We start from the raw sequence: 55,905 nt of genomic DNA, 5'->3' as shown, positions 1-55,905 counted from the left end.
TGCTGATCGTGGCCGAGGAAGTCGAAGGCGAAGCGCTGGCCACCCTGGTGGTCAACACCATCCGTGGCATCGTCAAGGTCGTGGCCGTCAAGGCCCCGGGCTTCGGCGACCGTCGCAAGGCGATGCTGGAAGACATGGCCGTGCTGACCGGCGGCACCGTGATCTCCGAAGAAGTCGGCCTGTCGCTGGAGAAGGCCACCATCAAGGACCTGGGCCGCGCCAAGAAGGTGCAGGTCTCCAAGGAGAACACCACCATCATCGACGGCGTCGGCGACAAGGCCAACGTTGATGCACGCGTGGCGCAGATCAAGACCCAGATCCAGGACACCTCCTCGGATTACGACCGCGAGAAGCTGCAGGAACGCGTGGCCAAGCTGGCCGGCGGTGTTGCCGTGATCAAGGTCGGCGCCTCGACCGAAATCGAAATGAAGGAAAAGAAGGATCGCGTCGACGACGCCCTGCACGCGACCCGTGCGGCCGTTGAAGAAGGCGTGGTTCCGGGCGGCGGTGTTGCCCTGGTCCGCGCGATCACCGCGCTGGCCGGCCTGAAGGGCGCCAACGAAGACCAGAACCACGGCATCCAGATCGCCCTGCGTGCGATGGAAGCCCCGCTGCGCGAGATCGTGGCCAACGCCGGCGACGAGCCGTCGGTCATCATCAACAAGGTCAAGGAAGGCACCGGCAGCTTCGGTTACAACGCCGCCACCGGCGAGTTCGGCGACATGCTGCAGTTCGGCATCCTGGACCCGACCAAGGTGACCCGTTCGGCGCTGCAGAACGCCGCTTCGATCGCTGGCCTGATGATCACCACCGAAGCCATGGTTGCCGAAGCTCCGAAGAAGGACGAGCCGGCCATGGGTGGCGCCGGTGGCATGGGCGGCATGGGTGGCATGGGCGGCATGGACTTCTAAGTCCACATCCCCCGGGCGGTCGTTGCCGACCCTGGTCGGCACGCCCTCCCGATGCAAGGAAGAACCCCGCCGCAAGGCGGGGTTTTTCGTTGCCCGGTTGCCGCCGCAGCAGCGCATCGCTACGCTCGGTGGCCATGCCTACCTCCTTCATCGTCGTCGACGACTTCCTTTCTCCTGCCGATGCGCAGGGGCTGCGCCAGGCGGCGCTGGGCCTGACCTATCCGGTGCAGGAGGGTGCATTCCCCGGCCGCAATTCGCAGCAGCGGCTGGAACTGGATGGGCTGTCCGGCGCGGTCTCGCGGCTGGTCAACGAACCGCTGCGGCCGGTCAACCCACTGCAGTCGCATGGCAAGTTCCGCCTTACCCTGGCCGGTGACACCGGCCGCGCCAAGGTGCACGCCGATCACTCGCACTGGTCGGGCATCCTCTACCTGAGTGCACCGGAGCACTGCGAGGGCGGCACCGAGTTCTTCCGCCACCGCCGTACCGGCACCGAGCGCATGGCCCTGGATGCAGCGGAGCTGGCCGCATTGGGCTATGCCAACGGCGGCGACATGCATCGTGACATCATCGAGCGCGACAGCAACGACGACAGCCAGTGGGAAATGACCATGCGCATCCCGATGCGTTTCAACCGGCTGGTGCTGCTGCGGCCCTGGTTCTGGCATACCGCCGGGCCAGCGTTCGGCGACCGCCCGGAGAATGGCCGGCTGGTGTACCTGATGTTCTTCGAGCAGGCGCGCTGAGCGGAGCAGGCATCCACGCGTGAGGTGGATCCACACGCCATGCATGGTTGCTCCCATCCCTCCGCACTCCCCGCCCAGGGATCATCGCGCCTTCATTCGACGAAGGCCTTCGCCGCGCCGTACTCCCACTGCCATGGCACGCCGGTATCACCCAGCACGAACGCCACCAGTGCCGGGAAGGTGGCCTCGGCCCGTACATCGTTGCCCAGGATCACCACGCAGCGTTTGTGCCGCTCGATGCACACCAGGGTGTTGCCGACCGCATCGTCGTGGCCGCCCTTGTAGAAGCCTGCACCCTGGGGGCCACGGAAGGTCACCACGCCCAGGCCCGCGGCCAGATCCCGGTGCTGCTGCGCAACGGGCAGCTCCGGCTGCAGCGTTGGGAACTGGCTGGCGGTGGTGATCGGCAGCTGCGGCCGCACCAGTTCCCTGCGCATTGCCGCAGACAGCCCATCGCCGCGCACATAACCGGCGGCGAAGTGGGCCATGTCGGTGATGGTGGTATCCATCGATCCTGCCGCCCGCACACGGCTGCGTTGATCGTGCGGCTCTGTATTGCCTTCGACGGTCCAGCCATCGGCCAGGTTGCCGGCGAAATCCGCGCGCCACGACATGCTGGTGCGCGCCATGCCGAAGCGATCGAACACGCGCTGCTGCATCAACGCACCCACATCCTCGCCCAGTCGCCCACGTTCGATCACGAACTGCAGCAGGATCAGGCCCTCGCCGGAATAGCCGTAGCGGCTGCCGGGCTCGAAGTGGAACTTCAACCGGCCATCCGGTTCGAGAAAGCCGAAGTTGGCAAAGCCGCTGGCGTGATTCAGCAGCTTTCGGGGCGTGAGCCGGCGCCAGCGTGCATCACTCGCCAGCACGCTGTAGTCGGCGTACTTTTTCGGTTCGGGCGGGTAGTCTGGCAGCGGCACGTCCAGAGCTGTGGCGATGCTGGCATCCAGATCGATCACCCCGTCCTGCGCCAGCTGTGCGACCAGGTGGCCGAAGGCCATCTTGGTGAGCGATGCGGCATACATCACGGTGTCGGTGCGCAGCGGCTCGCCTGCGGCGTTGCGTTCACCGTAGGCGGCCACATGCACCACCTTGCCGTCATCGATCACCGCCAGCGCCATCCCGCGCGCATGGGCCGCCTGCATCAGCCGCCGTGCTTCGGCATCGATGCGAGTGGGCGAGGGCACGGGTGGCGGCGCGGCCAGTACCGCCAGCGGGAGCAGCGTCAGCAACATCAGGGTGGCACGGCACATGCGTGGAACTCCTGGTGGGGCGCACGGTGATGCTACGCCGGGCTGCCGCTGGCGTCATCGCCAGATGTCAGCCGGCCTGCGGCCGGCGCAGGCAGATCCGCGCCGCGCCGGCACCGATGTCCACCTGGCCGCCGCGCATTGCATCGGCACCGAGGATCAGCGCCGGCCGGCCCTCCAGGCCGATCGCCTTGAACACCGGCAGTTCGCTGATGCGGACCTCCATCGACGGGTGCTGCCAGCCGCCGCCGGTCATGCCGGGCAGGGTGTACAGCCAGGTTGCCTGCTTGCCGCCGCCCAGGCCTTCGGTGCCCTTTTCACGCACCCGCACCCGCGCGTCGCTGCCGTCGGTGCGCAGCCCCAGTGCGCGGGCGGCTTCGGCGTTGAGGACGGTCTGTGCGGCACCGGTGTCGACCACGGCGATGGCGTCCACCGCAGGCGCGCCCAGTGCAAGCGTGATGAAGCCGAACTGGCGCAGGCCGCCAGTGCGGCCGGGCAGCGCATTGGGCTGGCAACCCGGTCCTTCCAGGTTCAATCCGCCGGGTGTCCACAGCGCCAGTTGATTGCGGCCGAAGTCCCAACGGGTGTCCCAGCGCCCGGTCAGATCGTTGCCGATCAAGCCGTCGATGGCTGGATCATCATCCTTCGGCAACGATGACAGATCCACGTTCATGGCTTGGGCCTGCAGCTGCCAGCTGCCCAGCTGCCAGGACGTGCTGCGCATGCGCTGCAACCGCGCCGAAGCTGCACTCGCCCCTTGCGCCTGTGATACCTCTGCATCCGCATCCTCCAGGCCATAGCGCCGCACGACGCGGGCATCGACCAGCGTTGCCCCCGCGGCACTGTCGACCAAGAAGCGCAGCGGTTCGGCGCGCCCGTCCAGCGAGACGGCCACCGCCGGATGACCGCCCTGCATCCACATCGGCAGGATGTGCGCGGCGGCGTTGGAGGCGAGCGCAGGCAAGGGAGCGGCGAACAGGGGCAACAGGAAGAGGCGCAAGGGAAGACTCCGCAGTGATCGTGGGTGACCATTGGCGCACGGCGGCGTATCGCCGGAATATCGGCGTTGATACCGTCCTGATACACAGGTGCTGGATACTGTCCGAATGAGTACTCCCATCCGTGTCATCGTCGTCGACGACGATGCCAGCATCCGCGACGCCATCGCCGACCACCTGCTGCTGCACGGCTACCAGGTACGCCTGGCGGCGGATGCGGCGGCACTGGACGTGCTGCTGCAGGCCGAACGACCGGACCTGATCATCCTCGACTGGATGATGCCCGGTGAGGATGGGCTGTCGGTCTGCCGCAGGCTGCAGGCGAGGGCGATCCCGATCCTGATGCTGTCGGCGATGGGGGCTGCACCGGACCGCGTGATCGGCCTGGAGATGGGCGCGGACGACTACCTGGCCAAACCCTTTGATCCGCGTGAACTGCTGGCGCGGGTACGCGCACTGCTGCGCCGTCAGGACAAGCTGCGCACGCAGGTGGCCAGCGAACTGCGGTTTGATGGCTGGCGATTGCTGCCCGACCAGCGTCGCCTGTTCGCACCGGACGGTGCCGAGCTGGTGCTGAGTCGTGGCGAGTTTTCCCTGTTGCTGGCGCTGGCCGAACGTCCCGGGCGGGTGCTGGGGCGTGAGCAGCTGCTGCAGTTGAGTCGCGGAGAAGCCAGTGACAGCGTGGACCGTGCCATTGACCTCGCGATCAGCCGCCTGCGCCGCAAGCTCGGGCAGGCCGCGTCCGGGGCAGAAGCCCTCGTGCAGACACTGCGCGGGGAAGGGTATCGCTTCGACGCTGAGGTACAGGTGCTGTGAGCAGCCGGTGGTCGACCACACGCTGGATCGCGATGCTGGCGCTGGCCAGCCTGCTGCTGGCAACCCTGGTCAGCGTTGCAGTGGTGGGTTGGATGCCCCGGCCCGCGCCGCCACCGATGCGGCTGGACCATGCGATGCAGGTACTGCGTGGGGAACAGGCGCCGGCGTCACTGGGATTGCGCAGGGCGACGCAGGACGCGCCTCCCCAAGGTAGCGCCAGCGACTGGCTCGCGCAGCTGGCGGCTGCGCAGATGGGCATGCCGGCCGAGGATGTACGCCTGGCATGGACGGGGCAGGGCAGGGCGCCCGATGTGCAGGTCATCGAGGGTGGCGCGGTACTGGACGCCTCCGGTCGTGCTGGCGTGCTGAAATCACAGGCCGCGCTGCTGACCGCGATGCAGTGGCCGCCGTTTGAACTGGGGATGCGCCAGGCCGACGGCCGCTGGCGGGTGGTCGGCAGCGACCATAGTGACCTGGCGGCCTGGCGCCGCCAGGTGATGCTCGCCCTGTTGGGCGGTGCGATCCTGCTGGCGCCGTTGGCGGCGTGGGCGTCGATCCGGTTGGGGCGCCCGCTGCGGCGCCTGGCCGAAGCGAGCGCACGGGTCGACCTGCAGGCCGAATCGCCATTGCCCGACGATGGCCCACGCGAAGTGCAGATGCTGGCCGCCGCGATCAGCACCGGTCGCGAACGCCTGCGGGTCCAGGCACAGGACATGACCCATATGCTGGCGGCAGTGGCGCATGACCTGCGCACGCCCCTGACCGGCCTGCGCCTGCGCGCCGAGTTCGCTCCCGCACCACAGGCCGCCCGGATGGTGGCGGACATCGAACGCATGGACGCGATGATCGAGCAGGTGCTGGACTATGCACGCGGCGAGCTGCAGCCCTTGCAGATGCGCTCGCTGGATCTGGCTGCCCTGCTGCAGGAATGCCTGCAAGGGGCGCTGCTGCGCGGGGTCGACATTTCGCTTCAGTGCCCGGATACGCTGCCGTGGCATGGCGATGCGCTGCTGCTCCGGCGCGCGGTCGACAATCTCATCGACAACGCCGAGCGTTACGCGGGCGCCGTGGAGCTGCATGTCGCCGTGTGGGGACATGGGGTGCAGCTGGATGTGATGGATCGCGGGCCGGGCATCGCCGAAGCTGATCGTGTCCGCCTGCTGCAACCGTTCCAGCGCAGCGAAAGCTCGCGCAGTCGCGCTACCGGTGGGACCGGGCTGGGACTGGCCATGGCCGCCAACGTGGCCAGGCGTCACGCAGGCGAACTGCAGCTGCTGCACCGCGAGGGTGGCGGGCTGATCGCGCGCCTGCTGCTGGGAAAGCTCCCCTGATATCGGCTGTGATTTACAGTTAGCGGCTATTCGCTGATATGATTAGGCGCCTAACCATATCGCGTTCGTGAGATGATCGAAGCCAAGCATCAGGCCCTGCTGGAGGAATCGCAGCGACGCGGCCACGCCAACATCGCGCAACTGCGCCTGTGCTTCCAGCTGCTCTCGTTGTCCTCGTCGATCGATCGCGACTGCGACGCGCGGCTGGCACCGCATGGGCTCAGCGAGGGCCGCTTCGTCGTGCTGTTCCTGCTGCACGGGGCCGGTGGCACGCTGCCGCCGCACCTGCTGGCCGAGCGTGCTGGCGTGACCCGTGCCACCATCAGCGGCCTGCTCGATGGCCTGCAGCGTGAAGGCCTGCTGCAGCGTCGCAGCGATGACGGGGATGGCCGCCGTCTGCAGATCGTATTGACCGCACCGGGAAAGCGCTTGGCCGAGTCGTTGTTCGAGCAGCACACGCAATGGATCAGCGGCCTGTTCGACGGCCTGGACGCGGGTGAACAGCAGCAGCTGTCGCAGCTGCTGCACAAGGTCTGGCAGCACACGGACGGCGGGCGGGAATCGGCAGCATGAGCACGCCCGTTCCTGCGCAAAGGCTGCGTGCACTCAACAGTGGCAGCGCCGCTGCCACCCATCTGGCCGAATGCCTGGCCGTGGATTTCACCGCGCTGCTGCAGGTGGTGGCGCCTGCCCTTGAGCCGGAATCGCTGCAATGCATGCGCGACGCCTCAGGCAAGGGCATCACCCAGCGCATGGCGCTAGCGGCGCGGTTGCTGCACGAAGCCGGACAGGGGGAGCCTGCGCGCTGGCAGGCGCATGCGTCAGACACGGTGCGTGGCTGGGCCTGCTACCTGATCGGCGGCGAAGCCGACGCGACGCTGCCGGCCAAGCTGCAGGCGATGCGGCCACTGGCTGACGACCCGCACTTCGGCGTGCGCGAATGGGCGTGGCTGGCGCTGCGTGCCGACATTGTTGCCGCACCACTGCAGGCGCTGGAGTACCTGCAACCATGGACGCAGGAAGGATCGCCGTACCTGCGCCGCTTCGCCTGCGAAGCGCTGCGCCCGCGCGGCGTGTGGGCCACACATGTCGCGCTGTTCAAGCGGCAGCCGGAACTTGCAGAGGCGATGCTGGAAGCACTCGCCGACGACCCGGAGCGCTATGTGCAGGACTCGGTCGGCAACTGGCTCAATGATGCCGGCAAGACACAGCCGCAGTGGCTGCGTGCGCTGTGCGCGCGCTGGCAACAGCAGCACCGTGGCGATGCCAATGCCTACATCCGCAAACGCGCCATGCGCTCGCTCCGGTAGTGCCGGCCGCTGGCCGGCAACCCCCCAAACCTTCAAGGAAGAAGCAGCATGTCGCACACCTTCATCGAGCTCTATACCGCCACCCCCGCCTGGACCACGCTCCAGCCCGAGCAGCGGAATGCCTTCTTCGCCCGTATCGGTGCAGGCATGCAGCAGTTCGATCCAGTCCGCATCACACTGCTGGCGATGGGCCGCATTGCCAGGGGCGTACAGCACGGCAGCGATGAGCAGTTCTATGCGGCCTGGCGCTGTGCAAGCCGCGCGGACGCCGATGCGCTGGTGGCCGGCATTGCCGCCACCGGTTGGCATCAGTACTTCGCCACCATCAACGCCGTCGGCGCAGACGATGGGATGGGGCGGCACCTTGCCGACCTGGCCGCCTTGTAGCAGCGTCTCCGGACGCGCATGGCACATGCGCCTGTCACCCGGACGCGGTAAACAGGACATTGCCCATGTCCATCCGCAGGGAAGTTGATCATGCAGAGCACGCTCCAGGTCACGCTGTTCGGCCCGCTTGGCGACAGCCCGGCATTGCAGTTGCCGGGGCGGGAAGGGCCGTCGGTGGCCATCCCGGAGGCGGCCCTGCGGCGGTTGGTCTCCGACCTCTACACCACCCGTTCCCTGCTCAATCCCGAGCAGCTGGACGAGGCCAGGCAGGAGCTGGACCGCGTGCTGGAGCGCTGGGCCGACATCCACGAAGGCCTGTTGCTGGACGTGGAAGTGCATGGCAAATGAGCAGCTTTGCGTGGCTGCTGCCGCGTAGGCAGCGCTGGCGCGCGCCTCGCTGAACCGCACCCCCGGTTGCGGATGAAACATTTTGCACTGCGCAAAAGCTGTGCTATCAATACACCCCATGAACGCAGCCGCCACCCGCTTTTACTGGTATTACTTTCCGAAGCCACTGGCGGAGGAAGGACTGCGCTCACCCTGAAGAAAGCTTCAGACGCATTCCCGAAAGCCGCCAGCGAACCTGGCGGCTTTTTTCATGCCGCCACGCTGGGGACCCCAACGTTCCGGAGATCTCCTGCAATGCCCCCGCACACCGACGACCTGCGCATCCGCACCATCGAACCGCTGACACCGCCTGCCCAGCTGCTGGCGATGCTGCCCTGTGACGATGAAGCCTCCGACACCGTCAGCGCCTCGCGCGCGGCCCTGCACCAGATCCTGCACGGCCGTGACGACCGCCTGGCAGTGGTGGTGGGCCCGTGCTCGATCCACGACCCGAAGGCCGCCATCGAATACGCCCAGCGCCTGAAGCCGCTGCGCGACGCGCTGGCCGGCGAACTGGAAATCGTCATGCGTGTGTACTTCGAGAAGCCGCGCACCACGGTGGGCTGGAAGGGCCTGATCAACGACCCGGACCTGGACGGCAGCTTCAGGATCGACAAGGGCCTGCGCATTGCCCGCGGCCTGCTGCGCGACATCAACAAGCTCGGCCTGCCGGCCGGTGTCGAATTCCTCGATGTGATCTCGCCGCAGTACATCGCCGACCTGGTGGCGTGGGGCGCGATCGGCGCGCGTACCACCGAAAGCCAGGTGCATCGTGAGCTGGCCTCGGGGCTGTCGTGCCCGGTCGGCTTCAAGAACGGCACCGATGGCAACGTCAAGATCGCCGCTGACGCGGTGGGTGCGGCGTCCAATCCGCATCACTTCCTGTCGGTCACCAAGCAGGGCGGCACCGCCATCGTGTCGACCACCGGCAATCCGGATTGCCATGTGATCCTGCGTGGCGGCAAGCAGCCGAACTACGACGCCGGCAGCGTCGCCGACGCCTGCCAGGTGCTGGCCAAGGCCAAGCTGCCGACGCGCCTGATGATCGACGCCAGCCACGCCAACAGCCTGAAAAACCCCGAGAACCAGCCGAAGGTGATCGAGGACATCGCTGTTCAGCTGGAAGACGGCGAACAGCGCATCGTTGGCGTGATGATCGAGAGCCATCTGGTCGGTGGCCGCCAGGAACTGGTGGAAGGCCAGCCGCTGGTCTACGGGCAGAGCATCACCGATGGCTGCATCGACTGGGACACCACCGTGACGGTGCTGGAGCGTCTGGCTGCGGCCGTGCGCGCCCGTCGCGACGTGAAGGTGTCCGAAGCAGCCTGATGGAAGCCGCCTGAGTGCGGCACGTGTGTGGATGGCGGCCAGCGCCTGCGGGGGTGCGGCCGCGATCAGGGCCGGTCGGAGTTGGAGGCCGGCCCATCTGCACCGGCGATGCGCCTGGCGCTGCGCATGAGCGACAGCGCCAGGTACATCGCCGGGGTGGTGATACCGCTTCCTGTAGCGTCGAGCCATGCCCGACCTGCGCGCGAAGCGCGTTGGTTTCCTGCAAAGAGCAGTCGAGCATGGCTCGACTTTACGAAGAGGCTCAATGCACTTCGTCGTGGTACACGAACTTCGGCATTTCCCAGCGGTAGTGGATCGCCAGCAGGCGCAACGCGAAGCCGCCGCCGAGGCAGCACAGGATCGCGGTGGCATCGGCCACGCCCCAGTGCAGCAGCAGCAGATAGGCCGCGCCGGTCAGCAGCGCGATGATCGCGTACAGCTCCTTCTGGAAGATGAGTGGCACCTCGTTGCAGAGGATGTCGCGCAGCACCCCGCCGAACGCGCCGGTCAGCATGCCGGCGATCAGCACGATCGGCATTGCATGGCCGGCTTCGCGCGCGATCGAGCAGCCGATCAGGGTGAAGGCGATCAGGCCCAGGCCATCGAGCACCAGGAAGGTGCGGCGGAAGTGGTGCATCCAGCGCGCCACCCAGGTGGCGATCAGCGCCGCGCATACGGTGAAGCCCAGGTACTCGGGATGCTTCACCCAGCCCAGCGGGTAGTGGCCGAGCAGGATGTCGCGCAGCGAGCCGCCACCGAGGGCGGTGACGCAGGCGATCATGACCACGCCGAACAGGTCCATGCGGCGGCGGCCGGCGGACAGTGCGCCGGTCATGGCTTCGGCGGAAATGGCGATCAGGTAGATGATGGACAGCAGCATGGGACAGGCTCCGGGCGCGGTGGGGCCGGCCATGCGCGACCACCGCCACTGCCTGCGCAATGACGGGATGACGATGACCGGTGCCGCTCCCGCTGTCCTTTTGCCTGAGAGTTCAGCGGCATGGGCCGCGTGCCCCTTCGGCGGATCGTCCCGGGCATGCCCGGTGACCTCTCTCCAGCTCGGCGAGTCGAATGCATGGTTGGTGGGATTCCAGCCCACCGGCCTGAGCGATCATGGGAGCCTGCGCCTTCGGCGGGCGCCAGCGCGGCGCCTCTCTCCTGCATTCGGTCGCCAGTATATCCGCTGCAGTGCAGCACGGCATAATCCAGGCATGGCCCCATCCCTCCGCCCGTGGTTCCTGTACCTGCTCGAATGCCGCGATGGCAGCTATTACGCCGGCATCAGCACCGATGTGGAGGCGCGTTTCGCCGCCCATCAGGCCGGCAAGGGCGCGCGCTACACCCGGGCCCGGCCGCCGCTGCGCGTGCTGGCCGTGCGCGAGTACCCGGACCGGGCCGCGGCCTCGCGGGCCGAGTGGCAACTCAAGCAGCAGCCCCGCGAACGCAAGCTGGCCTGGCTGCAGGCAACGGATCCTGCGCTTCTGTAGAGCCGAGCCCACGCTCGGCTGTTGTTCCGTCTGCCCGATGCGGGAGCCGAGCATGGGCTCGGCTCTACAGTAGATCCACGTCATGCGTGGATGGGCCATTCGGTCCATGCGATGATCGCCCCGCGCCCAGAGCTGGAGACCCGGATGTCCACGATCGCCCTGCTGTTCGCTCTCTCCGCAGCAACGAGCCCTGCCGCCGACCCCGCCACGATCGCGGCCGTCGAAGCCACCTGCCACGACTACGTCGATGGCCAGCTGGAGGCCGATCCGCAGCGCGTCGCCCGTTCGCTGCACCCGGACCTGGCCAAGCGCGCGGTCCTCGGCGATACACCCGACGAGCGCCTGGGCCTGCGCCGGATGTCGAAGGAAGAGCTGGTCTCGCTGACGAAACAGGGCGCGCTGAAGACCCCGAAGGATCAATGGGATCGCCGCTGCACGGTGCTGGACGTGACCGGCAACGCGGCCTCGGTGCGGCTGGAAACCCCGTGGTTCGTCGACTACTTCCACATGGGGCGTTTCGACCAGCGCTGGGTCATCGTCAACGCACTGTGGTACCCGAAACCGAAGGCGCACTGAGCGATGCGTGCCGCCGGCAACGCATGGATCTCCGTCATCGTGCTGGTCGCCGGCATCGCGCTGCTGCCTGGCCTGCTGTATCTGCTCGGGCTGGCATTGGTGGACGGTCGGCCGAAGCCGGCCGACCGCGCGCCCAGTGGCGTGGCTGCGTGCAGCGGTGAGCCACGGGCGGGATACCAGCCGATGAACCCCTGGCGCTTCACCGCCCAGTTCTTCGACAAGGACGGGATGAAGAACAAGGTGCCTGAAGTGGAGCGGGAGGCCTTCTGGATTGCCCGGCGCCACCTGTGGCGGCAACCTCGGCGCGGCATGCTGCGCTGGCATCTCAGCAGCACCGCGTTGGCGATCTGGATCACCCGGCATTGGAGTACCGCGCAGATTGCGGACACCGCGAGGAAGGAGGACTTCTGCCGGACCGGGTCGAAACGGCGAGTGCCCGGTGGCCCGATGAAGAAGTAGAGCCACGCGGTTTGTGAATGGTCCTACTCTCCGCTACGCAGTGTCGTATACGGCACTAAAGTAAATTCGTAGCACGAAACCTCTCGTTTCCCGCCGAGCAACTTGTCTGGAAGTCGCGACTGCGAAAAACCACCTTATCCCAGACGCCCGGCTTGATTTCATCCCGGTCTGTGGCCAGGCACAGTGGGTGGGATAGTTGCCACGAAAGTTGCATTGCGGAAGGCTGATGCCATCAGACAGACAGCACGCTCATGGAAAAGCAGATCAGATGCATTGTGTCGAGCGAATCTCCTGGTGTCAGCAGAACGCTCGATATCTTTGAAATCAACCGTATGTTGGACGGCTACCTGCAGACGAAGATCGATCAAGTGAACGTTGCGGATCTGGGAGGTTGGCGATTGCTGATGTACGTCGTCATCCGGAACACCGATTCCATTGGAGTCTTCAAACGCACGAGGCGATACCCCTCCGACATGGAGTTCTTGGTCAGTATTTCGATTCCAGTTCCCAGCATCGAGGTCGTGGGGTACGGCCTGCCCGACCATGCCATGTGTGGACTAGGCTTCTTCCATCCCGTGAATGAGGCGAAGTCCCACGTCATCAATCCGCAGTTTGCAGACTACGCAGGGCTGCAGGATTACTTCGTGGGTAGCGCTGAGCGTGCTATCGACATGGCATTTGAATTGGGCTTCAAGTGCAACGGAAAAGTGATTCGATACGTTGCTTGACGAGAGCGGCGGGAAGCACAGCAACCATTCCTGACTGCGGCTTCTCAAAAATGCAGGGGGCTGACGCATGGATGAAGATGGGGGATGTGCGGGTGCTCATCCACGCATGGCGTGGATCTACTGCAAGGGTCAGAGCCCTTTCCTGCGGAAAGGGATCCGACCCCGTTGCGTGCGGCCTTACCGCCTCGGCCGCCGGTCGTCCTGATCATCACCGAAGATGATGCGCGCGCTGCGTTGGTAGCTCCAGTACGCGACCGCCCAGTTCAGCAGCACCACGATGCGGTTGCGGAAGCCGATCAGGAAGAACACGTGCGCGGCCAGCCAGAACCACCAGGCCAGCACGCCGGAGAGCTGCAGCCGGCCCAGGTGCACGATCGCGGCCATGCGGCCAATGGTGGCGAGGTTGCCGTAGTCGGCGTACTTGAACGGCCCCGGTGCCGCCTTGCCATGCAGGCGCGCGCGGACCACCTCGGCCACGTACTTGCCCATCTGCTTGGCCGCGGGCGCCACGCCGGGAACCGGCTTGCCGTCGGCCTGGCTCAGTGCGGCCAGGTCGCCGGCCACGAACAGCTCCGGGTGATCGGGCAGGGTCAGGTCCGGCTGCACCTGCACGCGGCCGGCGCGGTCCAGCGGCACGTCCAGCGTGCGCGCCAGTGGTGAAGCGGCCACGCCGGCGGCCCAGACCACGGTGCGGGCCGGCACGAACTGCTCACCGAGCTTGAAGCCCTGGCTGTCGATGTCGCTCACCGGGGTACCGGTCAGCACTTCCACGCCCAGCTTTTCCAGCTGGCGGCGCGCCTTCAGCGAAAGCACTTCCGGGAACGAGGACAGCACGCGCGGCCCAGCCTCGACCAAGCGCACCTTGGCGCTGGCCGGATCGATGTGGCGGAATTCGTTGCGCAGCGTGTGGCGCGCGATCTCGGCCAGCGTGCCGGCCAGTTCGACGCCGGTGGGACCACCACCGACGATGGCGAAACTCAGCCACGCCGCCTTCCTGGTCGGGTCCGGTTCGGCCTCGGCACGCTCGAACGCCAGCAGCAGCTTGCGGCGCAGCGCAATGGCATCGTCCAGCGTTTTCAGGCCGGGGGCATCTTCGGCCCACTGGTCGTTGCCGAAGTAGGCGTGGGTAGCGCCGGTGGCCAGCAGCAGGCTGTCGTAGTCCAGCGTGCTGCCATCGGCCATGCCGATCTGCCGTGCCTGCTTGTCGATGGCCACCACTTCGCCGAGGCGGACTTCCACGTTGCGCTGGTGGCCGAGGATGTGGCGCAGCGGTGCGGCGATATCCGGCGCGGACAGGCCGGCGGTGGCCACCTGGTACAGCAGCGGCTGGAACAGGTGATGGTTGCGGCGGTCGACCAGGGTGATGCGTATGCGCTCGCGGGCCAGGGCACGGGTGGCCCAGAGACCGGCAAAACCGCCGCCGACAACGACCAGGTGGGGAACGCGCTCGCGACTCATCGACTCACTCCAGTGGGGGCATTGGGGGAAGCGCCTGGCATCTTCGCACGGCGGCCACCTGTCACGTCAGCGCCTGGGTGGATCGGCGATACTCGGGTTCAGGCAACCGCCCGCGAGGAATCCATGAGCGAACCGGAAAAGCGCATCGCCCTGTTGATCGACGCCGACAATGCGCCGGCCTCGAAGATCGACGAGGTCCTGGCCGAAGTCGCCCGCTATGGCGTGGCCAACGTGCGCCGTGCCTACGGCAACTGGAAGAGCCCGCGGTTGAAGGGCTGGGAAGCGGTGCTGCATGAGTATGCGATCCGCCCGATCCAGCAGTTCGCCTACAGCAAGGGCAAGAATGCGTCGGACATGGCGATGGTGATCGATGCCATGGACCTGCTGTACGCGCGCAACCTTGATGGCTTCGCCATCGTGTCGAGCGATGCCGATTTCACCCCGATGGTGATGCGCCTGCTGACCGACGGCGTGAAGGTGTACGGCTTCGGCGAAAAGAAGACGCCGGAACCGTTCGTCAACGCGTGCTCGAAGTTCACCTACCTGGAAGCGCTGGGCCAGACCCACGCCAGCGTGCCGGATGCCGAGCAGGCATCGAGCGAACAGGCATCGAACGAGCCCGTCGCCAATGATGATGCACGCCCGCGCAAGAGCGGGGCGGAGATGCGCAGCGACACCCGGCTGGTGAAGATGCTGCGCCGCGCGGTGTCCTCGGCCGAGGGCGAGGATGGCTGGTCGCACCTGGGGCCGGTCGGCAGCCAGATCGGCAACCAGGCCTCGTTCGATCCGCGCAACTATGGCTACGGCAAACTCAGCGATCTGCTGGCGGCGATCGGCCTGTTCGAGCTGAAGAAGGATGGCAAGTCGTCCTACGTGCGCGCGCTGCCAAAAAAGAACCGGTAGTGCCGGCCGCTGGCCGGCAGCGCGCAGGCGCCCGATCCCGCATCCGGCACGCACATCTCCACTCCAATCAGGCGTATCGTTGCCGCTCGCATTGCCAGCAAGGAAAACCCGCATGTTGAAGATCTGGGGCCGCCGCAATTCCAGCAACGTCCGCAAGGTGCTGTGGTGTGCCGAGGAGATCGGCCTGCCGTACGAATCCATCGAAGTCGGCGGCAGCCATGGCGGCACGCAGACGCCGGAGTACCAGGCGATGAATCCCAACGGCCTGGTGCCGGTGATCGAGGACCACGGCCTGCCGCTGTGGGAATCGAACACCATCGTGCGTTACCTGAGCGCGCGCTATGCGCTGGGCACGCTGTACGCCGAGGACCCGATGGAGCGCGCGCAGGCCGAAAAGTGGATGGACTGGAGCACCTCGCGGATGGCGCCGCTGTACAGCGACCTGGTCTGGGGCATCATGCGCACCGCGCCGGCCGACCGTGACGAAGCGCGCATCAGCGCGGCCATCGTCCGTGCCGGTGACTACCTGGCGATGGCCGATGCCACCCTGGCCACGCAGCCATGGCTGTCGGGCGGGACGTTCGCGATGGGCGACATTCCGCTCGGCTCGCTGGTGTACGCCTGGTATGAACTGCCGATCCAGCGCCCGGACCTGCCGCACCTGGCCGAGTGGTATGCGCGCCTGCGTGAGCGACCGGCCTACCAGCGCGGCGTGATGTCGCCGCTGACGTAAGCGAAGGCGTCCGGGGTCAGAGCCCTTTTCTGCGAAAAGGGATCCGACCCCAGGGCATCGGGGTCGGATCCCACTCGACGGGTGGGCTCTGACCCCTCAATAAAGATCCGTTGGATCCACATCCAGCGACCAGCGCACCTTGCGTGCTTCCGGCAGCGCGTACAGCTGCGGAACCAGTTGCGAAAGCACGCCATGCAGCGGCGGCCGCTGCACCGCAGACAGCAGCAGCTGCGTGCGCTGGTAACCGGCCCGCCGCGGCATCGGCGCCGGCATCGGCCCGTAGGCCTCGACCACGTTCTGTTCGCCCAGCAGGTGCCGGGCCGCCAGCAGGAATGCATTGGCATGCTCCACCTGCTGCGCTTCGGCGCGCATCAGCGCCAGATGCGCGAAGGGCGGGAATCCGGCCGCCTGGCGCTGGTTCAACTCGGCTTGCGCGAACGGATGGTAGCCACCGCTCACCAGGGTTTCCAGCAGCGGGTGCCCGGGGTGATGGGTCTGCAGCCAGACCTCGCCCGGGTCGCGCGCACGTCCCGCGCGACCGGCCACCTGGATCAGCTGCTGCGCCAGTTTTTCGCTGGCGCGGAAGTCGGCTGAGAACAGGCCCTCATCGATACCCACCACCACCACCAGGGTCAGCTTGGGCAGGTCGTGGCCCTTGGCCAGGATCTGCGTGCCGACCAGGATGCCGGGCTGGTCGCCCAGTTTCGCCAGCTGCTGTTCCAGCGCGTCGCGCCGTGAGGTGGTGCCGCGGTCGATGCGCACCACCGGGAAGTCGGCGAAGGCCGCAGTGAGATGTTCTTCCAGGCGTTCGGTACCGATGCCCTGCGGTTGCAGCGCCAGGCTGCCGCAGGCCGGACATGCCAGCGGCGCCGGTTGCCGCGCGCCGCAGTGGTGGCACTGCAGGCGACGACCGCCACCATGCACGGTCATCGGCGCATCGCAGCGCTGGCATGGCGCGGTCCAGCCGCAGTCGTGGCACAGCAGCACCGGTGCGTAGCCGCGGCGGTTCTTGAACACCAGCACCTGCTGGCCACGCTGCAGATGCTCCCCGATGCCGGCCAGCACATCGGCCGAGAGGCCGTCATGCAGCGGGCGCTTGCGTACATCGAGGATGCGCACGCGCGGTGGCCGCGCATCGCCGGCGCGCTGTTTCAGGCGCAGGTGGGTGTAACGCCCGGCGTAGGCGTTGTGCAGGGTTTCCAGCGAGGGCGTGGCACTGCCCAGCAACACCGGAACGCCCAGCGACTTGGCCCGGACCAGGGCGAAATCGCGCGCGTGGTAACGGATGCCGTCCTGCTGCTTGTAGCTGCCGTCGTGTTCCTCGTCGACGATCAGCAGGCCGGCCTGGGGCAGCGGCGTGAACACCGCTGAGCGGGTGCCGACGATGACGCGCGCTTCGCCGCGTGAGGCCGCTGCCCAGACGCGCGCGCGCTCGTTGTCGTTCAACCCCGAGTGCAGCGCATGCACGGCGATGCCGAGGCGGCCACGGAAGCGTGCCAGGGTCTGCGGGGTCAGGCCGATTTCCGGCACCAGCACCAGCGCCTGCCTGCCCTGCGCCAGGCAATGGATGATCGCCTGCAGGTAGACCTCGGTCTTGCCGCTGCCGGTCACGCCATCCAGCAGGAACGGCCGGAAGCCGTCGGCGGCATTGATCGCGGCCACCGCCTCGGCCTGGTCCGGGTTGAGCGTGGGACCGGGCAGTGGCTGCGCGTGTTGGGGGGCCACGCTCAGCGCAACCCGCTCGGCCAGCCCGCGCTTGGCCAGGCTGCGCGCGGCGGTGCGCCAGTCCTGCATGCGTTCGCCCAGCACGTCCTCATCCACGATGGCTTCGGCCAGCAGCTCGGCCAGTTGCCGTGGACGGCTGCCGGCGCGCAGCTTTTCACGCTGGGCGTGGCCTTCGGTGGTCAGCTGCCAACCCCAGTGGTGGGTGTCGGGCAGGACCTCGCCATGGCGCAGCGGGCCGGGCAGGGCGGTGCTCAGCACCTCGCCCAGTGGCGCATGGGTGTAGCGCGCCAGCCATTGCAGGCTCTGCCACAGTTCCCCCTGCAGCAGCGGCTGCGGGTCGCACCAGGCCAAGGCCTGGCGCAGTCCCTGGCCGTCGTCGGTCTGGCCGTGCCCCACCACCACACCGACCAGCTCCCGGTTGCCGAACGGCACCTTCAGGCGGCAGCCGACCGCGACCGCCGGTGCATCGCCCTCCGGCGACAGGTAGTCGAACAGGCGGGGCAGGGGGACAGGCAGTGCGACCTGCAGGGTCGGAATCGGTGAAAGCATCGGGCCAGTGTAACGGGCCATGCGCGCGCGAACGGCAGCAGCGGGAGCGGCGGGGCGGCGCCCGTTGAATCATAAATGTCACCTAAATATCGGTGTCCATTGGAGATTCAGTCTTATCCACATGTTCTGTGGATAACGTTGTGCGTTAACGGCCATCGGAAACGTAGAAGGCCGATGGCGACGGCCTCACGCTTGGGTTGGTCAAAAAATCGCCACACGACAAAAGACAATAAAATCAATATCTTAAGTGTGAAACAATGCTGAAACAGAGTGAATTCAGCCCGAAGCCACAGTTTTCGCCGGAGGGGGCGTGGTGCTGTGCACAACCTGCAGCACGAAGTGCCTGTGGGCGCAAGTCCTACGGGCGTCGATGGCCTGCCGCTATCATGCCGGCAGACCTTTGGAGTGACCGATGACGGCTGTGCCCGCCCCTGTTTCCTCGACCGCGGCCGGCGCGCTGTCGGCGTTCCTGCGTGGCGTCGAGCGCCGTGCCCTGGTGGTCGCTGAACTGCAGTGCGGCGATGCCGCGCGTGCCGAGCAGACCCTGGTGGCGGTGATGCGCGCCTTTGCCGCAGTGGCCAGCGACCTGCCGATGGCGCAGTGGCCGACCCGCTTCTGGACCCTTCTGGGCCAGCGCCAGGCGCTGCGCGAGCCGGTGGGCGGGCAGTGGCTGCCGCCGTTGGCCGTGCTGGGCGCGATGCCGCCGCTGCCGCGCCTTGCGCTGCTGCTGCGGGTGGGGGGCAGCCTGGACGAGGGCATCGCCATGCGCGTGCTCGACCAGGACGAGGCCGGCTACCAGCACCTGCTGGCCGACGCCTGCCCGCGTGATGCCCACGGCCAGCCGGATGCCTCGGCCTGGCGCCAGTTGGCCGAACAGGTGCAGGCGCGTATCCGTGAGTTGCCGGCCGCGCGCCTGCAGCAGCTGCAACAACCCGCCGCCGCGACCGCCCACAATGAAGCCCCGACCCCGAGCTGGCGCGCACCGCAGCGCGATGAGCGGGCGGCCGCCAATGGCAAGCGCCGTCGCACGAACGCCAAGCCACGTTGGCGCGGTCCGCTGATCCTGCTGGCGACCGTGGCGGTACTGTTGGCCGCAGCGCTGGGCTGGCGCCACTGGCAGGGGCATTCCTTCGGCAGTGATGCACCGCTGCCGGAGGGGGTGGTGGGCGAAGCCGGTCCGGTTACGGTGGAAGCCCTGCCACCCAGCAAGGTCAACGCCACGCCGGATGCGACCACGGCCCAGGCCACGGACGACGCAGCGATGCTGGCCGATCGTGACTACCCGCTGGTTGCCGATGCCGACCTGTACGCGTGGACTGCCGCGGGCGGCCCGCTGCCGGTGGATGAATCGCAATCCAGGCCGAGCCGGCCGGAGCCGGCCAGTGCCACGCTGGAAACCGCTGCTGCCGATGAATAAGTCCGTGTTCGCCAGCCTGCTGCTGGCCCTGCCGTTGTCGCTGTCTGCCGCGCCGCAATCGTTGAACGTGCCGTTGCCGCCACCGACGTCGCCGACCACGCCGGTGGCTTCGCCAGCACCGTCGACGGCAGCACCCTCTGGCTTCGCCCAGCTCGATGCGCAGCAGCAGCGCCAGCGCCGCGCCGACTACGCCGCCTGGCGGGCGCTGCCGGAAGGAGAGCGCGAGCGCATCCGCCAGGCGGCTGCGCGATTCAATGCGCTGCCTGCGGACCAGCAGCAGCGCCTGCGCCAACAGTTCCGCGACCAGGACCAGGCGTTCCGCGACGGGTGGCGGCTGGGCCCGCAACTGGGCCTGGAATTCCCCAAGCTGCATGGCTTGTTCGGCTTCGTGCCGCCGGAACAGCGCGAGACCGCGCTGGCCGTACTGCGCCAGCTCAGCCCGGCGCAGCTGGCCCAGCTGACTCTGGTCGCGCAGCGAACGCCACCGCAGGAACGCGACGCAGTGCGCAGCGCCTTCCTCGCCGTGCCCGCCGCCGAGCGCGACAGCTGGCTCAAGCGCCAGGCCGGCCAGTAAAAAAGGGGACGGAGGGGATTAAGTCGCATCCGGCACTAGCGGGCCTGAAACGACTTAATCCCCTCCGTCCCCTTTTTGTGTGGGGCGGCTGAAACCCAGCATTCACGCCATGTCATGGGAATGCACGCGCCGCCCGCGTAAGATGGGCGCCCGCAACCCGGTGCCTGTGCCCTTCGCGCGCAACCGCAGTTCGCTTCAAGCACCTTATGTCTACTGCAACCTCCACGCCGCGCTTCAGCAAGGAAGTCGGCGCCACCGGTCTGCTCGCCCTGCCGCTTGTGCTGGGCCATGTGTCCACCGGTCTGATCTCCTTCGTCGACAACGTGATTGCCGGCCACCACGCCACGGCCACACTGGCCGCCGTCACCATCGGTACGGCGCTGCTGTGGCTGCCGATGCTGATTCCGATCGGCACCCTGATCTCGCTCACCGCCTCGGTGTCGCAGCTGCATGGCGCCGGCCGCGAGCGCGAGATCGGCCCGCTGTTCCGCCAGGCACTGTGGCTGGCCTTGGGGCTGGGCCTGATCATGTTCACCTTCCTCACCGTGGTGCCGCCGCTGCTGCCGTCGTTCGGCATCGCGCCGGACATCGTGCCGGGGGCGACCGCGTTCCTGCATGCGGTGCGCTGGGGCGGACCTGCGCTGACCCTGTACTTCTGCATGCGCTATCTCAGTGAAGGCATGCACTGGACGCTGCCGACGATGCTGCTCGGCTTCGGTGGCCTGCTGGTGCTGGCACCGATGGGCTATGTGCTGGCCAACGGCAAGCTCGGCTTCCCGGAAATGGGCGCCGAAGGCCTGGGCATCGCCTCGGCGGTGATGATGTGGCTGCAGGCGATCGCCTTCGCCACCTACCTGTGGTTCACCAGGCGCTTCGCCCATCTGCAGCTGTTCTCGCATTTCGAAGGGCCGCGCTGGAAGGCGATCTGGGACTTGCTGCGCACCGGCCTGCCGATCGGCATCACCGTGCTGATGGAGGGCGGCCTGTTCATCGTCACCGCGCTGCTGATCGGCCGCCTTGGTGCCAACGAAGCCGCTGCGCACCAGATCGCGATCAATGTCGCGCAGCTGTGCTTCATGATCCCGATGGGCGTGGCCGAGGCCACCACCGTGCGCGTCGGCCATGCGGTCGGCCGTGGTGACGGCTTCGGCGTGCGGCGTGCGGCCTGGGCCGGTTACGCGATCATCATGGGCACGCAGACGTTGTCGGCGGCGGTGCTGCTGTTCGGCCACGATGCCATCGTCGGTGTGTACACCAACGACCTGGCGGTGGCCGGCCTGGCCTCGACCCTGCTGCTGTACGCGGCCACCTTCCAGTTCCCGGACGGCATCCAGGTGCTGTCGGCCGGCGCGCTGCGCGGCCTGAAGGACACCCGCGTGCCGATGTTCATCGCCATGTTCGCGTACTGGGGCCTGGGCATGCCGCTCGGCGCCGGGCTCGGCCTGGGGCTGGGCATGGGCCCGCAGGGCATGTGGATCGGCCTGATCGTCGGCTTGACCGCCGCTGCCATCCTGATGGGCTGGCGCCTGCGCCGCAGCAGCCAGCGCATCGGGCAATCCGCGCTGTCCTGATCTTCCCGCCCGCCACGTTCACCCGTGACGGGCGATCCCCTGACTTGTGTCCGATGCTGCATCACGCGGCACCGGCTATGCTGGTACCACGGCAAGAAGCCATCCGGAGCGTTCCATGAATCAACCCGTGCCCCCGCTGCCCCCGGCGCGTCGCAACCCCGTCGCCAGTTTCTTCATCGGGCTGTGGGACGTCATGAACTTCACCCGCCGGTTGATCCTCAACCTGGTGTTCTTCGGCCTGCTGTTCCTGCTGCTGGTGATGTTCGTCATCGCCGCCGGCATGGGTGCCGGTGCCAGCAAGTCGCTGCAGGACCGCACGACGCTCGTGATCGCGCCGGAAGGCCGCTTGGTCGAGCAGTTCAGCGCCGACCCGGTCAGCCGCGCGCTGGCCAAGGCGGTGGGTGACAACGGCGCCGAGGAGATCCAGCTGCGCGATCTGCTGCGGGTGATCGAGTCGGCCAAGGAAGACAAGAAGATCGAGCGCGTGGTGCTGGAGCTGGACAAGCTGCAGCCGTCCGGTTTCGCCTCGCTGCGTGAGGTGGCCGCCGCGCTGCAGGACCTGCGCGCCTCCGGCAAGCAGCTGGTGGCCTACAGCGAGAGCATGGGCCAGTCGCAGTACCTGCTGGCCGCGCAGGCCGACGAGGTCTACCTGGACCCGATGGGTTCGGTCGTGCTCGAAGGCCTCGGCCGCTACCGCCAGTACTTCCGCACCGGCCTGCAGGACAAGCTGGGCGTGGACGTGCACCTGTTCAAGGTGGGCGAGTACAAGTCCGCGGCCGAGCCGTACGTGCTCGACGCGGCGTCGCCGGCCTCCAAGGAAGCCGACCTGTTCTGGATGAACGACGTGTGGCAGCGCTACCTGGGCGACATCGCCAAGGCCCGCCGCCTGGATCCGGCACAGCTGGCCGCCGGCATCGACACCCTGCCGGAAGGCATCGCTGCCGCCGGTGGTGACCTGGCCAAGTTCGCCCTGCAGCAGAAGCTGGTGACCGCGCTGAAGACCCGCGAGGAATTCGAGGATCTGATGATCGAGCGCGGCGTGGCCGACGAGGATGCCGACGGTGGTTTCCGCAACGTTGACTTCGGCCGCTACCTGGCCCTACTCGACGCGCGCCGCAACCCGGTGGACTCGCGTCCGCAGGTGGCCGTGGTGGTGGCCGCCGGCGAAATCAGTGGCGGTGACCTGCCGGCCGGCCGCATCGGTGGCGAGTCGACGTCGGCGCTGCTGCGTGCCGCGCGCGACGACGACAACGTGAAGTCGGTGGTGCTGCGGGTGGATTCGCCGGGCGGTGAAGTGTTCGCCTCCGAGCAGATCCGTCGTGAAGTGGTAGCCCTGCAGGCCGCTGGCAAGCCGGTCGTGGTGTCGATGGGTGATCTGGCCGCTTCCGGTGGCTACTGGATCAGCATGAACGCCGATCGCATCTATGCCGATCCGTCGACCATCACCGGTTCGATCGGCATCTTCGGCATGGTGCCGAACTTCAGCCGCGCGCTGGACAAGATCGGCGTGCACACCGACGGTGTCGGCACCACCCGCTTCGCCGGCGCCTTCGATGTCACCCGCCCGATGGACCCGGCCGTCGGCCAGGTCATCCAGACGGTGATCAACAAGGGCTACGCGGACTTCACCGGCCGTGTCGCCGACGCCCGCAAGAAGCCGGTCGAGGCCGTGGACGAGGTCGCCCGTGGCCGCGTGTGGAGCGGTGCACAGGCCAAGGAACGCGGCCTGGTCGACGCCTTCGGTGGCCTGAAGGACGCGGTGGCCGATGCGGCCAGCCGCGCCAAGCTGGGCAAGGCCGATGCCTATCGCGTGCGCTACATCGAGAAGGCAGCCACGCCGTTCGCACAGTTCGTCAGCGGTTTCGCCGGCAGCCGCGCCGGTGCCTGGATGCTGTCCGATTCGGGGATGGCGCGGATGATGCTGGCACGCACGATGCCGGAAGTGGACACTCAGTTGCGCTTCGTCGAGAACGCGGCCCGCGAGAAGGGCAATGGCGCTCCGGTGAAGGCGCTGGCGTACTGCTTCTGCGGATTCTGATCGGCAACGGTACCGAATGAAAACGCCCGGCTCTGGCCGGGCGTTTTCGTTCATGGGGTCGGATTCCTTGGCAGCACAAAGGTCTCTGACCCCACAGGTCATTGCGTCGCGTCGGCTTCGGCCTTGCGCTCACGCGCAGCGGCATCATCGACGGTTTTCTGCACGTCCTTGGCGCGGTCCAGCGGGTCGTTGATCGCACGCGACATCGCTCGTGGCACCGGTGGCTTCTCCGGGTTCGGCGTGGGCGGCCGCTGGCAGGCCGCCAGCAGCAGGCTGGCCAGCAGCGACGTGGACTGGATCAGGATGCGCATGGCGGCTCTCCGCGGTGGGCGTATGGCAAGTGTCGCATCCCCGGCCGAGCGCTGCCGTGAGCGCGTATCCTTGCGGCATCGAAACACAGCGGGCGCGGCCCCGGAGGACTCATGACCCAGCAACGGTGGCGCCTGGACGGCCAGACGGCCCTGATCACGGGTGCCAGCGCCGGTATTGGCCTGGCCATTGCGCACGAACTGGCTGGCCTCGGCGCCGACCTGATGATCGTCGGCCGCGACATCGACATGCTGGAAACGGCGCGCGACGAACTGCTGGATGTCTATCCGCAGCACCAGGTGCACGCGCTGGCGGCCGATGTCTCCGATGACGAGGACCGTCGGCAGATCCTGGACTGGGTGGAAGATCACAGCGATGGCCTGCACATCCTGGTCAACAATGCCGGTGGCAACGTCACCAAGGCGGCCACGGAATATTCCGAGGACGAATGGCGCAAGATCTTCGAGACCAACCTGTTCTCGGCCTTCGAGCTGTCGCGCTACGCGCATCCGCTGCTGGCCCGGCACGCGTCGTCGTCGATCGTCAATGTCGGCAGCGTGTCCGGGCTGACCCATGTGCGCAGTGGCGTGGTCTATGGCATGACCAAGGCGGCGATGCACCAGATGACCCGCAACCTGGCCGTCGAGTGGGCGGAGGATGGCATCCGGGTCAACGCGGTGGCGCCCTGGTACATCCGCACGCGGCGCACGTCCGGTCCGTTGTCGGACCCGGACTACTACGAGGAAGTGATCAACCGCACGCCGATGCGCCGCATCGGCGAGCCGGAGGAAGTGGCCGCAGCCGTTGGCTTCCTGTGCCTGCCGGCGGCCAGCTATGTCACCGGCGAATGCATCGCGGTGGATGGCGGCTTCCTGCGCTACGGGTTCTGATCTTCCAAAAGGTAGTGCCGGCCGCTGGCCGGCAACTGGAATCATTTGAAGATCCTGCGATTGCCGGCCAGCGGCCGGCACTACCGGGTGGCCGTCACCCTGGTACCGGGCAGTTGCTGGCCTCCAGCACGCCCTGCAGCCGTTCGCGTTCCGCACGGGCATTGTCGCGGTTTTCCGGCGAGGCGAACCGCTCACGGCCACGTGCGTCGCGGAAGCGTTGCTGCCAGCTGCTGCAGCGCTGCGCGTCCGGCAGTTCCTCGCAGCGGTCGCGCACCACTTCGCAGCCGGCGGCATTGACCGGCGTGGCGCCGCCCAGTCCCTGCACGGTCATCAGTTCGCAGCGCCCGGGGGCGGCTTCGTATTCGTGCAGGTAGCCACCGCCCTGGCTGTCGGTGCACTGGAAGATCGGTGGCAGCGGCGGCTTCGGCGGCGCATTGCTGTCCGGCGCGGCATCGGCCTGGCGTGGCAGCGATGCACTGTCGAGTATCAGATCGCCGCCTTCGCGTTCGACCATGCCAGCTTCCATGATCGTGCGTCCTTCGCCGGGGCGACGAGGCGCGGGTGCGGGAACGGACGGCGCAGTGGCCGCGGCCGGTCCGGGCGCGGCCGGCACGGGTGCCGCTGACGCCGGCGCCGGCGGAGCACTGGCCGGCACCCTCACCACCTGCTGCTTGCTGCCGGCAGGGCAGGGCGTGCGTTGCAGGGTGGGCACATCGCTGCTGCTGGAGGTACAACGGTAGATCACCCCGTCGTCGGCCAACGCGTTGCCGGCGAACAGGCCCAGGGCCAGCCAGATCAGGTTCTTCATGCGCACAGCGTACATGCCCCGGCAGGCATCGCGCTCAGCGTTCGCAGTCCCGCGACAGGCGCGCGTCGATGCCGCGCTGTTCATTGCTGATGGCGGTGCGCTCACTCTGCAGCGCGCTGTTGTAACGGCGGTCCAGTTCCCAGCGGCGGTCACGCAGGCGCGCACAGACGTCCTGCGGCGGCAGCGCATGGCAGCTGTCACGGACCAGCACGCTGCCGGCCGGCACCTGCACGCCGACGCCCACCGCAGGCGGCCGGTAGCCTGTGCCTTCACCGATCGGCGCACCGACCGGCGTGCCGAAGCCCGGGCGTGGACCGGGATGGACCGCGCCGTGGTGCCCGTGCGGGAGCCACACGCTGGTCCACAACGGGACCCAGCGCGGATTGCCCTCGTTGCTGTCGCTGGTGTAGCGGCGACCGTCGTCGCTCACGCACTCGTACAACGGTTGTGGCGGCTGGATGTAGACGTGGCGGACTTCGCGATCGCGCATCACCGGAACCTCGCTGGGCACCGCGGGAGGGGCGTCGCTGCGCACCACCCGGGGTGCCGGATCGCGCGGGCGCTGCAGGTCACGCACCTCCTGCCGGCCGCTGCTGCAGGGCCTGTCCTGCAGGGCCACGGCGCCATTGCTGGCGACGCAGCGGTAGACGCGCACGTCCTCGGCGGCCGATGCGGTCCATGGCAGCAGCAGGCACAGGCCCAGGGCGGTGCGCAGCAGGTTCATGGCGGCAGGGTGCGTGATTGTGCGTGGCAGTGCAATCGTCCGCTCAGGAGCGCAGCACGTTGCCGCTGAGCGCGTCGCGGATCGGGGTGGGCTGGGCCAGGCCGCCGGTTTCGCCATCGAGGATGCCATCGAGCAGGCGCAGCAGGCGTGGATCCAGCTCGGCACGGCTGCGTGCCGGTGGTTCACCGGCCAGGTTGGCGCTGGTGGAGACGAGGGGCCCCCCCCAGGCGCGGCACAGGGCGGCGACCAGCGGGTGCGCGCTGATGCGCACGGCGATGCCGCTGTGCTCGCCGGTAATCCAGGGCTGGGCGCGCGGACCGGCCGGCAGGATCCAGGTGTTGGCACCCGGCCAGCTGGCCAGCACCGCGCGCTGGCGGGCATCGGGCAACGCCTGCAGGCGCACCCAGCCCTCCAGCTGCGACAACTCGGCGGCGACCAGGATCATGCCCTTCTCGATCGGGCGCTGCTTCAGCCGCAGCACCATGTGCACCGCCGCCTCATGCGAGGGATCACAGCCCAGGCCCCAGACCGCTTCGGTCGGATAGGCGATCACGCCGCCGGCGCGGAGCGTGGCGACAGCAGAGTCCAGGGTGAGTTCTTTCATGGCGGCGACCGGCCCGACGTGGGCCCCCATTATCCCCCTGCGGCGTGCAGAAGGGGTGGACCCTGGCCCGGTAGTGCCGGCCGCTGGCCGGCATCGGGTGCTTCTGGATGTTGCCGGCCAGCGGCCGGCACTACCCCTTATCCACGCATGGCGTGAATCTACTTCGCGGCTTTCTTGACGGCCTTCTTCGCCGGTGCCTTCTTTGCAGCGGCCTTCTTTACCACGGCCTTCTTCGCCGCCTTCTTGGCAGGCGCTTTCTTGGCTGCGGCCTTCTTCGGCGCCGCTTCCTTCTTCACCGCCGCCTTCTTGGCCGGTGCCTTCTTCGCGGCAGCCTTCTTGGCGCCGAAGCCCTTGCGCACGGGCTTGCCGGTTTCTTCCATCAGCTGCTGCACTTCGGCCAGGGTCAGCGATGCCGGCTCGCGATCCTTGGGGATCTTGCCGTTCATCCTGCCGTCGCTGATGTACGGGCCGAAGCGGCCGTTCAGCACTTGGATGTCGCTGCCCTCGAACTCCTTGATGATCCGGTTGCGCGCGATCTCTTCCTTCTCTTCGATCAGGAACACGGCGCGGGCCAGGTCGATGGTGTACGGGTCGTCTTCCTTCTTCAGCGAGGCATAGGTGCTGCCGCGCTTGGCGAACGGGCCGAAGCGGCCGATGCCGACGCTGACCGGCTCGCCGTTGTCCTCGCCCAGCGCGCGTGGCATCAGGAACAGTTCCAGCGCGTCTTCCAAGGATATGGTGTGCATCGACTGGCCGGGGCGCAGCGAGGCGAATTTCGGCTTCTCCTCGGCGTCCTCGGCGGTGCTGCCGATGGCGGCGTAAGGCCCGAAGCGGCCGAGGCGCACGCTGACCGGCTTGCCGGTCTTCGGGTCGGTGCCGAGCTCGCGCGCGCCACTGGCCTCGGCGCGGTCCACCGATTCCTTCTTGTCTTCCACCAGCTCCTTGAACGGCTCCCAGAAGCGGGCCATCAGCGGGATCCACTCTTCTTCGCCACGCGAGACGGCGTCGAGCTCGTCTTCGAGCTTGGCGGTGAAGTCGTAGTCCACGTACTGGGTGAAGTGGCTGGACAGGAACTTGGACACCGCGCGGCCGACGTCGGACGGGCGGAAGCTGCGGCCTTCCATTTCCACGTACTTGCGGAACAGCAGGGTCTGGATGATCGAGGCGTAGGTCGACGGACGGCCGATGCCGTACTCTTCCAGCGCCTTCACCAGCGCCGCTTCGGTGTAGCGCGGCGGCGGCTGGGTGAAATGCTGCTCGGCCTGGATGCGTTCCAGCGGCACGCGGTCGCCCGGCTTCATCGCCGGCAGCTTGCGGCCTTCGTCCTCGTCTTCGGCGCTCTTGTTGTCCTTGCCTTCCTCGTACACGGCCAGGAAGCCGGGCACCACCACGGTGGTACCGCTGGCACGGAACACGTGCTCGCTGCCAGCCGACAGGTCGACGCTGACCGTGTTGAGCGTGGCCGGAATCATCTGGCAGGCGACGGCGCGCTTCCAGATCAGTTCGTACAGGCGGCGCTCGTCGTCGGTCAGGAAGCGGGCGACCTGCGACGGAGTGCGCAGGGCCGAGGTCGGGCGCACCGCCTCGTGCGCTTCCTGGGCGTTCTTGGACTTGGTCTGGTAGGTGTTCGGCTGGTCGGGCAGCGAGGCGATGCCGTAATCACGGGCGATCACGTCGCGGATTTCGGCCAGCGCGTCCTGCGACAGGTTCACCGAGTCGGTACGCATGTACGAGATGAGGCCGACGGTGCCTTCGTCACCGATCGCCACGCCTTCATACAGCTTCTGCGCCACCTGCATGGTCTTGCGGGTGGTGAAACCGAGCTTGCGCGAGGCTTCCTGCTGCAGGGTGGAGGTGGTGAACGGCGGCGCCGGGCGGCGCTTGCGCTCCTTGCTGGCCACGTCGGTGACATGCAGCGAGCCCTGCGCGGCCTGCTGGATGCGCAGGCGGGCGGCTTCGGCGGTGTCGCCGTCGGTGATGGTGAACTGCTCGAATTTCTGCCCGTCCAGCTTGACCAGCTTGGCGTTGAAGTGCTGCGACGGGTGTGCGCACTCGGCGGCGATCGACCAGTACTCGCGGGCGATGAAGGCTTCGATCTCTTCCTCGCGCTCGACGATCATGCGCAGCGCCGGGCTCTGCACGCGGCCGGCGGACAGGCCGCGCTGGACCTTGCGCCACAGCACCGGCGACAGGTTGAAGCCGACCAGGTAGTCCAGCGCGCGGCGCGCCTGCTGGGCATCGACCAGGTCGCTGGCGATCGCGCGCGGCTGGCTGATCGCTTCCTTGATGGCGCGCGGGGTGATCTCGGTGAACACCACGCGCTGCATCGGCTTGTCCTTGACCAGCCCGCGTTCCTTCAGGATCTCGGCGATATGCCAGCTGATCGCTTCACCTTCGCGATCCGGGTCGGTCGCCAGCAGGATGTCGTCGGCGCCCTTGGCGGCCTTGGCGATCGCGTCGACATGTTTTTCGTTCTTGTCGATCACGTCGTAGTGCATGGCGAACCCGTTGTCCGGGTCGACCGCGCCTTCCTTCGGAATCAGGTCACGCACATGCCCATACGAGGCCAGGACGGTGTAGTCCTTGCCGAGGTATTTGTTGATCGTCTTGGCCTTGGCCGGCGATTCGACGATGAGCAGGTGCTTGGGCATGGCAGCAGTGTCTGTGGGGCGAGCCGCAGGGGAGGGGCCGCTAGGGTGGAGCAAACGGCCGCATTAGTGAAGCGGCCACGGACAAATCAATACGCTGAACGCCCGGTAGTGTGCCGGGCGTTCAGGTTTCACCTTATTAGAGGAATCACGCCCGGCCAGCCCCTGTCAAGCAGCCAGACGTGAGGATGGCCGTTCATGAGGCCATCTTGGCGATGAAGCCGACCGCGGCCACCAGCAGCACCAGGCCCGCCAGCACCAGCAGGCCGGTGAGCACCAGGATCACGATGGTGACCGTGCCCAGCTCATGGCGCTGCAGGTGCGGCTGGTCGGTGTAGGCCCAGCGGTCGACCACCAGGGTGTCGCAGATCATGTCGTGCAGGCCCTGCTTGCGCTCGGTGAAGGCGGCCATCAGGAAGCCGATGCCGAGGGTGAAGCTGCTCAGCAGCATGGCCCAGTAGCGGCCGAAGGCGCGGCCCTTGGTCAGGCGATCGCCGTTGCTGCGCACGACCTTGATGCCGACCGCCATCTTGCCCAGCGTGGCGCCACCCTGCGAGGAATGGAACCAGGTGTAGTAGGCAACGCCGATGGCCATGTTGATCAGCGCGCTGGCCACCTGCGCGACGATTTCGATGGAGGTCTCGCCGCTGCCCACCGCGCCCATGCTGGCGCCAAGCACCACGCCGATGATGGCGCCGATGATGCCGCCCGGAATGGCCAGCACGAAGTAGTCGATCATGTACGCCGCTACGCGCTTCCAGAAGCCTGCGTAGACCACCTCGCCGCCGATCACCGGCTGCGGGCCACCGGCACCGGAAGCGGCCGGGGCGCTGTAGGGCGAGCTGCTGAGCGCGCCCGTGCCAGGCAGCGGTGCAGTGCCGTTGTCGATGGCGGCGTAGTCGCCGCGCAGGTCGAAGCCGCCGCTGGCGGTGGCCGTGCTGGCATCGGCCAGTGTCTGCAGGCCGAGCTCATCGACCACCTGGCGCAGTGCAGCCCACTGGGCCATGCCTTCGCGCCAGACCAGGGTGTCCAGGTTCAGTTCGCCCCGCTGGAAGCGCTGGCGGATTTCCTGGACCGGCAGCGGGCCCTGGCGTTGCTGTCCTTCGGCGTAGTACCACTCGGTCATTGCATGTTCCCTGTTGGATCGTCCTTGGAGGTGCTGCCGTGCACGTGGCTCAGCCGCGGCACGACGGCGGCAGGTACTTGTCGTCGCTTTCACCGCTGCATTCCCAGCGGCCGCTGTCGCGATCATATTCCAGCCACAGCAGGTCGCCATCGAGGCTCTTGCCGGGCACGGCCAGCGTTGCTTCGATGCCGCAGTGGCCGTTGTTGAAGCGGCCGATGTTCACCGCCGACAGGCCGGCCTGGGTGAAATCACCCGGCGCCGGGAAGCCGGCATCGTTGGCACCGGGGCAGCGGCCTTCGTCGTCGGCGAAGTGCTGCACCTGCTGTTTCAGCGGCTGCAGGGCATTGACCGCGGTGGCAACCTTGGCACGCACGGTGTAGTCGTTGTAGGCAGGCAGGGCGATCGCCGCGAGGATGGCCATGACCGGCACCAGCACCAGCAGCAGGCCGCCGCCGATGATCGCGGTCAGGGCGCAGCCGGAGAGCTTCTTTTTCTGCGGCGGCAGCACCCCGGCCGGGGTCTGCGTGGCATAGGGCGTGGACGGTGGCAGCACCGGTGGTTGCGGCGGCGGCGGCGCAACCGGTTCCGGTTCGGGCTCCGGCTCGGGTTCCACGGCCGGCGCGGCGACGTCCAGCGCCGGCACGATCAGGCCCAGCTCATCGACCACGCTGCGCAACGGCTGCCATTGCGGCAGGCCGTCGCGCCAGACCAGGGTGTCCAGGGAGATCTGGTTGTTGCGGAACAACTCGACCAACTGTTCCGCCGGCAGCGGGCCTTGCTGCCGGTTGCCTTCTGCGTGGAACCACTCGCTCACGGGGACGCTCCTGAATGCGCTATGCCCCCAAGTGTACGGTCAGTGCAGGGGTTCTGGCTCGTCCATGAACATCTGCGTCTCCATCCAGGCGTAGGCCGCTTCGGAGCCGGGCTGGTTGAACAGCACCATCAGCACGACCCACTTCAGGTCGTCCAGGTCCAGTTCGTCCTGGTCCAGGGCCATCGCCCGGTCCAGCACCAGCTCGCGCTGGTCGGCGTCGAGGATGCCGTGCTGTTCCAGGTACAGCAGGAAGCCGCGGCATTCCACGTCCAGCTTGTCCAGCTCGGGGCCGTGGTAGATGCGCACGGGGCCATCGACCCGCGCCTGGGCCACGCTCGGCCGCTGCGCGGCCAGGGCATCGAGCCAGTCGAACGCCTTGTTGATCTCGGTGGGGCTGAAACCGGCCTGGATCAGGCCGTTCTGGAGCGAATCGCGGTCACGGATCAGGTCCGCATCTTCGCTGAAATAGTGTTCAAACAGGTACAGCAGTACATCCAGGATGCTCTCTTTCATTGCCCCTCGGCCTGCGTCGCGCGACGCTGTGGAGGTGAAGAAACTAGGGAGTTCGACAGTAGCGGCCGTGTACGCACACCACGATTCCCGCCAGTTCCATGGCCAGCAGCATGGAGGACACCTGTGACGCCGTCAATCCACAACGCGTGATCAGTGAATCCATACCGCTTGGGTTGTGGTCCAGCGCCCGCCACAAGCACTGGTAGTCAGGGTCGTCGGCCCAGCGCGCCGGCAGGAGCGCCGGCGGTGCCTGTTCAGTGGGGGTGGCCAACCGCGATTGCAAGCCCGGCAGCTGCTGGCGAAGGGCGGGGGCGAGCAGTTCCAGGACCTCCTCGGGGCGCTCGACCAGCGCCGCGCCCTCGCGGATCAGGCGATGGCAGCCGGTCGCGCGCGGGTTGAGCACCGACCCGGGCAGGGCACAGACCTCGCGGCCTGCCTCGGCGGCCAGGCGCGCGGTGATCAGCGCGCCCGAGCGCTGCGCGGCCTCGACTACCACGGTGGCCAGCGCCAGTCCGGCCACCAGCCGGTTGCGCGCAGGGAAGTGGCTGGGACGGGCAGCCGTGCCCGGCAGGTACTCGCTGAGCACCACGCCTTCGGCGGCGATCCGCGCCTGCAGCCGCGCGTGGCTGTCCGGATAGGCCCGGTCGGGGCCGGTGCCGATCACTGCCATGGTGCAGCCGCCGGCCTCCAGCGCAGCCTGGTGCGCGGCCGCATCGATGCCTGCGGCCAGGCCGCTGGTCACCGCCAGGCCGGCCTCGACGAAGCAGCCGGCAAAACGCGCGGCCAGTGCACGCCCGCCCGGGGTGGGCGAGCGGCTGCCGACCAGCGCCACCGAAGGGCGCCAGGCCAGGCAGGGATCACCGGCCACGAATAGCGCCAGCGGCGGGTTGGGTACCTCCAGCAGTGATGGCGGAAAGGCCGGATCGGTACACGGCAGCAGGTGATGGTTGTCCTGTTCCAGCCAGCGCCGGGCGGATGTCCAGGCCCGGGTATCGGGGCGTTCCAGGGCGGCGCACTGCTCCGGCGTGCAACCGTGCGCACGCCAGGTCGCAGTGCCTTGCGCGATGGCGGTTTCCGCATCGCCCGCGGCCTGCAGCAGGGCCCGTCGGGACGCCAGTGCGCCTCCCGCCATCAACAGGCGCAGCAGCGCCTCGTATGCATGTGTGGTCATCCCCCACTATCGGCCGCACACAACAAAGGCGCCCTAGGGCGCCTTCGCATGTGGCTGTCAGGTTTTGCCGGAGGTGCCTGCCGGCCCGCGGCCGGCACTCCAGTGGTGGCCGGGGCAGTCCGGCAACCGTTACTTCGCGTCCGGGTGCAGCGCGTTGTAACCCACCTGCACCGGCTTCACGCCCTGCATCACCAGCGCGTAGCTGACGTTGTCGAAGGTGCGGAACACCATCGCATGCGCGGCATATTCATCCGGCAGCGAGACCCGGCCTGCGCCGGTGCTGAGCGAGTCGTCCATGCGCGAGGAGGTCGGGTACTTCATGCGGTGCGCTACATGGCGGCCCGGGCGCCACAGCGAGAACACGGTGCCGTTGTCCACGCCCTGGGCACGGCCGGCCGAAATCGCGATCACGTCGCGTGGGCCACCGGCGGTGAACATGTCGGTGACCGCCAGCACGCGCACGTCCACGCCCTCGACACCCGCAGCGGGTACGTGGGGCACGAACTGCAGGTCGTACGGCCGGGCTTCGACCGGCACCAGGCGGTCGCCGGCGCGCACTTCGCGGCCGCCGACGTTCTTGTCCAGCACCAGCGTGGAGGCCTCGACCTTGCCGCCGGCGATCTGGGTGATGGTGCCCGTGGCGACCTGGGCCAGTTCGTAGCCGAGCACGCCACGACGTGCGTTGGGTGCGTTGTAGGCCTTCCACAGGTTGCCGCTGCCCGGGGTGACGTCGCCATTGGCGGTCAGGTCCTCGGTCGGCTTGGGCTGGGCGTAACGCACGGTCGGGCGTACCACGGCCCAGCGCTGGCCCACCTGGGCATCCGCCAGGCGCACGTAGACGGTGTCGCCACCGGACACGCGCAGGCGGCTGTCCTCCAGGCCGACGACGTAGGGCAGCTGCTTGACGCTGTCGACAACGCTCAGCTGCTTCAGGAACGGCTCGACCTGGACCAGCGGAATGGCGTCGATCGGGGCCTCCTGGCGCGGACCGGCCTGGGACACGGTCACCCGGTCCAGGTAGGCCAGGCTCAGCACGTCACCTGGATAGATCAGGTGCGGGTTGGCGATCTGCGGATTGGCTTGCCAGATCTCCGGCCACAGCCAAGGCTTCTGCAGGAAACGTGCGGCGATATCCCACAACGTATCCCCTTTTCGGACCACATAGGTGTCCGGGTGCCCGCCATTCACTTCCACGGCGGTAGCATAGGCAGCCACGGTCAGCATCGCCGCGGCGACGACCGTACGAAAACGAAGCAACATAGGTGTGAAGCCCTGATTCCCCAACAGGTCCACGCACTATAGTCCAGAAACCGGGGCGCAAGGCAAGCGTTGGAGCTAGAATCTGCGACGTATGCCGGCGTGCCGGCCCCCTACCCGGAAACAGCCATGGCCCTTCTCCCCATTCTCGAGTTCCCCGATCCGCGCCTGCGTACCAAGGCTGCGTTGATCGACGCCGCCGAAGTCACCACGCCGGCCTTCCAGGAACTGATCGACAACATGTTCCTGACCATGTACGACGCCCCGGGCATCGGCCTGGCCGCCACCCAGGTGGACGTGCACAAGCGCTTCATGGTCATCGATGTCAGCGAAGAGAAGAATGAACCGCATGTGTTCATCAACCCGGAAATCGTCGCCAAGGACGGGGGCCGGGTGTACCAGGAGGGCTGCCTGTCGGTCCCGGGCATCTTCGCCGACGTGACCCGCGCTGACACCATTACCGTGAAGTACCTGGACCGCAACGGCCAGGAGCAGCAGCTGGAGGCCGGTGAAGTGCTGGCCACCTGCATCCAGCACGAGATGGACCACCTGGACGGCAAGCTGTTCATCGACTATCTGTCGCCGCTCAAGCGCGAGATGGTCCGCAAGAAGCTGGCCAAGCAGCGCAAGCACGTGGCGTGATCGCCAATCCGGGCCGCCCTCCGGGTGGCCCGTGCCTGCGCGACGCGCGCGGGCTGTACGGCGCCGGCCGACGGCGCCGTTTTCTTTCCTGCACGAATCCATCCTGCAAGTGGGGTAGCCATGAGGATTGTCTTTGCCGGTACGCCGGAATTCGCGGTGTCGTCGCTGCGCGCCGCGGCGCGCCACCACGAGGTCGTGGCCGTCTATACCCAGCCTGATCGCCCGGCCGGGCGCGGCCGTGGCCTGGCACCGTCGCCGGTCAAGCTCGAAGCCGTGGCCCGTGGCATTCCGGTCTACCAGCCCGAATCGCTGAAGGATGAAGCTGCCCAGCGGCAGCTGCGCGACCTGCAGCCGGACCTGATGGTGGTGGTCGCCTACGGCCTGATCCTGCCCAGGGCGGTACTGGCGATCCCGACCCACGGCTGCTGGAACGTGCATGCCTCGCTGCTGCCGCGCTGGCGCGGTGCCGCGCCGATCCAGCGCGCGATCCAGGCCGGTGACGCAAAGACCGGCGTGTGCCTGATGCAGATGGAAGCCGGCCTGGATACCGGCCCGGTGCTGCTGCACCAGGAGCTGCCGATCGCGGCCACCGATACCGGCGGCCAGCTGCATGACAAGCTGGCCGAACTGGGCGCACAGGTGCTGTCCGACGGCCTGGGCCTGCTGCGTGCCGGCATCAAGCCGATCGCGCGGCCGCAGCCCGAGCAGGGCGTGACCTACGCGCACAAGCTGGACAAGGCCGAAGCCCGCCTGGACTGGGCGCAGGACGCCGATGCACTGGCCCGCACCGTGCGCGCCTTCAATCCGTGGCCGATCGCCGAGGCCACGCTGGCCGGCGAGCGCGTGCGCATCCACGGCGCGATCGCTCTTGACCTGGCCCACGGCCAGGCGCCGGGGGCGGTGCTGGCGGCCAGCCGCGATGGTATCGACATCGCCTGCGGCCAGGGCGCGCTGCGGCTGCGCACGCTGCAGCGCGAAGGCGGCAAGGCGATCACCGCCGCCGACTACCTCAATGCCCGCCGCGACCTGCACGTGGGGGCATAAGCGGTGTCGAAGCAGAATGATTTCTCCGTCGCCAAGGCGGCGCCGGGCGCGGCCACCCGCATGCTGGCCGCACGCGTACTGGCGCAGGTGTTCACCCGTGGCCGCTCGCTGAAGGCGGAACTGGCCTGGGCACTGCCCAAGCTGGCCGACAGTCGTGATCGGGCCTTGCTGGAAGCGCTGTGCTTTGCAGTCCTGCGCCGCCGCAGTACCTACGACGCTGCCTTGCAGTCGTGGATGCAGAAGCCGCTGTCGGCGCGTGATGCCGACCTGCGCACGTTGCTGATGGTGGGCTTCGCGCAGCTGGACGTGCTGGAACTGCCGGCGCATGCGGCCCTGTCGGCCACGGTCGACGCCGCCCGCGCGCTGGGCCGTGAGCGCCAGGCCGGGCTGGTCAACGCGATCCTGCGCCGCGCGCAGCGCGAGGGGTTCCCGGAGCAGCCTGCGCGTGACGCCTTTCCGGCGTGGCTGGCCGATGCCGTCGAGCGCGACTGGCCGTCCCAGGCCCAGGCGATCTTTGCTGCCAGCCTGCAGCCGGCGCCGCTGTGGCTGCGTGCCAACCGCCAGCAGGGGGGGCGTGACAAGGCGCTGGCCACGCTGGCCGAGGCCGGCATTGCTGCCGAAGCCAGCCCGCTCAGCGCCGACGCGCTGCGCCTGGTGGCGCCCATCGCGGTGAACCAGTTGCCGGGGTTCGCCGACGGTGCGCTGTCGGTGCAGGACCTGTCGGCGCAATGTGCGGCGGACGCGCTGGCACCGGCGTCCGGCGCCCGCGTTCTGGACGCCTGCGCGGCACCGGGTGGCAAGTCGGCGCACCTGCTGGAGCGTGACCCGAGCCTGCGCCTGCTGGCGCTGGATATCGATGCGCGTCGCCTGGCGCGTGCCCGCGATACCTACACCCGCACCGGTGTAGGTGAGGGCGCGCAGACCCGGGTGGCCGATGCCAGCGACCCCGGTGCGTGGTGGGATGGCACACCGTTCGACGCCATCCTGCTGGATGCGCCGTGTTCGGCCACCGGCGTGATCCGCCGCCAGCCGGACGTGATGTTCCACCGCCGCGCCGAGGATATCGATGCGCTGGTCGGCGTGCAGGCCCGCCTGCTGGAGGCCTGCTGGTCGATGCTGCGCCCGGGCGGCGTGCTGCTGTACGCCACCTGTTCGATCCTGCGCGCCGAGAACATCGATCAGGTGCGGGCCTTCCTGAAGTGGCATCCGGACGCGGTGGCACAGCCGCTGGATGACAGATTCGGCCTGGACTGCGAGGGGATCGCGCGCCAGCGACTGCCGGGTGACAGCGATGCTGACGGTTTCTTTTACGCGCGTCTGCTAAAAACGGCCTGACCCCCGCTGACGTTGCGAGTCCCATGCTGAAATCCCGCGCGTCGCGCGAGACGTGGTTGTTCGTGGTGATGGCCCTGCTGGTGCTGGGGGCCGGGCTGGGCCTTCGTGATCCGTGGCCGTCGGACGAGCCGCGCTTCGCGCTGGTGGCCAAGCAGATGTTCGACAGCGGCCACTGGCTGTTCCCGCACCGCGGGACCGAGCTGTACTCGGACAAGCCGCCGATGCTGATGTGGTGGCAGGCCACGCTGTACAGCCTGGTCGGGCAGTGGCGCGTGGCCTTCCTGCTGCCGTCGCTGCTGGCGGCACTGGGCACGCTGTGGTGCGTGGTCGACCTGGGCCGGCGGCTGTGGACGCGGCGGGTGGGGCTGTATGCCGGCTGGGCGCTGCTGTTCGCGCTGCAGTTCACCTTCCAGGCGAAGAAGGCGCAGATCGATCCCCTGCTGCTGCTGTTCATCACCCTGGCCAACTACGGCCTGCTGCGCCACCTGCTGCTGGGGCCTGCCTGGCGCTGGTGGTGGCTGGGCTGGTTCTTCGCCGGCATCGGCGTGATCACCAAGGGCGTGGGCATGCTGGCGCTGCTGATGATCGTGCCCGCGGCAGTCGCCACGGCGCTGCGGTGGCCACGGGTGGGCCTGCACGCGCGCGACGCGCGCTTCTGGCTGGCGCCGCTGGCCTTCCTGCTGGCGGTGTCGTTGTGGCTGGCGCCGATGCTGCTGGCCGGCTTCGCCACCGGCTCGGACGAATATCGCGCCTACATGGACGATATCCTGTTCCAGCAGACGGCGCGGCGCTACACCCATTCCTGGGATCACCACCAGCCCGCCTGGTACTTCCTGGCGACGATGCCGCTGATGTGGATCCCGGCATTCCTGGCCCTGCCCTGGGCGATTCCGGCCTGGCGCCGCCGGCTGCAACGCCGCGACGCGCGCTATCTGCTGCCGCTGGCCTGGTGGCTGATGGTGGTGCTGTTCTTCTCGATTCCCGCCGGCAAGCGCGACGTCTACATCCTGCCGGCGCTGCCGATGTTCTGCCTGGTGCTGGCACCGCTGTTGCCGGGGTTGCTGAAGCGACGCGATGTGCAGGCCGTGGTGGGGCTGTTCACCGGCCTGCTGTCATTGGGCCTGGCCGTGGCTGGCGCGATGGCGGTGCTGGGTGACCCGGCCTTCGAGCTGCGCCTGACCCATAGCCGCGGGCTCGCCCCCGGGGCCGTCGACGCGCTGGCGTGGACGATCCTGGCGATGGGCCTGTGGGGCGGATTGAGCCTGCTGGCCTGTGGCCGTCGCCGGCAGCTTGCGCTGGTGTCGACCCTGGCGGTGGTCTGGGTGCTGTACAGCCTGGTCGGCTACCCGCTGCTGAACGATTCCAGTTCGGCCCGTGGCCTGATGCGCGCGGTCGGTACCCGCCTGGGCCCCGATGCCGAGCTGGGGCTGGTGGCCTGGAAGGAACAGCACCTGCTGCTGGCCGACCGTCCCGCAGCGACCTTCGGTTTCGAGACTGACTGGGACGAGCAGCTGGTGGCGGCCACGCGCTGGCAGCGGCTGGCGCCCGGACGCCGTTGGCTGCTGGTCCACGAGTACGCGATGCTGTCGTGCGTCGACCGCAACCGCTCCGAACTGGCCGGCGTGGCCAACCGGCGGCGCTGGTGGCTGGTGCCGGCGGCGGCGGTGACGGTGCCGTGCGTGGTCACTGCCGAGGAGCGGGAACGTGAACGGCGTTTGCAGGAACATGACTAGCCAGCACGATTTCCGCTTGTCCAGTCTGCCCAAGCGGGTCCAAAGGCAGTAAAACAGCAGGCTGGGACGGGCCGCGTTGGCCCGTCCCATTCTTCCAGCAGATTGCAGCGATACTTCCCGACGTGCCAGCTTCACCGGACAACCTGAACCTCATGGCCGGCGACCCGCTGGGCGTTCCCGTCGGTGGGCGTCACGGGGTTGCACACGGGCTGGCCCAGCTGGGGCTGTTCTGCCTGCCGGCACTGGTGCTGACCGTGCCGATCAACCTGTTGCCGTATGGTCTTCTGCTGCTGCTCAGCACCCTGCTGGCGCCGGAGCTGCTGTGGCGCGCGCGGGGCATGGCCGGCCAGCCGGTGAAAGTGCTGGTCTGGCTGATGCTGGCGGTGCTGGCGCTCGGCGTACTGTCGGTGGTGCTGTTCGAACAGGGCCTGCGTGACGTCGACAACCGTTCGCGGTTCGTGGTGATCCCATGGATCGCGCTGTGGATCTGCGCGCTGCGTCCCAGCCTGCGGTGGCTCTGGTACGGCTCGTTGACCGGCCTGCTCGCCACCTTCGTGATGTCGCTGTGGCAGGTGCTGGGCGGCGCCCCGCGCGCGGAGCTGTTCACCAACGCCATCGTGCTGGCCGACATCGTGATGGTGTTGATGGTGCTGCTGGTGTTCTGCCGGCCGTCGCGGCGCTGGTCGCTGGTGATCCTCGGCATGGCCGCCGGTTGCGGCACCATCGTGCTGACCGGCAGCCGCGGTGTGTTCGCCGCCTTGCTGGCGCTGCTGGTGGTGCTGGCGCTGAGCCTGCGCTGGCGTACCGGTGCGGCGCGCCTGTCGGTGCTGGCCGGGATGCTGGCGATCGGTGCGACGCTGCTGCTGTCGGTGCCGGAGCTGCGCCACCAGGTCCGCCTGAGCGAGCTGCACAGCGACGTGCAGCGGATGGAGCTGGGCGACAGTGATTCTTCCGCCGGTGCCCGCGTCGAGCGCCTGCAGGTAGCCTGGCAGACCTTCCTCGATCATCCGCTGGTGGGTGTTGGCATCGGTCATTTCGACAGCGCGATGCAGCGCGTGCCGGTCTGCCGGGAGAACCCGGAAGAGTTGCGCTGCCACCTGGGGCATGCCCACAACGACGTGGCCGAATGGGCGGCGACCCAGGGTGTACCGGGCCTGCTGCTGTTGCTGGCGGTGTATGGCATCCCGCTGTGGTTGTTCGTGCGCCTGCATCGCCGCAGCGGACGGGCGACCTTCCGCGGGCCGGCCGCTGCCGGCGTCATGCTGGTGATCACCTACGCGTTGTGCGGGCTGACCCAGTCGATGTTCGCGCACCAGATGACGGCCAGTTTCTACGTGACCCTGGTCGGCCTGCTGACCGGCCTGTCGATCGTCGAAGGCGCGCGCCACCGGGCGATCACCGGCTCGTGATGCGTCGGCGCGCCGGGCGGGCCCCGGCGATCAGGGGTTCGGCGGGTCGGCCACGGGCTGGCCGTTGCCCAGCATCCACAGCATGATGGTCTTCTGCCGCACGTAGTTGGCGCGCACGTAGGCGTAGACCAGGCCGTGCCAGCCGTCGCGGAAGCCGCCACGGAACACGAAGCCGCGCCAGAACCGCCAGGCCGGCGCCAGTACCAGCTTGCCCAGCGTGGCCCGCTTGCCGCGTGCGAACTCGTGCTCGGCCATCATCCGCGCGTACTTCTCGGTCTTGGCCAGCTGCTGCTGCAGGGAGCGGTACGGGTAATGGACCAGGTCGCCGCGCAGGGTGCCGACGCTGCCGTCGACGCTGGCCGCCTCGTGGATCTCGCGCTTGCCGCGCCAGCCGCCGCGGCGGCGGTCGAACAGGCGCATCACCCGGTCCGGGTAGGCGTTGCCATGGCGCAGGAACCTGCCGAAGTACTCCGACAGGCGCGCGAAGCGATAGCCGGCATGGCCGGCGAAGCCACCGTCGCGGGCCCGTTCGATGGCTGCGCGCAGTTCCGGGCTGATCCGCTCATCGGCGTCCAGGCACAGCACCCAGTCGTGGCTTGCCTGCTCGACGCAGTAGGCCTTCTGGCTACGGAAGCCATCGAACGCGCGCTGCAGCACGCGGGCGCCTGCGGCCTCGGCGATGGCCAGGGTGGCATCGGTGGAGTACGAGTCCACGACGATGATTTCGTCGCAGAAGGCCAGCGAGGCCAGGCAGTCGCCGATGCGGCCGGCCTCGTTGAACGCGATAATGCAGGCCGAGATGCGAGGCCGTTCGATGGGAGCGGTCGTGGAGGACATGATGGCCGGGTACCTGTTGTTTGCGACGGAGCGCTATGCGCTGCCTATTCTCGCCCCGTTGGCGCAGGCCTTGCACGCCTCCGGGCAGGAGGTGGCGGCCTGGTTCGAGGACGGCGCGGCCGCCAGCAGCCTGCCGGGTGTGCCCAACATCGGACTGAAACAGGCCCTGGCGATGCGGCCGCGTGCCGTGTTCAGCGCCGCCAACTGGGTGCCGACCTTCCTGTCCGGCGCCAAGGTACAGCTGTTCCATGGCTTCAACGTGGAGAAGCGCGACAGTGCGCGCGGCCACTTCCGGGTGCGCGGCATGTTCGACCTGTACTGCACGCAGGGGCCGGCCACCACCGCGCCGTTCCGTGAGATCGCCGCCCTGCAGGGCCACTTCGCCGTAGCCGAGACCGGCTGGCCGAAGCTCGACCCGCTGTTCCGCGACGACGGTGGCGAGAGCGCCGCGCTGCGCGCAGCGGCGGGCGGGCGCCCGGTGATCCTGTTCGGTTCGACCTTCACCGAGCGCCTGAGCGCAGCGCCCCACCTGCATGCGCAGATCGCCGCCGATATCGCTGGCGGTGAGCGCTACTGGCTGCTGACCCTGCACCCGAAGTGCCCACCGGAACTGTTCGAGCGCTACCGCGCGCTGGCCGGTGCCCATGCCCGCTTCATCGAGCCGGAGCAGGTGATGGCTGCGCAGCGCGCCGCCGATGTGCTGGTGTCGGACACCTCGTCGATCGTTTCGGAGTTCATCGTCCAGCACAAGCCGGTGGTGACCTTCCGCAACCGCGTGCCCAAGCCGCACATGATCGACTTCGACGACCCGGCGCAGCTGCCGGCGATGCTGCAGCGCGCGCTGCATCCCGACGCCGCGCTGCAGGCGGAGATCGTGCGCTACGCCGACGCCATCCATCCGTACCGCGATGGCCTGTCCAGCGAGCGGGTGATCGCCGCCACCGAGGATTTCCTGTCCGGTGAAATGGGCGTGCTGCGGCGCAAGCCCTTCGGCAGCTGGGTGCGCGACCTGCAGATCCGCAAGGACCTGGGATATTGGGGGCCGTCGCAGCGCTGATGCCTCGCCGACCCCGCTCGCGGTAGTGCCGGCCGCTGGCCGGCAACCTCGGGAATGTCTGCGGTTGCCGGCCAGCGGCCGGCACTACCGGTGTTGCTTACCAGCGCAGCTTGCGCCGCGCCAGCGCCGCGGCCAGCTGCTCCATCACGTGTTGCGCCTGTGCCTGCGGCAGGTAGCGCAGGGTCAACGCCACATCACCGTGCGCACCGGCCGTATCCAGCTGCAGGCTGCTGGTGCCGAGCAGCTTGTCCAGCGGTGAACGCTGCAGGCGCAGGCCCTGCACCTTGTCCAGGTCGGCCCAGCGCCACCAGCGCTTCCACCAGCCGCCGCGCACGGCCACGTAATGGGCATCCAGATACCAGCCCATGCGCGCCATCTGCCGATGTGCCACCAGCAGCGCCACCGGCAGCCAGGCCAGCACGATCAGGCCCCATGATCCCCAGCGCCAGTACGCGGCCGCTGCCAGCACCGGCACCAGCAGCAGCGCGCCCAGGCACAGCCGCCACCAGCCACGCTGCGGAATGGACTGCCATTGCGCTGGCGGCCACCGCAGTTGAGGCAACAGGTGCTGCACCAGCTGCTCGCAGCGCATTGCCGGTGCCAGCGGTGCCAGCTCGCGCAGGGCGCGGTCTTCGTCGCGCGAGGGCCCGCCGGCAGCGCTGTCGATGCGCAGCTGGCGCAGGCCGAACCAGCGATGCAGGGTGGTTTCGCGCAGCGTCCAGGCCTGGATGCGGCGACGCGCGACACTGCTGCGGGTACGGCTGAGCAGGCCGGCCGAGACGGTCAGGCGGCGATCCTGCTCGCTGAGGGTGAAGCCGTGATAGCGCAGCAGGGTCAGCACCACCGACAGCGCACGCAGCGCCAGCCAGCCCAGCAGCAAGGCTGCGGCCAGCAGCAGGAAGGCGCCGGCCACGCCGGGATGCAGGTGGCTTGCGTAGCCGAAGGCTTCCCGGCCGCCACGCTGGATGGCCGCGTCCATCACCGGCCGCGGCACGGTCTGGAACAGCACGCCGAAGGCGGCGATCGCCAATGCCCAGCCGCGGTTGGACAGCAGGCCCATGCGCACCACGTCCCAGCTCGACAGGCGTAGCAGCACCTGTTCGGTGTCGGCGTCGGTGATCGAGTGGGCGGCCACGACGTCGGCGGCCTGCGGTGCCTGCCCACGCTGGCGCACCAGTCGTTCCAGCGCCAGCGCCTGGTCCAGCTTCAGCACGCGCATTTCGGCTTCCGGACGCACGCCACCGGCCGATTCCAGGCGCAGCTCGGCCACGCCGAACAGGCGGTGCAGCGGGTTCTGCCGCACTTCCACGTTGTGGATGCGGGCGAACGGGATCTCGCGGCGGTTGCGCGCCAGCAGTCCGCTGCGCACGGTGATCGCGTCGCTGCCGATGCGGTAGCGGTAGCTGAGGTACTGCAGCACCGAGACCAGCACCAGCGCGGCAATCGCCGACAGCGGAATCAGCTGCGCCCACATCGGGTCGCGGTCACCGCGCTGGCCGAACACCAGCAGCGCCACCAGCGGCAGGAAGTAGTGGCGCAGCTGCATCAGCAGCACGAACAGCCACGACCACGGGTGCAGGCGATGGTCCTCGCCACCGGCAGGCAGCGATGCGGGCAGGGGCGGCGGCAGGCTCACAGGGCGTCGGCGTCCTGGTCGAGCTGATGGGACAGGGTGTCACGCAGGCGCTCGGCGTCGGCCTCGTCCAGGCCGCTCACGGTCACTGCGCTCATGCGGGTCCCGGCGGTGTGCACGATCAGCGTGGCCAGGCCGGCACGGCGTTCCAGCGGGCCGCGGCGCAGGTCCAGGTGCTGCACGCGCGAAATGGGGATGCGCGTTTCCAGCTGCCACATCAGGTCGCGGCGCAGGCCCAGCCCTTGGGTATCCAGCCGCCAGCGGGTGCGGGTCAAGCGCCGGTGGCCAAGCCACGCGCCGAAGACGATGCCGATCAGCAGCCCAAGGGCGGCCGTCCACAGGCCGCCGGGCAGCTCGAAGAACCACGCGGCCGCGGCCAGCGGCAGGCCCGGCACGAACAGTCCGCCGAAGGCGCCTTCCAGTGCGGCCAGGCGGGCGGCGCGCTGCGGCAGCGACTGCCAGGCATCGGCAGGCGGGGAGGTCAGGGGAACGTCGATCACGCAGGCTCCGTCAGGTGGCAGGGCGGGCGGTGGCGGCAGGGCCGCACCGCGCAGACGGTAGCAGGTCGACCGCGCTACTGGGCAGCCTGGATCAGCGCGTCCACATCCAGCATGTGGCCGGCACGATCGGCCTTGGTGCGCAGGTAGTGTTCGTTCTCGGCAGTGATCTCGCCGGTGACCGGAATGCAGTCCAGCACCTCGATGCCGGCGTTGCGCAGACGCTGTGCCTTGGTCGGGTTGTTGCTGAGCAGGGCCACGCGCGAAATGCCCAGGCCATGCAGCATCGCCACCGCACTGCCGTAGCGGCGCTCGTCGGCACCGAAGCCCAGCTGTGCATCGGCATCGATGGTGTCCAGGCCGTCGTGCTGGTAGCCGTAGGCGCGCATCTTGGCGGCGATGCCGGTGCCGCGGCCTTCCTGGTCCAGGTACAGCAGCACGCCGCCGCCCAGTTCCTTCAGCTTGCGCAGGCCGCGCCGCAGCTGGTCGCCGCAGTCGCACTTGAGTGAGCCGAACAGGTCACCGGTCAGGCACGAGGAGTGCACGCGTACCGGCACCACCGCCGACAGGTCCGGTTCGCCGACGATGATCGCGACCTGGTCGCGCTGGGCCACGCCGCCGCGGAACACCGCGAAGGTGGTCATGCCGACGTCGCGCAGCGGTACCGGCGAACGGGCGACCAGTTCGTAATCGTGGGCGGCGTGGGCCGCGCCTTCGGCCAGATCGCAGAGCGCCACTTCAGCAGCACCCTCGAAGGTGCGGTCAGCTGCATCCAGGCGCACCGCCACCATCGCCGGCAGCAGCAGGCCCAGGCGGGCCAGCTCCACCGCGCCGGCATCGAAGGCGTCGCCGGCCGTCCAGTCGTCCGGCATCGGGCCGGGCTCGCGCAGGTAGCCCAGCGAGGGCAGGGCATCGAAGGCAACCCCCGCCAGCGGCAGGCGTGCGCCTGCCGGTGCCTCCACGCCGAGCACGCGGGCGCGGGTGGCGGTCAGGAACAGGTAATGGCGCTCGCGTGCGGCAGCGGCGAAGGCAGCGAAGCTGCTGGCAGTGGCGCTGTCCAGTGCAATCACCGCCAGCCGCTGGCCCTGCCCATCGTGGAGCAGTACCGGGCGACCGGCACGCAGTTCGGCCACCGCGCGTTCGCAGCGGATCGCGGCGGGGTCGCCGAACAGGGAAGAGGCAGCAGGCATGGCGGGACAGGGGGAGGCGGACATCGCAGTCTCTATGGGGGCGCCGGCGTCGTATTCAACGTGGTGCGGCCGCCGGTCGCAGGGGCCGGATGGGCATGGGCGTGGGGGCCGTCAGTGCGGATGCTCTTCGGTCGCATACGGATCTTCCTCGCCGCTGCCCGGTGGCCGCAGCGTATAGCGCTTGTAGGTCCACTGGTACTGCGTCGGGTCGCGGCGGGCGATGCGCTCGATGCCGGCATTGAGCGCGGTGGCGGCCACCTGCGGGTCCGGATCGGCCACGGCCGGGTCGGTCGGCTCGATGTGCAGGGCGAATTCCATGTCCGGCCCGATGCGCTCGCACCAGCCATACAGCACGGTGGCGCCGGTGCGCTCGGCCAGCCGGTTGACCAGGGTCATGGTCAGCGCCTGCACGCCGAAGAACGGCACGAACACGCCATCGCCGGCCTTGGGCTGCTGGTCGGGCAGGATGCCGGTGGCGCCGCCGTCCTTGAGCACCTTGAACAGCTGGCGCACGGCCGGGCCCTCGGCGCGTACCTGCTGCACGTTCTGGCCGCCGCGCACCAGCTGCAGGAAGGCGTCGCTGGCCTCGTCTTCCGGCGGCTTGTAGACGATGGCGATCTGCCCGCGCGAGGCCAGCCACTGGTTCAGCAGCTCCCAGTTGCCGAAGTGCGGTGCGGCCACGATCACGCCCTTGCCGCTGGCCAGGGCCGCGTCGTACAGGGCTTCGCCGTGGCGCTGCTTCAGATGCAGCCGCAGGTTGTCGGCCGGCTGCCGGCTCCACAAACGCAGGGTCTCGATGGCCTGCAGCGCAGTGGAGCGCAGCAGTTCGCGGTGCAGGCGGTCGCGTGCAGGACCGTCCAGCTCCGGGTAGGCCAGTTCCAGGTTGCGCCGGGTAACGCGGCTCTCACGGGCATTGACACGAACCCACGTCCACGCCAGGGCGTGTGCGACCCCCCGCAGCAGCGGCCAGGGCAGGCGGGCGAACAGGGTGGTGGCGCGGTAGACCAGCCGGGCTTTGCGTTGCGGATTCATCGGCGCCAGTTTAGCCAAGGGCGCTGCTATCGTGGCCGGCCCCGTTCATTGGAAGCCCACGATGCTCGTCCTGATCCAGCGTGTCAGCCAGGCCGCCGTCCATGTCGACGAGGAGGTGGTGGGGCAGATCGGCCCCGGCTTGCTGGCCCTGGTCGGCATGGAACCGGGGGATAGCGAGGCCCAGCTGCGGCGGATGGCCGAACGCCTGCTGGGTTACCGGGTGTTCGCCGACGAGGCCGGGAAGATGAACCGGTCGCTGCGCGACACCGGTGGCGGCCTGCTGCTGGTCAGCCAGTTCACCCTGGCGGCCGATACCCGTTCGGGCATGCGGCCGAGTTTCACCAGCGCCGCACCGCCGGACGAGGCTGAACGCGGGTTCAATCGATTTGTCGACATCTGCCGTGAAAATCATGCGCCAGGGGTGGAAACGGGCCGGTTTGGTGCCCATATGGTCGTCAGCCTGGTCAACGACGGTCCCGTGACCTTCCTTCTCAGGCCCTAGGCCGCCGGGACCACCGCCCGGCAGGCAGGGCCCCGGGCTGGTATAATGCTACGTTCCCTATTTCTCCCTAGCCGGTGGCGCGAGCACTACATGGCCAACGAACGTCCTGCCCAATCCGAAATCAAGCAACTGATCAGCAAGGGCCTGGAACAGGGCTACCTGACCTACGCCGAAGTCAATGACCATCTGCCGGACGACATGGTCGACCCGGAACAGATCGAAGACATCATCGGCATGATCAACGGCATGGGCATCGATGTCCATGAAGTTGCGCCGGATGTGGAAACCCTGCTTCTCAACGACGGCAACACCGGTAACCGCGAAGTCGATGACACCGCGGCCGAAGAAGCTGCCGCCGCGCTGAGCGCGCTCGACACCGAAGGTGGCCGTACCACCGACCCGGTGCGCATGTACATGCGCGAAATGGGCACGGTCGAGCTGCTGACCCGCGAAGGCGAAATCGCCATCGCCAAGCGCATCGAGGAAGGCCTTTCGCAGGTCCAGGCCGCCCTGGGCCAGTTCCCGGTTTCGGTCGAATCGCTGCTGACCGACTACGAGGCCCACAAGGAAGGCAAGAAGCGCCTGGCCGAAGTGATCGTCGGCTTCAACGACCTGGCCGACGAAGAGCCGGCGCCGCCGGCGGTCGCTGCCGATGACAGCAGCGATGCCGACGCAGAAGGCGACGAGGACGAGGACGATGACGTCGAGGGTGGCGAGGAAGAAGCCGCACCGACCGGTCCGGATCCGGAGGAAGTCGCTGCGCGCATGCAGGCACTGAGCGATGCTTTCAATGCCTTCAAGAAGGCGGCGACCAAGGGCGACAAGAAGAACCTGCCGCGCCTGCGCGAAGAGATGTCGGCGGTGTTCGTCACCCTGAAGCTGCCGCTGCCGCTGACCGACGTGCTGACCAAGCAGCTGCGCGACACCATGGCGTCGATCAAGGCCCATGAGCGACGCGTGCTGAACCTGGCCACCGTCACCGCGCGCATGCCGCGCAAGGACTTCATCCGCTCCTGGGAAGGCAACCAGACCAACCTGGAGTGGGTGGAAGACGCACTGAAGCGCAAGCAGAAGTGGTCGTCGGCCCTGCGCGAAGTGAAGGACCAGATCATCGCCGAACAGCAGGCGACGATCGACATCGAGAAGCTGACCCAGCTGGACCTGGAAGAGCTGAAGGAAATCAGCCGTGCCATGGCCTACGGTGAAGCCAAGGCGCGCAAGGCCAAGAAGGAAATGGTCGAGGCCAACCTGCGCCTCGTGATCTCGATCGCCAAGAAGTACACCAACCGTGGCCTGCAGTTCCTCGACCTGATCCAGGAAGGCAACATCGGCCTGATGAAGGCCGTGGACAAGTTCGAGTACCGCCGCGGTTACAAGTTCTCGACCTACGCCACCTGGTGGATCCGCCAGGCGATCACCCGCTCGATTGCCGACCAGGCGCGCACCATCCGTATTCCGGTGCACATGATCGAGACGATCAACAAGTTGAACCGCATTTCCCGCCAGATGCTCCAGCAGTACGGCCGCGAGGCTACGCCGGAGGAGCTGGCCAAGGAAATGGACATGCCGGAAGACAAGATCCGCAAGGTGATGAAGATCGCCAAGGAGCCGATCTCGATGGAAACCCCGATCGGCGACGACGAGGATTCCCATCTGGGCGACTTCATCGAGGACACCAACGTGGAGTCCCCGATCGAGAACACCACCAACATCAACCTGTCTGAAACCGTGCGCGACGTGCTGGCCGGCCTCACCCCGAGGGAAGCCAAGGTGCTGCGCATGCGCTTCGGCATCGACATGAACACCGACCACACGCTGGAAGAAGTCGGCAAGCAGTTCGACGTGACCCGCGAGCGCATCCGCCAGATCGAAGCGAAGGCGCTGCGCAAGCTGCGTCACCCGAGCCGCTCGGAGCAGCTGCGCAGCTTCCTGGATATCGATTGATTTCCAGCGGCTGGTGAAGCGTTGAGAGAAACCCCGCCTGGTGCGGGGTTTTTCTTTTTGGGGCGTGCTTTCTGTAGAGCCGAGCCATGCTCGGCTGCTGTTCGCGATGACGTATTCGACGGGTCTTCTCAACGGGTGTCGGTTGCTTGCCGCACCTTGTGACGTAACTGGCCTGAGGATTCTTGAGGACTTCGCTGCGATTCGCTGCCGGGGGAAGTGGTCATTCAGCCGAAACCCCAAGTGCCTCAATGAAATGAGTAGCCGCATGTGAGTGATAAGCGCACGCAATGTCGCATTCACCAATTGAAGCCTCTAGCCTTCCTTCCACACAGTCCTCCTCAGGTGCTCAACACACCGTCGTAGGCGGACTGTCTGCCGCAACAGCAGGCAATCCAAGGTCAAACCGCAACTCTCGCCATTCCGGTGAGCCCAAGGGTTTCTGGCCGGGTGGCGCGCAGCCATACAAGACCCTGCAAGGGGAAAGCTGCGGGCGGCCCTACGACCGTGTTGAAGCACCCGGTCGCCTCTCTCAACAGGAGGCGGAAGAGGTTCGACGAATCGTAGGAGAGTGAGTATGGGGCTGACGGAGATTGACGGTGGGTGTGGCTGGGGTGGCTCGGGTACGCGTGGTTGCGACTTCCCCCCGTTGTTGGACTGGGACGATGTGCTGCGTGATGAACGCGAGGATCCACTGGGGTTCGCCCGACGAGCGACATTGGCATTGCTGACACAGTCGGGTGCCGGACTGCTTGCTGGCTTCGGCGGCGGCAACCAGATTGGGCTGGAAGAGGCCAGGAGGACGGTGGCGCTGTTCCACGCCCACTTGCGGCGACTGGAGTGGTTCGCGGAAGTGGCGGAGAAGCGATTGGGGCGCGTTGCTGAGACTCTTGATGCTACCGGGTAGCCGATCGAGCGCGGCCTCCACTACACTGTGAGGCTGCGCAGGGCCTATAGCTCAACGGTTAGAGCAGGGGACTCATAATCCCTTGGTTCCAGGTTCGAATCCTGGTGGGCCCACCATCGAATCAGGCACTTAGAATCATCCGCAGCGCCTTCTTCGTCAAGCCGGCGCGACCCGGTGACCGCTCGGTGACCGTTTACGCTCCGCTGCTGTCACAGTTGGCCGCGGGTTGCCCTGCATCTTCGGGCGTCCACTGCAGAGCGCTCCTGCGTGCGCGAATCCAACGCTGGATGTCGCTCTGGTATCAACGGCGGACGGATCTCTCCCGACTCCTCGGCTGGCGCATGAGATCAGCACTGACCCAGCGAGTGCAACTCCAGCCACAACTCTGGAGTGATGGAGCTCGCGACGTCTACTGATTTCAGACATTCGGCTAGTTGCGTGCCCTCCGAACAACCGAGCAGGACACTACTGACGAGCCTGTTTTGCAAGCACCACGCAATGGAAAGCTGGGCGCGAGATACTCCCAGAGCCTTGGAAATTCTCTCGATGCCTTTTGCAGCTTCGACCCATCGCAGGAATTGTGCCTCACCCGCATGATCCCTCAACGTCGTGAAGTCCCGGAAGGACAGTCTCGAGCCAGGCGGGATGCCCTGGTCGTAGCGACCAGCGAGTATGCCCTGCTTCAATGGCGACCAAGTGAGCAACCCCATGCCATATCGATCAATCAGGTCTGGTAGATCTTCCTCCACAGCTCTGGTAGCGACCAGGTTGTACTCAGGCTGCTCGACGGACGGGCCAATCAGATGATTGGAAAGAGCGAAATCATGCGCCTCCGCCACCAGTCCAGCAGGCCACTTCGACGTCCCCCAATGCAGCACCTTGCCCTGCACAATCAACGAGTGCATCGTCCATACGATCTCTCCAACACTCACATTTGCATCTTGTGAATGGCAAAGATAGATATCCAGGTACTCCAAGCCCAGCCGTGTCAGCGCAGCATCACACTCCTCCACCAGGTGCTTGCGGCCCAAACCGCGTTGAGTCGGCTTGAGCTGGTCGTCCGGCTTTGCCCCGTAGAATGCTTTGCTACAGATGGAGTAGGTGTCGCGCTGCCAGCCGGCATCTCTTATCGCACGCCCCAGCTCCGTCTGCGCCCCACCCCAGCCATAATTCTGGGCGGTATCAAACAGATTGATTCCTCTATGGTACGCCTGCGATAGCAACCTGGCGCCATCCGAATTACTCAGCCGCTGACCAACACTAAGCCAGGTGCCAAGGCTGAGTACAGACACGCTCAAGCCCGTCCTTCCAAGATATCGATATTGCATGAAAGTACCGGTAAAGACGGGGTGGCCATAGGACACCCCGTCACGCAGCAAGATTAGAAGTTGAATATCTCAGGAAAAGCTAGGCGTCTCGCACTTCTGGTCATATCCGCCGCTTTTCTGGTCGAATTTGCAATACCCACCTGTATTCTGCGCATAGGTTTCGAACCCGCCACCAGCGACGGCATCGGTCTCCTGCGGCGTCAGCAGCCGCGCGACCAATTCTTCACCCTGTGACTTCTTGTCGCTTGCATTCATCGCGAACTCCCTTCTGATTGTAGATCAACAATTGACCGCACTTCCCTTGATTTCCGTCGACCGCGGTCGGGATCGACGGGTACAACAGGCATGAGCCTCGGTGAAGCGAGAGAGCAGGATTGCCAAGCAATCACCGCTCAGGTCCAGCACACTGCTTAGATGGCGAAGGTGGGCTGCATGACCTCGTCAGCCTTCAGGCGCTCCTGAATCGCTGCCTCCGGATATCCGTTCTCGATCAGAAAATCAACTACATGTGAGTAGTACTTCTTCAGTCCAGCACAATAGACGCTTGGATTATCGAACTGTCGAGTGCGGCTAAAGCGATTCTCTAGTGCGCCCCCTCCGCATATTCTCACCCACCTGCAGTTGAAACAGTCATCGGGGAGGTTTGCTCGCGCCCGATCAAGTACCACAAGGCCTGGGTCATTGACGAAGCTATAGAGCGACGAACCGAAGATTGAGTACGAACGCTGCGAGGATCGCCACTCCAATGCGGGAATCAACGAGTCATCGCAACTCACTTCGCCCGTGCTCTGGATCACCACCACATGGGTTCGTTTGTCGAATACGTCCGTGGCCGCGGCGCGTGCAGGCGCATACTCTTGAAAGTAGCGAATTACCTTCGTTACTTCCCTCACAGAGATGTCCTGGTGGCTCAGCCACTTATTGAAGAGGCCTATCAGTAGATCTCCGTACTCGTCTGGGGTCTCTCCATCGACGAATGGTTCATCATGACTCCTGTCCGGCAACAGGAACCCCATATGACGGAACTTGAGCTCCTCAACGAAGTGATCAAATGTTTCTTCAATCGGGATGTCGCGTCCAAGCACACTTAGTACGCCGATTGCACTGATCTTTCGCTCGGCCTCCAACTCGTAAAGTCGCCCAACCGTGCGCGCGATCTTCTCATGCGATCCCTTCCCCTTATGGGTTACCCGGAATCTATCGTTGTACTCAGCCGGACCATCAAGACTGATGCCAACGGAAATACTGAACTCTGAAATCAGATCTTCCCACTCGGCCGTAAGGTGATATCCATTTGTCTGTATGCCAAGACTCAACCCGCATATGGGGGTCAACGTCTCACGCAGAGCAGAAACCAGTCCCCTGAAATCGCGAGCCCTCATGAGGGTGGGCTCCCCGCCGTGGAAGACGATATTTACATTCCTGATGCCTAGATCCTCGACGCCACGCTTGATGTAATCAGCGACGGCTGAGAATTTGTCAGGCTTCATGATCGGATCACGGCCCTTGTAGGAATCATCGCCCATGAAGAAGTAGTAACAGTAGCTGCAAGCGAGGTTGCAGCGCTCGGCGATCTTGATGATGACCTGCAGCTCATGTAGCTTCTGAATCGGGGAAGATGTGTCGCTGTTGAGTACGTCGATCATGGTCGCCCCCTTGGCGTGATTCGGGAAAGATGAAGCGGCGTGTACAGGGATCTTGGGGGGGATTGGCACGACACGATCGACCGTTTCGCAGAGCTGTCGGAGTAGTCGATGCGCACTGCTCCTCCATTCCGGCAAGCAGAAATCCATGCAGATCGAGCGTCCAACACATGCTCTCTAAAATCAAACCCATCTATTGCCGCGGGTTTTCCCCCAGGCCTCAGAGAGCTGCAGGTCTTCACTTCGGGATCAAGCACAATCACCCCGCCACCGGTAAACAGGCCGTAGTTCCCTTGGCAGTCGTTGCGTGAAACCTCTCGCATCAGTTCGGCGGCAATGCGGAACTGCTGGTCCTTGCTCAAGCCGCTGATCGCTTCGCGAAGCGCGTAGCCATTCTGGGCTAGAAGTTCGATCATGGCGTTCTGCACCGACGATCGCGCACCGAATGCCTCATTGAAGTCGGTGCGTTCATTGAAACGAGACGAGGAGTTATCCTGCAGGGTACTTTTCCAGAACGTGCCCAGAGCAGCTGCTGGATCAGAATCTGTCCGGACGAGGTTGAGGAACGTGTAGACCATCCCGCAGGAGTAGGCGAGTTGATACTTGCCCTCACTGATCAGGTCGTTCAATGGTCGCTTCCTGTACTCTGCCTGGTCGATACATGACTCTGCAGCTGCGCCCACGTCGCGCGTGATCCCTTGCTCCTTGCTCCCAGTCTCCTCCGAAAGAAACAGGCTTGCTGCCATTTCTGCCCCGCCCTCGAGCAGCATCATTCTGCTTTGCTGTGGGAGTGACTCCATCATTTGCACATCTTGATTCCATTGATGAAATGCTTCATGGGCAATGAAGTGAGATAAGTCTTTTGGAAAGCCCTTTGAGGTGTCCAGGCAACCCGCACGAAGGCCAATCAGCAGCAGTCCGGGCAATGAGCTTCCGCTGAAGTGGCAGCCCTGCTGGGTATTGGCGCCCTGCTCAAGCAAGAAGATTACAGAGCTCACGCTGTGCTGCTCAGGTCCGAGGGCACGCCCATAGAACTTCTGGGCCTTGTCCAGCCAATTCTTATACTGGCTCCTGAACACCTGTGGCACGCCTTGATCGGCCAGCATCGTTGGAACGGGTACTGGCCGCCCATCGCTGAAGAATGCGTAGCCTTCGAACACCGTCACTGGAGAGCTTGCTGGGTGCTGTGAGGCTCCTGGATCGATATCGCCACATAGGCGTTCAAACTGCGGATCGTCAGGATTGATCAGAGGCTGTAGGTTGATCATGACAGTGGAGGGCGCCAACCTGATGATCAGCGGATACTTTCTTCCCTCCGGAAGCCGGCTCCTGCTGATATCCAAGGTATAGACGTGTTCGTCCGGGCGGGCGCTCTTCGACGCTTGCCACTCCTGCAGGTTGAGTTTGGGCGTACCCAGCGAGGTCACTCGCAAGGTCGCCTTTGACATGGCTGTGTCAACCTCAAGGCCGGACGCGAGGCAATCACGCTTCCCTGCCCATGCGTTTGCCGTGGGCAGAGCCAACATGAGCAAGGTTGCCAACAGCGCCCATGGCTTTGGAGCTATGGGCACCAGTCGAATGAAAGCTTTGCCGACAGTTACGCGCATATCACCCCGTCCACAGCCACTTCCTTGAATCCTCAGACTCAGCATTGCTCAGCACTCCCGGTGCTTTATCTCGAACCGTTCGTCTGCACTTTGTATTGTCTCCAGCCGATGGGCGATCACCACCCGGGTCATGCTCGACATCTTCACGGCCGCATTGACGCGCCGCTCACACTCGAGGTCCAGATGGCTGGTTGCCTCATCCAGGACCAGCAGACGGGGGCGGCGATATAGCGCTCGAGCGAGGATCACTCGCTGCTTCTGCCCTCCAGACAGGCTGGAACCCATGTCGCCTACCAGAGTTCTGTAGCCCATTGGCATCGCCTCGATATCGTCGCTCACTGCAGCGAGCGTCGCCGCCTCCCTGATGCGCTCATCGGTTGAGTCCTGATCACCAAAACTGATGTTGTCCCCGATCGTTCCGGCGAACAGCTGATCTTCCTGCATGACTGCACCGACCAGGCCTCTGAATCGTCCGTGACCCATATCATCAATTTTCTGTCCTCCAAAGATCACCTCTCCTTCGCTAGGCTTCAGTAGGCCGAGCATGATCTTGGCGAGTGTCGTCTTGCCGCTCCCTGACACTCCAGTGATGGCGATTGAACGACCCGATTCCACTTTAAAACTACAGTTTCTCAACACCCAGGGCTCTCCGTCGGAGTAGCGGAAACTGACATTCTTGAATTCGACACTCGAATCGTCCGGCACGTGGCACGAGTCGACTCCGTCGGCGCTCTCCTGTTCGCTGAGGGCGATATCGGACAACCGTTCCGCGTGCAATCTAAGCATCCTGAAATCCACCCACTTATCCGCCAAAGAAGTAGATCTATGAATAAACATGTCTGCGAAGGCGACAAATGCAACCATCATGCCAACAGAGAACTTCTCATCCATGACCAGAGAAGCAGCTATCCAGATCAGTGCGACTCTGCCCAGGCCAAAGATAAGGCCGTTGATAATTCCGAAAGAAATATTCAGTTGCTGAATTCGGATTCCGCGGTTTATTACCTGAACCGAAGCA

Annotated in this window: 53 protein-coding genes, 1 tRNA gene and 2 riboswitches (2 of these 56 running past the window's edge); of the genes, 29 read left to right on the top strand and 25 right to left on the bottom strand. The window is 66.7% G+C overall.

The window, feature by feature from the left end; genetic code table 11:
- Positions 1–911 carry the 3' portion of a chaperonin GroEL gene (groL, locus tag AC5P5W_RS08630; protein ID WP_005411226.1) on the top strand. It extends 739 nt beyond the left edge of the window, so only the last 911 of its 1,650 coding nucleotides appear in the window; the start codon falls outside the window, past its left edge; its stop codon occupies positions 909–911.
- 134 nt (positions 912–1,045) lie between these two features.
- Positions 1,046–1,657: a DUF6445 family protein gene (locus AC5P5W_RS08625; protein WP_032958237.1), complete on the top strand. Its 612-nt coding sequence runs from the start codon at positions 1,046–1,048 to the stop codon at positions 1,655–1,657.
- 92 nt (positions 1,658–1,749) lie between these two features.
- Here AC5P5W_RS08625 and AC5P5W_RS08620 read toward each other — a convergent pair whose 3' ends face one another.
- Positions 1,750–2,913, bottom strand: a complete 1,164-nt coding sequence (locus tag AC5P5W_RS08620) for a serine hydrolase domain-containing protein (protein ID WP_069117774.1) — start codon at positions 2,911–2,913, stop codon at positions 1,750–1,752.
- A gap of 67 nt (positions 2,914–2,980) precedes the next feature.
- Entirely contained in the window at positions 2,981–3,910 is a 930-nt protein-coding gene (locus AC5P5W_RS08615; protein ID WP_197575418.1) for an aspartyl protease family protein, read from the bottom strand.
- Between the two features lie 106 nt (positions 3,911–4,016).
- Here AC5P5W_RS08615 and AC5P5W_RS08610 point away from each other — a divergent pair, with 106 nt between their 5' ends.
- From AC5P5W_RS08610 to AC5P5W_RS08580, 7 genes are all read left to right on the top strand, one after another.
- Complete coding sequence (locus AC5P5W_RS08610; RefSeq protein WP_014648590.1) at positions 4,017–4,724, top strand: response regulator transcription factor; 708 nt, start codon at positions 4,017–4,019, stop codon at positions 4,722–4,724.
- Positions 4,725–4,756: 32 nt separating this feature from the next.
- A complete protein-coding gene (locus AC5P5W_RS08605; protein WP_032958242.1) occupies positions 4,757–6,055 on the top strand; it encodes a sensor histidine kinase in 1,299 nt (432 codons plus the stop codon).
- A 72-nt stretch (positions 6,056–6,127) separates the two neighbouring features.
- Positions 6,128–6,628 carry a MarR family winged helix-turn-helix transcriptional regulator gene (locus AC5P5W_RS08600; protein WP_046432771.1) on the top strand — a complete coding sequence of 167 codons (501 nt, stop codon included), beginning with the start codon at positions 6,128–6,130 and terminating at the stop codon, positions 6,626–6,628.
- Positions 6,625–7,365: a DNA alkylation repair protein gene (locus tag AC5P5W_RS08595; protein ID WP_197575416.1), complete on the top strand. Its 741-nt coding sequence runs from the start codon at positions 6,625–6,627 to the stop codon at positions 7,363–7,365. The genes AC5P5W_RS08600 and AC5P5W_RS08595 overlap by 4 nt, the downstream gene beginning before the upstream one ends.
- A 48-nt stretch (positions 7,366–7,413) precedes the next feature.
- Positions 7,414–7,752: a DUF6616 family protein gene (locus tag AC5P5W_RS08590; protein WP_197575217.1), complete on the top strand. Its 339-nt coding sequence runs from the start codon at positions 7,414–7,416 to the stop codon at positions 7,750–7,752.
- A 90-nt stretch (positions 7,753–7,842) separates the two neighbouring features.
- Positions 7,843–8,100 carry a hypothetical protein gene (locus AC5P5W_RS08585; RefSeq protein WP_014648585.1) on the top strand — a complete coding sequence of 86 codons (258 nt, stop codon included), beginning with the start codon at positions 7,843–7,845 and terminating at the stop codon, positions 8,098–8,100.
- Between the two features lie 294 nt (positions 8,101–8,394).
- Positions 8,395–9,468, top strand: coding sequence for a 3-deoxy-7-phosphoheptulonate synthase (locus tag AC5P5W_RS08580; RefSeq protein WP_014038657.1), 1,074 nt, complete (start codon positions 8,395–8,397; stop codon positions 9,466–9,468).
- A gap of 262 nt (positions 9,469–9,730) precedes the next feature.
- Here AC5P5W_RS08580 and AC5P5W_RS08575 read toward each other — a convergent pair whose 3' ends face one another.
- A complete protein-coding gene (locus AC5P5W_RS08575; protein WP_005411215.1) occupies positions 9,731–10,348 on the bottom strand; it encodes a trimeric intracellular cation channel family protein in 618 nt (205 codons plus the stop codon).
- Positions 10,349–10,430: 82 nt separating this feature from the next.
- Positions 10,431–10,536: riboswitch (glycine riboswitch) on the bottom strand.
- A 13-nt stretch (positions 10,537–10,549) separates the two neighbouring features.
- Positions 10,550–10,639, bottom strand: a riboswitch (glycine riboswitch).
- 40 nt (positions 10,640–10,679) lie between these two features.
- On the opposite strand from AC5P5W_RS08575, the gene AC5P5W_RS08570 reads away from it, so the two are divergent.
- From AC5P5W_RS08570 to imm9, 4 genes are all read left to right on the top strand, one after another.
- Positions 10,680–10,955 (top strand): GIY-YIG nuclease family protein, encoded by a 276-nt coding sequence (locus AC5P5W_RS08570; protein WP_014648583.1) that lies wholly within the window; start codon positions 10,680–10,682, stop codon positions 10,953–10,955.
- A gap of 144 nt (positions 10,956–11,099) precedes the next feature.
- A complete protein-coding gene (locus AC5P5W_RS08565; RefSeq protein ID WP_032958253.1) occupies positions 11,100–11,531 on the top strand; it encodes a nuclear transport factor 2 family protein in 432 nt (143 codons plus the stop codon).
- Positions 11,532–11,534: 3 nt separating this feature from the next.
- Positions 11,535–11,990 (top strand): hypothetical protein, encoded by a 456-nt coding sequence (locus AC5P5W_RS08560; protein ID WP_495221038.1) that lies wholly within the window; start codon positions 11,535–11,537, stop codon positions 11,988–11,990.
- A gap of 251 nt (positions 11,991–12,241) precedes the next feature.
- Positions 12,242–12,718 carry an Imm9 family immunity protein gene (gene imm9, locus AC5P5W_RS08555; protein ID WP_197575220.1) on the top strand — a complete coding sequence of 159 codons (477 nt, stop codon included), beginning with the start codon at positions 12,242–12,244 and terminating at the stop codon, positions 12,716–12,718.
- A gap of 177 nt (positions 12,719–12,895) precedes the next feature.
- Here imm9 and AC5P5W_RS08550 read toward each other — a convergent pair whose 3' ends face one another.
- Entirely contained in the window at positions 12,896–14,176 is a 1,281-nt protein-coding gene (locus AC5P5W_RS08550; protein WP_142235122.1) for an NAD(P)/FAD-dependent oxidoreductase, read from the bottom strand.
- Between the two features lie 123 nt (positions 14,177–14,299).
- On the opposite strand from AC5P5W_RS08550, the gene AC5P5W_RS08545 reads away from it, so the two are divergent.
- Both AC5P5W_RS08545 and AC5P5W_RS08540 read left to right on the top strand, forming a co-directional pair.
- The gene (locus tag AC5P5W_RS08545; protein ID WP_014648580.1) at positions 14,300–15,079 is read left to right on the top strand and encodes an NYN domain-containing protein; all 780 of its coding nucleotides are present in this window, start codon (positions 14,300–14,302) and stop codon (positions 15,077–15,079) included.
- 112 nt (positions 15,080–15,191) lie between these two features.
- Complete coding sequence (locus AC5P5W_RS08540; RefSeq protein ID WP_014648579.1) at positions 15,192–15,812, top strand: glutathione S-transferase family protein; 621 nt, start codon at positions 15,192–15,194, stop codon at positions 15,810–15,812.
- A gap of 96 nt (positions 15,813–15,908) precedes the next feature.
- Here the strand turns inward: AC5P5W_RS08540 and AC5P5W_RS08535 are convergent, their stop codons facing one another.
- Positions 15,909–18,086 (bottom strand): primosomal protein N', encoded by a 2,178-nt coding sequence (locus tag AC5P5W_RS08535; protein WP_197575222.1) that lies wholly within the window; start codon positions 18,084–18,086, stop codon positions 15,909–15,911.
- Between the two features lie 412 nt (positions 18,087–18,498).
- Here AC5P5W_RS08535 and AC5P5W_RS08530 point away from each other — a divergent pair, with 412 nt between their 5' ends.
- The 4 genes from AC5P5W_RS08530 to sppA all read left to right on the top strand — a co-directional run bounded on the left by AC5P5W_RS08530 (position 18,499) and on the right by sppA (position 23,686).
- Entirely contained in the window at positions 18,499–19,503 is a 1,005-nt protein-coding gene (locus AC5P5W_RS08530; RefSeq protein WP_180835836.1) for a hypothetical protein, read from the top strand.
- Positions 19,496–20,077, top strand: coding sequence for a DUF3106 domain-containing protein (locus AC5P5W_RS08525; protein WP_134809344.1), 582 nt, complete (start codon positions 19,496–19,498; stop codon positions 20,075–20,077). The genes AC5P5W_RS08530 and AC5P5W_RS08525 overlap by 8 nt, the downstream gene beginning before the upstream one ends.
- 206 nt (positions 20,078–20,283) lie before the next feature.
- Entirely contained in the window at positions 20,284–21,648 is a 1,365-nt protein-coding gene (locus AC5P5W_RS08520; RefSeq protein WP_046432753.1) for an MATE family efflux transporter, read from the top strand.
- A 115-nt stretch (positions 21,649–21,763) separates the two neighbouring features.
- The gene (gene sppA, locus AC5P5W_RS08515; protein WP_032958263.1) at positions 21,764–23,686 is read left to right on the top strand and encodes a signal peptide peptidase SppA; all 1,923 of its coding nucleotides are present in this window, start codon (positions 21,764–21,766) and stop codon (positions 23,684–23,686) included.
- Positions 23,687–23,784: 98 nt separating this feature from the next.
- Here the strand turns inward: sppA and AC5P5W_RS08510 are convergent, their stop codons facing one another.
- Positions 23,785–23,997 (bottom strand): hypothetical protein, encoded by a 213-nt coding sequence (locus AC5P5W_RS08510; protein ID WP_126411411.1) that lies wholly within the window; start codon positions 23,995–23,997, stop codon positions 23,785–23,787.
- Between the two features lie 111 nt (positions 23,998–24,108).
- Between AC5P5W_RS08510 and AC5P5W_RS08505 the strand changes: the two genes are divergently transcribed.
- On the top strand, positions 24,109–24,885 hold the full coding sequence (locus AC5P5W_RS08505; RefSeq protein WP_014038643.1) for an SDR family oxidoreductase: 777 nt from the start codon (positions 24,109–24,111) through the stop codon (positions 24,883–24,885).
- Positions 24,886–24,979: 94 nt separating this feature from the next.
- On the opposite strand, the gene AC5P5W_RS08500 is transcribed toward AC5P5W_RS08505, so the two are convergent.
- The 9 genes from AC5P5W_RS08500 to AC5P5W_RS08460 all read right to left on the bottom strand — a co-directional run bounded on the left by AC5P5W_RS08500 (position 24,980) and on the right by AC5P5W_RS08460 (position 34,553).
- Positions 24,980–25,693: a hypothetical protein gene (locus tag AC5P5W_RS08500; protein WP_049439342.1), complete on the bottom strand. Its 714-nt coding sequence runs from the start codon at positions 25,691–25,693 to the stop codon at positions 24,980–24,982.
- A 34-nt stretch (positions 25,694–25,727) separates the two neighbouring features.
- A complete protein-coding gene (locus AC5P5W_RS08495) occupies positions 25,728–26,417 on the bottom strand; it encodes a DUF4124 domain-containing protein (protein ID WP_197574291.1) in 690 nt (229 codons plus the stop codon).
- 43 nt (positions 26,418–26,460) lie between these two features.
- Entirely contained in the window at positions 26,461–27,051 is a 591-nt protein-coding gene (gene tsaC, locus AC5P5W_RS08490) for an L-threonylcarbamoyladenylate synthase type 1 TsaC (protein WP_080053022.1), read from the bottom strand.
- Positions 27,052–27,179: 128 nt separating this feature from the next.
- Positions 27,180–29,672: a DNA topoisomerase I gene (locus tag AC5P5W_RS08485; protein ID WP_014648569.1), complete on the bottom strand. Its 2,493-nt coding sequence runs from the start codon at positions 29,670–29,672 to the stop codon at positions 27,180–27,182.
- A 193-nt stretch (positions 29,673–29,865) separates the two neighbouring features.
- On the bottom strand, positions 29,866–30,795 hold the full coding sequence (locus AC5P5W_RS08480) for an RDD family protein (RefSeq protein ID WP_014648568.1): 930 nt from the start codon (positions 30,793–30,795) through the stop codon (positions 29,866–29,868).
- Positions 30,796–30,844: 49 nt separating this feature from the next.
- Positions 30,845–31,609 carry a pilin gene (locus AC5P5W_RS08475; protein WP_197574292.1) on the bottom strand — a complete coding sequence of 255 codons (765 nt, stop codon included), beginning with the start codon at positions 31,607–31,609 and terminating at the stop codon, positions 30,845–30,847.
- 39 nt (positions 31,610–31,648) lie between these two features.
- Positions 31,649–32,122 carry a DUF494 family protein gene (locus tag AC5P5W_RS08470; protein WP_005419622.1) on the bottom strand — a complete coding sequence of 158 codons (474 nt, stop codon included), beginning with the start codon at positions 32,120–32,122 and terminating at the stop codon, positions 31,649–31,651.
- Positions 32,123–32,165: 43 nt separating this feature from the next.
- A complete protein-coding gene (gene dprA / locus AC5P5W_RS08465) occupies positions 32,166–33,293 on the bottom strand; it encodes a DNA-processing protein DprA (protein ID WP_014648566.1) in 1,128 nt (375 codons plus the stop codon).
- Positions 33,294–33,422: 129 nt separating this feature from the next.
- Positions 33,423–34,553 (bottom strand): LysM peptidoglycan-binding domain-containing protein, encoded by a 1,131-nt coding sequence (locus tag AC5P5W_RS08460; protein ID WP_197574293.1) that lies wholly within the window; start codon positions 34,551–34,553, stop codon positions 33,423–33,425.
- 126 nt (positions 34,554–34,679) lie between these two features.
- On the opposite strand from AC5P5W_RS08460, the gene def reads away from it, so the two are divergent.
- From def to AC5P5W_RS08435, 5 genes are all read left to right on the top strand, one after another.
- Positions 34,680–35,192, top strand: a complete 513-nt coding sequence (def, locus tag AC5P5W_RS08455) for a peptide deformylase (protein WP_014648564.1) — start codon at positions 34,680–34,682, stop codon at positions 35,190–35,192.
- A gap of 120 nt (positions 35,193–35,312) precedes the next feature.
- Entirely contained in the window at positions 35,313–36,236 is a 924-nt protein-coding gene (gene fmt, locus AC5P5W_RS08450) for a methionyl-tRNA formyltransferase (protein WP_126411406.1), read from the top strand.
- A gap of 3 nt (positions 36,237–36,239) precedes the next feature.
- Positions 36,240–37,571, top strand: a complete 1,332-nt coding sequence (gene rsmB, locus AC5P5W_RS08445; protein WP_046432737.1) for a 16S rRNA (cytosine(967)-C(5))-methyltransferase RsmB — start codon at positions 36,240–36,242, stop codon at positions 37,569–37,571.
- Between the two features lie 23 nt (positions 37,572–37,594).
- Entirely contained in the window at positions 37,595–39,304 is a 1,710-nt protein-coding gene (locus tag AC5P5W_RS08440) for an ArnT family glycosyltransferase (RefSeq protein WP_197574295.1), read from the top strand.
- Positions 39,305–39,456: 152 nt separating this feature from the next.
- A complete protein-coding gene (locus AC5P5W_RS08435; protein ID WP_014648560.1) occupies positions 39,457–40,713 on the top strand; it encodes an O-antigen ligase family protein in 1,257 nt (418 codons plus the stop codon).
- A 30-nt stretch (positions 40,714–40,743) separates the two neighbouring features.
- Here the strand turns inward: AC5P5W_RS08435 and AC5P5W_RS08430 are convergent, their stop codons facing one another.
- Complete coding sequence (locus AC5P5W_RS08430) at positions 40,744–41,550, bottom strand: glycosyltransferase family 2 protein (RefSeq protein WP_014648559.1); 807 nt, start codon at positions 41,548–41,550, stop codon at positions 40,744–40,746.
- Here AC5P5W_RS08430 and AC5P5W_RS08425 point away from each other — a divergent pair.
- Entirely contained in the window at positions 41,549–42,607 is a 1,059-nt protein-coding gene (locus AC5P5W_RS08425; RefSeq protein ID WP_032958279.1) for a CDP-glycerol glycerophosphotransferase family protein, read from the top strand. The two genes, AC5P5W_RS08430 and AC5P5W_RS08425, sit on opposite strands and share 2 nt — an antisense overlap.
- Positions 42,608–42,704: 97 nt before the next feature.
- Here AC5P5W_RS08425 and AC5P5W_RS08420 read toward each other — a convergent pair whose 3' ends face one another.
- From AC5P5W_RS08420 to AC5P5W_RS08405, 4 genes are all read right to left on the bottom strand, one after another.
- Positions 42,705–44,243: a PH domain-containing protein gene (locus AC5P5W_RS08420; RefSeq protein ID WP_197574296.1), complete on the bottom strand. Its 1,539-nt coding sequence runs from the start codon at positions 44,241–44,243 to the stop codon at positions 42,705–42,707.
- A complete protein-coding gene (locus AC5P5W_RS08415; RefSeq protein ID WP_014648556.1) occupies positions 44,240–44,740 on the bottom strand; it encodes a PH domain-containing protein in 501 nt (166 codons plus the stop codon). Before AC5P5W_RS08415 ends, AC5P5W_RS08420 begins: the two co-directional genes overlap by 4 nt.
- A 74-nt stretch (positions 44,741–44,814) precedes the next feature.
- Complete coding sequence (ribA, locus tag AC5P5W_RS08410) at positions 44,815–45,951, bottom strand: GTP cyclohydrolase II RibA (protein ID WP_197574297.1); 1,137 nt, start codon at positions 45,949–45,951, stop codon at positions 44,815–44,817.
- Positions 45,952–46,038: 87 nt separating this feature from the next.
- Positions 46,039–46,959, bottom strand: a complete 921-nt coding sequence (locus AC5P5W_RS08405; RefSeq protein WP_075076439.1) for a lauroyl acyltransferase — start codon at positions 46,957–46,959, stop codon at positions 46,039–46,041.
- Between the two features lie 61 nt (positions 46,960–47,020).
- Between AC5P5W_RS08405 and dtd the strand changes: the two genes are divergently transcribed.
- The 3 genes from dtd (at position 47,021) to AC5P5W_RS08390 (ending at position 50,425) form a co-directional block, all read left to right on the top strand.
- The gene (gene dtd / locus AC5P5W_RS08400) at positions 47,021–47,461 is read left to right on the top strand and encodes a D-aminoacyl-tRNA deacylase (protein WP_014648553.1); all 441 of its coding nucleotides are present in this window, start codon (positions 47,021–47,023) and stop codon (positions 47,459–47,461) included.
- Positions 47,462–47,551: 90 nt separating this feature from the next.
- On the top strand, positions 47,552–49,405 hold the full coding sequence (gene rpoD / locus AC5P5W_RS08395) for an RNA polymerase sigma factor RpoD (RefSeq protein WP_014648552.1): 1,854 nt from the start codon (positions 47,552–47,554) through the stop codon (positions 49,403–49,405).
- 944 nt (positions 49,406–50,349) lie between these two features.
- Positions 50,350–50,425: transfer RNA gene (locus tag AC5P5W_RS08390), tRNA-Ile, on the top strand.
- Positions 50,426–50,656: 231 nt separating this feature from the next.
- On the opposite strand, the gene AC5P5W_RS08385 is transcribed toward AC5P5W_RS08390, so the two are convergent.
- The 5 genes from AC5P5W_RS08385 to AC5P5W_RS08365 form a co-directional block, all read right to left on the bottom strand.
- The gene (locus AC5P5W_RS08385; protein WP_158490976.1) at positions 50,657–51,601 is read right to left on the bottom strand and encodes an aldo/keto reductase family protein; all 945 of its coding nucleotides are present in this window, start codon (positions 51,599–51,601) and stop codon (positions 50,657–50,659) included.
- 105 nt (positions 51,602–51,706) lie between these two features.
- Entirely contained in the window at positions 51,707–51,892 is a 186-nt protein-coding gene (locus AC5P5W_RS08380) for a hypothetical protein (protein ID WP_049404788.1), read from the bottom strand.
- Between the two features lie 155 nt (positions 51,893–52,047).
- Positions 52,048–53,283 (bottom strand): radical SAM protein, encoded by a 1,236-nt coding sequence (locus AC5P5W_RS08375; RefSeq protein WP_495221035.1) that lies wholly within the window; start codon positions 53,281–53,283, stop codon positions 52,048–52,050.
- The gene (locus tag AC5P5W_RS08370; RefSeq protein WP_495221034.1) at positions 53,280–54,728 is read right to left on the bottom strand and encodes a hypothetical protein; all 1,449 of its coding nucleotides are present in this window, start codon (positions 54,726–54,728) and stop codon (positions 53,280–53,282) included. Before AC5P5W_RS08370 ends, AC5P5W_RS08375 begins: the two co-directional genes overlap by 4 nt.
- 207 nt (positions 54,729–54,935) lie before the next feature.
- Positions 54,936–55,905, bottom strand: the end of a protein-coding gene (locus AC5P5W_RS08365) for an ABC transporter transmembrane domain-containing protein (RefSeq protein WP_197574298.1). The gene runs 1,175 nt beyond the window's last position; 970 of the gene's 2,145 nt are visible here — the last part of the coding sequence; its start codon lies beyond the right edge, outside the window; it ends in the stop codon at positions 54,936–54,938.

This window comes from Stenotrophomonas sp. YJH_SMC_123, from assembly GCF_059368215.1.
Note: the sequence above shows the minus strand (reverse complement) of the source record. Positions and strands in the feature narration are given on the sequence as shown.

Excerpts from the sequence above, each read along its gene's own strand:
- AC5P5W_RS08575 (WP_005411215.1), bottom strand. The coding sequence starts at position 10,348 with ATGCTGCTGTCCATCATCTACCTGATCGCCATTTCCGCCGAAGCCATG.
- fmt (WP_126411406.1), top strand. The coding sequence starts at position 35,313 with ATGAGGATTGTCTTTGCCGGTACGCCGGAATTCGCGGTGTCGTCGCTG.
- AC5P5W_RS08460 (WP_197574293.1), bottom strand. The coding sequence starts at position 34,553 with ATGTTGCTTCGTTTTCGTACGGTCGTCGCCGCGGCGATGCTGACCGTG.
- AC5P5W_RS08565 (WP_032958253.1), top strand. The coding sequence starts at position 11,100 with ATGTCCACGATCGCCCTGCTGTTCGCTCTCTCCGCAGCAACGAGCCCT.
- def (WP_014648564.1), top strand. The coding sequence starts at position 34,680 with ATGGCCCTTCTCCCCATTCTCGAGTTCCCCGATCCGCGCCTGCGTACC.
- dtd (WP_014648553.1), top strand. The coding sequence starts at position 47,021 with ATGCTCGTCCTGATCCAGCGTGTCAGCCAGGCCGCCGTCCATGTCGAC.
- AC5P5W_RS08535 (WP_197575222.1), bottom strand. The coding sequence starts at position 18,086 with ATGCTTTCACCGATTCCGACCCTGCAGGTCGCACTGCCTGTCCCCCTG.
- sppA (WP_032958263.1), top strand. The coding sequence starts at position 21,764 with ATGAATCAACCCGTGCCCCCGCTGCCCCCGGCGCGTCGCAACCCCGTC.
- AC5P5W_RS08485 (WP_014648569.1), bottom strand. The coding sequence starts at position 29,672 with ATGCCCAAGCACCTGCTCATCGTCGAATCGCCGGCCAAGGCCAAGACG.
- dprA (WP_014648566.1), bottom strand. The coding sequence starts at position 33,293 with ATGACCACACATGCATACGAGGCGCTGCTGCGCCTGTTGATGGCGGGA.
- AC5P5W_RS08525 (WP_134809344.1), top strand. The coding sequence starts at position 19,496 with ATGAATAAGTCCGTGTTCGCCAGCCTGCTGCTGGCCCTGCCGTTGTCG.
- ribA (WP_197574297.1), bottom strand. The coding sequence starts at position 45,951 with ATGTCCGCCTCCCCCTGTCCCGCCATGCCTGCTGCCTCTTCCCTGTTC.
- AC5P5W_RS08500 (WP_049439342.1), bottom strand. The coding sequence starts at position 25,693 with ATGAAGAACCTGATCTGGCTGGCCCTGGGCCTGTTCGCCGGCAACGCG.
- AC5P5W_RS08570 (WP_014648583.1), top strand. The coding sequence starts at position 10,680 with ATGGCCCCATCCCTCCGCCCGTGGTTCCTGTACCTGCTCGAATGCCGC.
- AC5P5W_RS08370 (WP_495221034.1), bottom strand. The coding sequence starts at position 54,728 with ATGTCAAAGGCGACCTTGCGAGTGACCTCGCTGGGTACGCCCAAACTC.
- AC5P5W_RS08595 (WP_197575416.1), top strand. The coding sequence starts at position 6,625 with ATGAGCACGCCCGTTCCTGCGCAAAGGCTGCGTGCACTCAACAGTGGC.
- rpoD (WP_014648552.1), top strand. The coding sequence starts at position 47,552 with ATGGCCAACGAACGTCCTGCCCAATCCGAAATCAAGCAACTGATCAGC.
- AC5P5W_RS08580 (WP_014038657.1), top strand. The coding sequence starts at position 8,395 with ATGCCCCCGCACACCGACGACCTGCGCATCCGCACCATCGAACCGCTG.
- AC5P5W_RS08495 (WP_197574291.1), bottom strand. The coding sequence starts at position 26,417 with ATGAACCTGCTGCGCACCGCCCTGGGCCTGTGCCTGCTGCTGCCATGG.
- AC5P5W_RS08435 (WP_014648560.1), top strand. The coding sequence starts at position 39,457 with ATGGCCGGCGACCCGCTGGGCGTTCCCGTCGGTGGGCGTCACGGGGTT.
- AC5P5W_RS08625 (WP_032958237.1), top strand. The coding sequence starts at position 1,046 with ATGCCTACCTCCTTCATCGTCGTCGACGACTTCCTTTCTCCTGCCGAT.
- AC5P5W_RS08470 (WP_005419622.1), bottom strand. The coding sequence starts at position 32,122 with ATGAAAGAGAGCATCCTGGATGTACTGCTGTACCTGTTTGAACACTAT.
- AC5P5W_RS08380 (WP_049404788.1), bottom strand. The coding sequence starts at position 51,892 with ATGAATGCAAGCGACAAGAAGTCACAGGGTGAAGAATTGGTCGCGCGG.
- AC5P5W_RS08520 (WP_046432753.1), top strand. The coding sequence starts at position 20,284 with ATGTCTACTGCAACCTCCACGCCGCGCTTCAGCAAGGAAGTCGGCGCC.
- AC5P5W_RS08585 (WP_014648585.1), top strand. The coding sequence starts at position 7,843 with ATGCAGAGCACGCTCCAGGTCACGCTGTTCGGCCCGCTTGGCGACAGC.
- AC5P5W_RS08545 (WP_014648580.1), top strand. The coding sequence starts at position 14,300 with ATGAGCGAACCGGAAAAGCGCATCGCCCTGTTGATCGACGCCGACAAT.
- AC5P5W_RS08430 (WP_014648559.1), bottom strand. The coding sequence starts at position 41,550 with ATGTCCTCCACGACCGCTCCCATCGAACGGCCTCGCATCTCGGCCTGC.
- AC5P5W_RS08600 (WP_046432771.1), top strand. The coding sequence starts at position 6,128 with ATGATCGAAGCCAAGCATCAGGCCCTGCTGGAGGAATCGCAGCGACGC.
- AC5P5W_RS08425 (WP_032958279.1), top strand. The coding sequence starts at position 41,549 with ATGATGGCCGGGTACCTGTTGTTTGCGACGGAGCGCTATGCGCTGCCT.
- imm9 (WP_197575220.1), top strand. The coding sequence starts at position 12,242 with ATGGAAAAGCAGATCAGATGCATTGTGTCGAGCGAATCTCCTGGTGTC.
- AC5P5W_RS08610 (WP_014648590.1), top strand. The coding sequence starts at position 4,017 with ATGAGTACTCCCATCCGTGTCATCGTCGTCGACGACGATGCCAGCATC.
- AC5P5W_RS08530 (WP_180835836.1), top strand. The coding sequence starts at position 18,499 with ATGACGGCTGTGCCCGCCCCTGTTTCCTCGACCGCGGCCGGCGCGCTG.
- AC5P5W_RS08510 (WP_126411411.1), bottom strand. The coding sequence starts at position 23,997 with ATGCGCATCCTGATCCAGTCCACGTCGCTGCTGGCCAGCCTGCTGCTG.
- AC5P5W_RS08505 (WP_014038643.1), top strand. The coding sequence starts at position 24,109 with ATGACCCAGCAACGGTGGCGCCTGGACGGCCAGACGGCCCTGATCACG.
- AC5P5W_RS08605 (WP_032958242.1), top strand. The coding sequence starts at position 4,757 with ATGCTGGCGCTGGCCAGCCTGCTGCTGGCAACCCTGGTCAGCGTTGCA.
- AC5P5W_RS08620 (WP_069117774.1), bottom strand. The coding sequence starts at position 2,913 with ATGTGCCGTGCCACCCTGATGTTGCTGACGCTGCTCCCGCTGGCGGTA.
- AC5P5W_RS08550 (WP_142235122.1), bottom strand. The coding sequence starts at position 14,176 with ATGAGTCGCGAGCGCGTTCCCCACCTGGTCGTTGTCGGCGGCGGTTTT.
- AC5P5W_RS08480 (WP_014648568.1), bottom strand. The coding sequence starts at position 30,795 with ATGACCGAGTGGTACTACGCCGAAGGACAGCAACGCCAGGGCCCGCTG.
- AC5P5W_RS08540 (WP_014648579.1), top strand. The coding sequence starts at position 15,192 with ATGTTGAAGATCTGGGGCCGCCGCAATTCCAGCAACGTCCGCAAGGTG.
- AC5P5W_RS08405 (WP_075076439.1), bottom strand. The coding sequence starts at position 46,959 with ATGAATCCGCAACGCAAAGCCCGGCTGGTCTACCGCGCCACCACCCTG.
- AC5P5W_RS08590 (WP_197575217.1), top strand. The coding sequence starts at position 7,414 with ATGTCGCACACCTTCATCGAGCTCTATACCGCCACCCCCGCCTGGACC.
- AC5P5W_RS08375 (WP_495221035.1), bottom strand. The coding sequence starts at position 53,283 with ATGATCGACGTACTCAACAGCGACACATCTTCCCCGATTCAGAAGCTA.
- AC5P5W_RS08440 (WP_197574295.1), top strand. The coding sequence starts at position 37,595 with ATGCTGAAATCCCGCGCGTCGCGCGAGACGTGGTTGTTCGTGGTGATG.
- tsaC (WP_080053022.1), bottom strand. The coding sequence starts at position 27,051 with ATGGGGGCCCACGTCGGGCCGGTCGCCGCCATGAAAGAACTCACCCTG.
- AC5P5W_RS08560 (WP_495221038.1), top strand. The coding sequence starts at position 11,535 with ATGCGTGCCGCCGGCAACGCATGGATCTCCGTCATCGTGCTGGTCGCC.